The sequence below is a fragment of the Photobacterium sp. 53610 genome, assembly GCF_036409375.1.
GTDB lineage: Bacteria > Pseudomonadota > Gammaproteobacteria > Enterobacterales > Vibrionaceae > Photobacterium.
Map to the genome: position 1 here is coordinate 173,015 of NZ_JAXOFS010000004.1, position 57,671 is coordinate 230,685.

Annotated in this window: 56 protein-coding genes and 1 pseudogene (2 of these 57 running past the window's edge); 14 read left to right on the forward strand and 43 right to left on the reverse strand. The window is 51.1% G+C overall.

Annotation, left to right across the window (positions count from 1 at the left end; translation table 11 throughout):
- From SPK40_RS12935 to SPK40_RS12945, 3 genes are all read right to left on the reverse strand, one after another.
- Positions 1 to 709 carry the beginning of a SmdB family multidrug efflux ABC transporter permease/ATP-binding protein gene (locus SPK40_RS12935; protein ID WP_330960726.1) on the reverse strand. It extends 1,076 nt beyond the left edge of the window, so only the first 709 of its 1,785 coding nucleotides appear in the window; it begins with the start codon at positions 707 to 709; its stop codon lies beyond the left edge, outside the window.
- Entirely contained in the window at positions 706 to 2,451 is a 1,746-nt protein-coding gene (locus tag SPK40_RS12940) for an ABC transporter transmembrane domain-containing protein (protein WP_330960727.1), read from the reverse strand. Before SPK40_RS12940 ends, SPK40_RS12935 begins: the two co-directional genes overlap by 4 nt.
- A gap of 257 nt (positions 2,452 to 2,708) precedes the next feature.
- Entirely contained in the window at positions 2,709 to 3,170 is a 462-nt protein-coding gene (locus SPK40_RS12945; RefSeq protein WP_248143709.1) for an Lrp/AsnC family transcriptional regulator, read from the reverse strand.
- 138 nt (positions 3,171 to 3,308) lie between these two features.
- Between SPK40_RS12945 and SPK40_RS12950 the strand changes: the two genes are divergently transcribed.
- A complete protein-coding gene (locus tag SPK40_RS12950; protein ID WP_330960728.1) occupies positions 3,309 to 4,412 on the forward strand; it encodes a PLP-dependent cysteine synthase family protein in 1,104 nt (367 codons plus the stop codon).
- 54 nt (positions 4,413 to 4,466) lie between these two features.
- Positions 4,467 to 5,165 (forward strand): 7-cyano-7-deazaguanine synthase QueC, encoded by a 699-nt coding sequence (gene queC / locus SPK40_RS12955; RefSeq protein ID WP_330960837.1) that lies wholly within the window; start codon positions 4,467 to 4,469, stop codon positions 5,163 to 5,165.
- 158 nt (positions 5,166 to 5,323) lie between these two features.
- On the opposite strand, the gene SPK40_RS12960 is transcribed toward queC, so the two are convergent.
- Positions 5,324 to 6,100: an isocitrate lyase/PEP mutase family protein gene (locus SPK40_RS12960; protein WP_330960729.1), complete on the reverse strand. Its 777-nt coding sequence runs from the start codon at positions 6,098 to 6,100 to the stop codon at positions 5,324 to 5,326.
- 160 nt (positions 6,101 to 6,260) lie between these two features.
- Here SPK40_RS12960 and SPK40_RS12965 point away from each other — a divergent pair, with 160 nt between their 5' ends.
- Positions 6,261 to 7,175, forward strand: a complete 915-nt coding sequence (locus tag SPK40_RS12965) for a LysR substrate-binding domain-containing protein (protein WP_330960730.1) — start codon at positions 6,261 to 6,263, stop codon at positions 7,173 to 7,175.
- Between the two features lie 34 nt (positions 7,176 to 7,209).
- Here SPK40_RS12965 and SPK40_RS12970 read toward each other — a convergent pair whose 3' ends face one another.
- The 8 genes and pseudogenes from SPK40_RS12970 to SPK40_RS13005 form a co-directional block, all read right to left on the reverse strand.
- The gene (locus tag SPK40_RS12970) at positions 7,210 to 7,791 is read right to left on the reverse strand and encodes a GNAT family N-acetyltransferase (RefSeq protein WP_330960731.1); all 582 of its coding nucleotides are present in this window, start codon (positions 7,789 to 7,791) and stop codon (positions 7,210 to 7,212) included.
- A 250-nt stretch (positions 7,792 to 8,041) separates the two neighbouring features.
- The gene (locus SPK40_RS12975; protein ID WP_330960732.1) at positions 8,042 to 9,187 is read right to left on the reverse strand and encodes a cysteine desulfurase family protein; all 1,146 of its coding nucleotides are present in this window, start codon (positions 9,185 to 9,187) and stop codon (positions 8,042 to 8,044) included.
- Positions 9,188 to 9,208: 21 nt separating this feature from the next.
- Entirely contained in the window at positions 9,209 to 9,979 is a 771-nt protein-coding gene (locus tag SPK40_RS12980; protein WP_248143701.1) for a sulfite exporter TauE/SafE family protein, read from the reverse strand.
- Positions 9,976 to 11,025: a selenide, water dikinase SelD gene (gene selD, locus SPK40_RS12985; RefSeq protein WP_248143699.1), complete on the reverse strand. Its 1,050-nt coding sequence runs from the start codon at positions 11,023 to 11,025 to the stop codon at positions 9,976 to 9,978. The genes SPK40_RS12980 and selD overlap by 4 nt, the downstream gene beginning before the upstream one ends.
- Positions 11,026 to 11,380: 355 nt before the next feature.
- Complete coding sequence (locus tag SPK40_RS12990; RefSeq protein WP_330960733.1) at positions 11,381 to 11,983, reverse strand: glutathione S-transferase family protein; 603 nt, start codon at positions 11,981 to 11,983, stop codon at positions 11,381 to 11,383.
- Between the two features lie 236 nt (positions 11,984 to 12,219).
- Positions 12,220 to 12,412 (reverse strand): annotated as a pseudogene (locus SPK40_RS23005) (YkvA family protein); the annotation flags it as partial.
- A gap of 105 nt (positions 12,413 to 12,517) precedes the next feature.
- Complete coding sequence (locus SPK40_RS13000; protein WP_330960734.1) at positions 12,518 to 13,354, reverse strand: hypothetical protein; 837 nt, start codon at positions 13,352 to 13,354, stop codon at positions 12,518 to 12,520.
- 108 nt (positions 13,355 to 13,462) lie between these two features.
- A complete protein-coding gene (locus SPK40_RS13005; RefSeq protein ID WP_330960735.1) occupies positions 13,463 to 14,377 on the reverse strand; it encodes a LysR family transcriptional regulator in 915 nt (304 codons plus the stop codon).
- A 122-nt stretch (positions 14,378 to 14,499) separates the two neighbouring features.
- On the opposite strand from SPK40_RS13005, the gene SPK40_RS13010 reads away from it, so the two are divergent.
- Together SPK40_RS13010 and SPK40_RS13015 are read left to right on the forward strand one after the other, a co-directional pair.
- Positions 14,500 to 15,228, forward strand: a complete 729-nt coding sequence (locus SPK40_RS13010) for an SDR family NAD(P)-dependent oxidoreductase (protein ID WP_330960736.1) — start codon at positions 14,500 to 14,502, stop codon at positions 15,226 to 15,228.
- Between the two features lie 176 nt (positions 15,229 to 15,404).
- Positions 15,405 to 15,737 carry a PBPRA1643 family SWIM/SEC-C metal-binding motif protein gene (locus SPK40_RS13015; RefSeq protein ID WP_248143688.1) on the forward strand — a complete coding sequence of 111 codons (333 nt, stop codon included), beginning with the start codon at positions 15,405 to 15,407 and terminating at the stop codon, positions 15,735 to 15,737.
- A 53-nt stretch (positions 15,738 to 15,790) separates the two neighbouring features.
- Here SPK40_RS13015 and SPK40_RS13020 read toward each other — a convergent pair whose 3' ends face one another.
- On the reverse strand, positions 15,791 to 17,095 hold the full coding sequence (locus tag SPK40_RS13020; protein ID WP_330960737.1) for a winged helix-turn-helix domain-containing protein: 1,305 nt from the start codon (positions 17,093 to 17,095) through the stop codon (positions 15,791 to 15,793).
- Between the two features lie 238 nt (positions 17,096 to 17,333).
- Entirely contained in the window at positions 17,334 to 18,374 is a 1,041-nt protein-coding gene (locus tag SPK40_RS13025) for an alkene reductase (protein WP_330960738.1), read from the reverse strand.
- A gap of 134 nt (positions 18,375 to 18,508) precedes the next feature.
- Here SPK40_RS13025 and SPK40_RS13030 point away from each other — a divergent pair, with 134 nt between their 5' ends.
- Entirely contained in the window at positions 18,509 to 19,090 is a 582-nt protein-coding gene (locus tag SPK40_RS13030) for a TetR/AcrR family transcriptional regulator (protein ID WP_330960739.1), read from the forward strand.
- 101 nt (positions 19,091 to 19,191) lie between these two features.
- On the opposite strand, the gene SPK40_RS13035 is transcribed toward SPK40_RS13030, so the two are convergent.
- The 9 genes from SPK40_RS13035 to prmB form a co-directional block, all read right to left on the reverse strand.
- Positions 19,192 to 19,893, reverse strand: coding sequence for a hypothetical protein (locus SPK40_RS13035; RefSeq protein ID WP_330960740.1), 702 nt, complete (start codon positions 19,891 to 19,893; stop codon positions 19,192 to 19,194).
- 169 nt (positions 19,894 to 20,062) lie between these two features.
- Positions 20,063 to 22,858, reverse strand: coding sequence for a hypothetical protein (locus SPK40_RS13040; RefSeq protein WP_330960741.1), 2,796 nt, complete (start codon positions 22,856 to 22,858; stop codon positions 20,063 to 20,065).
- 414 nt (positions 22,859 to 23,272) lie between these two features.
- Complete coding sequence (locus tag SPK40_RS13045; protein WP_330960742.1) at positions 23,273 to 23,911, reverse strand: glutathione S-transferase family protein; 639 nt, start codon at positions 23,909 to 23,911, stop codon at positions 23,273 to 23,275.
- A 71-nt stretch (positions 23,912 to 23,982) separates the two neighbouring features.
- Positions 23,983 to 24,771: an alpha/beta fold hydrolase gene (locus tag SPK40_RS13050; protein WP_330960743.1), complete on the reverse strand. Its 789-nt coding sequence runs from the start codon at positions 24,769 to 24,771 to the stop codon at positions 23,983 to 23,985.
- Positions 24,772 to 24,837: 66 nt separating this feature from the next.
- A complete protein-coding gene (locus SPK40_RS13055; protein WP_330960744.1) occupies positions 24,838 to 26,328 on the reverse strand; it encodes an alkaline phosphatase D family protein in 1,491 nt (496 codons plus the stop codon).
- A gap of 160 nt (positions 26,329 to 26,488) precedes the next feature.
- Complete coding sequence (locus tag SPK40_RS13060; protein ID WP_330960745.1) at positions 26,489 to 27,250, reverse strand: VIT1/CCC1 transporter family protein; 762 nt, start codon at positions 27,248 to 27,250, stop codon at positions 26,489 to 26,491.
- A gap of 104 nt (positions 27,251 to 27,354) precedes the next feature.
- Complete coding sequence (locus tag SPK40_RS13065; RefSeq protein WP_248143675.1) at positions 27,355 to 27,753, reverse strand: hypothetical protein; 399 nt, start codon at positions 27,751 to 27,753, stop codon at positions 27,355 to 27,357.
- Positions 27,754 to 27,809: 56 nt separating this feature from the next.
- Complete coding sequence (locus SPK40_RS13070; protein WP_248143674.1) at positions 27,810 to 28,103, reverse strand: hypothetical protein; 294 nt, start codon at positions 28,101 to 28,103, stop codon at positions 27,810 to 27,812.
- Between the two features lie 243 nt (positions 28,104 to 28,346).
- A complete protein-coding gene (gene prmB / locus SPK40_RS13075) occupies positions 28,347 to 29,279 on the reverse strand; it encodes a 50S ribosomal protein L3 N(5)-glutamine methyltransferase (protein ID WP_248143672.1) in 933 nt (310 codons plus the stop codon).
- 54 nt (positions 29,280 to 29,333) lie between these two features.
- Between prmB and smrB the strand changes: the two genes are divergently transcribed.
- Entirely contained in the window at positions 29,334 to 29,867 is a 534-nt protein-coding gene (smrB, locus tag SPK40_RS13080) for an endonuclease SmrB (RefSeq protein ID WP_248143841.1), read from the forward strand.
- A 77-nt stretch (positions 29,868 to 29,944) separates the two neighbouring features.
- Here smrB and SPK40_RS13085 read toward each other — a convergent pair whose 3' ends face one another.
- Positions 29,945 to 30,304: a hypothetical protein gene (locus SPK40_RS13085; RefSeq protein WP_248143670.1), complete on the reverse strand. Its 360-nt coding sequence runs from the start codon at positions 30,302 to 30,304 to the stop codon at positions 29,945 to 29,947.
- A gap of 96 nt (positions 30,305 to 30,400) precedes the next feature.
- Positions 30,401 to 30,895, reverse strand: a complete 495-nt coding sequence (sixA, locus tag SPK40_RS13090; protein WP_248143669.1) for a phosphohistidine phosphatase SixA — start codon at positions 30,893 to 30,895, stop codon at positions 30,401 to 30,403.
- A gap of 221 nt (positions 30,896 to 31,116) precedes the next feature.
- Here sixA and SPK40_RS13095 point away from each other — a divergent pair, with 221 nt between their 5' ends.
- Together SPK40_RS13095 and SPK40_RS13100 are read left to right on the forward strand one after the other, a co-directional pair.
- Positions 31,117 to 33,882, forward strand: a complete 2,766-nt coding sequence (locus SPK40_RS13095; protein ID WP_330960746.1) for an insulinase family protein — start codon at positions 31,117 to 31,119, stop codon at positions 33,880 to 33,882.
- A 269-nt stretch (positions 33,883 to 34,151) separates the two neighbouring features.
- Positions 34,152 to 34,457, forward strand: coding sequence for a hypothetical protein (locus SPK40_RS13100; protein WP_036748566.1), 306 nt, complete (start codon positions 34,152 to 34,154; stop codon positions 34,455 to 34,457).
- Between the two features lie 94 nt (positions 34,458 to 34,551).
- On the opposite strand, the gene fadJ is transcribed toward SPK40_RS13100, so the two are convergent.
- Both fadJ and fadI read right to left on the reverse strand, forming a co-directional pair.
- On the reverse strand, positions 34,552 to 36,696 hold the full coding sequence (gene fadJ / locus SPK40_RS13105) for a fatty acid oxidation complex subunit alpha FadJ (RefSeq protein WP_330960747.1): 2,145 nt from the start codon (positions 36,694 to 36,696) through the stop codon (positions 34,552 to 34,554).
- A 14-nt stretch (positions 36,697 to 36,710) separates the two neighbouring features.
- Positions 36,711 to 38,021, reverse strand: a complete 1,311-nt coding sequence (fadI, locus tag SPK40_RS13110; RefSeq protein ID WP_248143666.1) for an acetyl-CoA C-acyltransferase FadI — start codon at positions 38,019 to 38,021, stop codon at positions 36,711 to 36,713.
- Positions 38,022 to 38,482: 461 nt separating this feature from the next.
- On the opposite strand from fadI, the gene SPK40_RS13115 reads away from it, so the two are divergent.
- From SPK40_RS13115 to SPK40_RS13125, 3 genes are all read left to right on the forward strand, one after another.
- Positions 38,483 to 39,058 (forward strand): sigma-70 family RNA polymerase sigma factor, encoded by a 576-nt coding sequence (locus SPK40_RS13115; RefSeq protein WP_248143665.1) that lies wholly within the window; start codon positions 38,483 to 38,485, stop codon positions 39,056 to 39,058.
- Positions 39,045 to 39,758 carry a DUF3379 domain-containing protein gene (locus SPK40_RS13120; protein WP_330960748.1) on the forward strand — a complete coding sequence of 238 codons (714 nt, stop codon included), beginning with the start codon at positions 39,045 to 39,047 and terminating at the stop codon, positions 39,756 to 39,758. Before SPK40_RS13115 ends, SPK40_RS13120 begins: the two co-directional genes overlap by 14 nt.
- A 204-nt stretch (positions 39,759 to 39,962) precedes the next feature.
- A complete protein-coding gene (locus SPK40_RS13125; protein WP_248143661.1) occupies positions 39,963 to 41,225 on the forward strand; it encodes an outer membrane protein transport protein in 1,263 nt (420 codons plus the stop codon).
- A gap of 105 nt (positions 41,226 to 41,330) precedes the next feature.
- On the opposite strand, the gene SPK40_RS13130 is transcribed toward SPK40_RS13125, so the two are convergent.
- The 11 genes from SPK40_RS13130 to ccmA all read right to left on the reverse strand — a co-directional run bounded on the left by SPK40_RS13130 (position 41,331) and on the right by ccmA (position 52,263).
- Positions 41,331 to 43,832 (reverse strand): glycosyl hydrolase family 18 protein, encoded by a 2,502-nt coding sequence (locus SPK40_RS13130; protein ID WP_330960749.1) that lies wholly within the window; start codon positions 43,830 to 43,832, stop codon positions 41,331 to 41,333.
- A 425-nt stretch (positions 43,833 to 44,257) separates the two neighbouring features.
- A complete protein-coding gene (locus SPK40_RS13135) occupies positions 44,258 to 45,109 on the reverse strand; it encodes an MlaA family lipoprotein (RefSeq protein ID WP_330960750.1) in 852 nt (283 codons plus the stop codon).
- Positions 45,110 to 45,194: 85 nt separating this feature from the next.
- Complete coding sequence (gene ccmI / locus SPK40_RS13140; protein WP_330960751.1) at positions 45,195 to 46,406, reverse strand: c-type cytochrome biogenesis protein CcmI; 1,212 nt, start codon at positions 46,404 to 46,406, stop codon at positions 45,195 to 45,197.
- Positions 46,403 to 46,918: a cytochrome c-type biogenesis protein gene (locus tag SPK40_RS13145; RefSeq protein WP_330960752.1), complete on the reverse strand. Its 516-nt coding sequence runs from the start codon at positions 46,916 to 46,918 to the stop codon at positions 46,403 to 46,405. Before SPK40_RS13145 ends, ccmI begins: the two co-directional genes overlap by 4 nt.
- The gene (locus tag SPK40_RS13150; protein ID WP_248143653.1) at positions 46,915 to 47,469 is read right to left on the reverse strand and encodes a DsbE family thiol:disulfide interchange protein; all 555 of its coding nucleotides are present in this window, start codon (positions 47,467 to 47,469) and stop codon (positions 46,915 to 46,917) included. The genes SPK40_RS13145 and SPK40_RS13150 overlap by 4 nt, the downstream gene beginning before the upstream one ends.
- Positions 47,466 to 49,463 (reverse strand): heme lyase CcmF/NrfE family subunit, encoded by a 1,998-nt coding sequence (locus tag SPK40_RS13155; protein WP_330960753.1) that lies wholly within the window; start codon positions 49,461 to 49,463, stop codon positions 47,466 to 47,468. The genes SPK40_RS13150 and SPK40_RS13155 overlap by 4 nt, the downstream gene beginning before the upstream one ends.
- Positions 49,460 to 49,945: a cytochrome c maturation protein CcmE gene (ccmE, locus tag SPK40_RS13160; RefSeq protein ID WP_248143651.1), complete on the reverse strand. Its 486-nt coding sequence runs from the start codon at positions 49,943 to 49,945 to the stop codon at positions 49,460 to 49,462. Before ccmE ends, SPK40_RS13155 begins: the two co-directional genes overlap by 4 nt.
- Positions 49,942 to 50,148, reverse strand: a complete 207-nt coding sequence (gene ccmD / locus SPK40_RS13165; protein WP_330960754.1) for a heme exporter protein CcmD — start codon at positions 50,146 to 50,148, stop codon at positions 49,942 to 49,944. Before ccmD ends, ccmE begins: the two co-directional genes overlap by 4 nt.
- 7 nt (positions 50,149 to 50,155) lie before the next feature.
- On the reverse strand, positions 50,156 to 50,887 hold the full coding sequence (locus SPK40_RS13170; protein WP_248143649.1) for a heme ABC transporter permease: 732 nt from the start codon (positions 50,885 to 50,887) through the stop codon (positions 50,156 to 50,158).
- Between the two features lie 49 nt (positions 50,888 to 50,936).
- Positions 50,937 to 51,605 (reverse strand): heme exporter protein CcmB, encoded by a 669-nt coding sequence (gene ccmB / locus SPK40_RS13175; RefSeq protein ID WP_248143647.1) that lies wholly within the window; start codon positions 51,603 to 51,605, stop codon positions 50,937 to 50,939.
- A gap of 1 nt (position 51,606) precedes the next feature.
- Positions 51,607 to 52,263, reverse strand: a complete 657-nt coding sequence (gene ccmA, locus SPK40_RS13180) for a cytochrome c biogenesis heme-transporting ATPase CcmA (RefSeq protein ID WP_330960755.1) — start codon at positions 52,261 to 52,263, stop codon at positions 51,607 to 51,609.
- A gap of 108 nt (positions 52,264 to 52,371) precedes the next feature.
- Between ccmA and SPK40_RS13185 the strand changes: the two genes are divergently transcribed.
- Positions 52,372 to 53,223 carry a hypothetical protein gene (locus SPK40_RS13185; protein WP_330960756.1) on the forward strand — a complete coding sequence of 284 codons (852 nt, stop codon included), beginning with the start codon at positions 52,372 to 52,374 and terminating at the stop codon, positions 53,221 to 53,223.
- Positions 53,220 to 53,519 carry an EscU/YscU/HrcU family type III secretion system export apparatus switch protein gene (locus tag SPK40_RS13190; RefSeq protein WP_248143644.1) on the forward strand — a complete coding sequence of 100 codons (300 nt, stop codon included), beginning with the start codon at positions 53,220 to 53,222 and terminating at the stop codon, positions 53,517 to 53,519. The genes SPK40_RS13185 and SPK40_RS13190 overlap by 4 nt, the downstream gene beginning before the upstream one ends.
- 33 nt (positions 53,520 to 53,552) lie before the next feature.
- Here SPK40_RS13190 and SPK40_RS13195 read toward each other — a convergent pair whose 3' ends face one another.
- The 5 genes in view from SPK40_RS13195 to SPK40_RS13215 are tightly spaced (at most 22 nt apart) and all read right to left on the reverse strand, a layout consistent with a single transcriptional unit that may run on beyond the window.
- Positions 53,553 to 53,984, reverse strand: coding sequence for a DUF2802 domain-containing protein (locus tag SPK40_RS13195; protein WP_248143643.1), 432 nt, complete (start codon positions 53,982 to 53,984; stop codon positions 53,553 to 53,555).
- Positions 53,984 to 54,478 (reverse strand): chemotaxis protein CheW, encoded by a 495-nt coding sequence (locus tag SPK40_RS13200; RefSeq protein ID WP_248143642.1) that lies wholly within the window; start codon positions 54,476 to 54,478, stop codon positions 53,984 to 53,986. The genes SPK40_RS13195 and SPK40_RS13200 overlap by 1 nt, the downstream gene beginning before the upstream one ends.
- 22 nt (positions 54,479 to 54,500) lie before the next feature.
- Complete coding sequence (locus SPK40_RS23010) at positions 54,501 to 56,063, reverse strand: chemotaxis protein CheW (RefSeq protein ID WP_442957575.1); 1,563 nt, start codon at positions 56,061 to 56,063, stop codon at positions 54,501 to 54,503.
- Positions 56,053 to 56,832, reverse strand: coding sequence for a ParA family protein (locus SPK40_RS13210; RefSeq protein WP_248143641.1), 780 nt, complete (start codon positions 56,830 to 56,832; stop codon positions 56,053 to 56,055). Before SPK40_RS13210 ends, SPK40_RS23010 begins: the two co-directional genes overlap by 11 nt.
- Positions 56,833 to 56,841: 9 nt before the next feature.
- Positions 56,842 to 57,671, reverse strand: the 3' portion of a protein-coding gene (locus SPK40_RS13215; protein WP_330960757.1) for a protein-glutamate methylesterase/protein-glutamine glutaminase. It continues 307 nt past the right edge of the window; 830 of the gene's 1,137 nt are visible here — the last part of the coding sequence; its start codon lies beyond the right edge, outside the window; its stop codon occupies positions 56,842 to 56,844.

Consider the following 57,671-nt stretch of genomic DNA (forward strand, 5'->3'; position numbering starts at 1 on the left):
GCTGGTCTGTCAGACTGGCAAAATGCGATTTGAAGCCTTCTTCCTGACGCATCAGCTGCACCAGACTCATGCCCTGAATCGATTCACTCATTGAAGAGTTGATATCCGACAGCAGATCGCGCATCCGCCGGTAAGCCCCGGCACTTTTGCGCTGATACACCACCATGACGCCCACCACAACGGGCAGCAATGCCAGAACCACCAGCGTCAGACGCCAGCTGATGATGGTCATGACAGCCAGCATCACCAGAATCAGGATGATGTTCTTTAGGAACGTCGCGATGACAGAGACATAAAATTCTTTGATTGATTCGGTGTCATTGGTCAGCCGGGAGATCAGTTTGCCGCTTGGGGTATAATCAAACGCCGACAGCGGTTGGTTCATCACGCTGGCAAATAACTGCTTCCGCACTTTCTGCACCACATCAATTGCCAGACGGTTAAAGCGAAGCGCTTGCGCGTACTTGAACACGCCCGCCAGAATCATCAGGGCCAGATAAGCCGCGACCAGCACCGCAACTTCAGTGGCCGGAAATTCATCCCGCGTGATGTTGTTATCGATAAAGTGCTGGATCAGCCATGGGCCGGATACATCAGCCAGAGAAGCAATCAGCAGCAGGCCAATCGCAGCCACCAGGGTACGCTTATCTGCCAGCGCATAGCCCAACAACCGCTTCAGAACTGCATTATTTACGGCCTGTTCCTTCATTGGCCCTCCTCAATCGCTTGTTCCAGTTTCTGGTAACGATACATCTCGGCATACCAGTCTTCATGAGCCAGCAAGCTGGCGTGCGTTCCCCGTTCACTGATTTCACCATGCTGAAGAACAACAATTTGATCCGCCTGCTCCAGGGCAGTCAGCCGGTGAGCAATCACAATCACGGTCTGACGCTGCGGCTGTGAACGCAGATTATGCAGGATGCGGTGCTCTGTTTTGCCGTCCACCGCAGACAGCGCATCATCCAGGACCAGAATTTCAGCATTCAGCAGTAAAGCCCGTGCAATGGCAATCCGCTGTTTCTGACCGCCGGACAAGGTGATCCCTTTCTCGCCAACCAGGGTGTCATACCCCTCCGGGAACAGCATGATATCGTCATCGATACACGCCAGCGCCGCTGCACGGCGGATCTCCGACAGGCTGGCTTCCGGTTTTCCGAGCGCAATGTTCTCTGCAATGGAGCGAGAAAACAGAAACGGGCTCTGGCTCACCACCGCAAAACGGCTTCGCCACGCATCCAGCACCGCCTCACGAATCGTCACCCCGCCATAAGCGATCTGACCCTGGATCAGCTCCTGCTGACGCAGCAACAGCGCCAGCAGTGTCGACTTCCCGCTTCCGACCGGACCGGCCAGCCCCAGCATCTGTCCGGAGGCCAGATGAATGTTGATATCTTTCAGTGCGGGCTCACGCTGTTGCGGCCAGCTGAATGCCTCCACCTCAATTTCCAGCGGCTGTCGCAGCCCCGGCAACGGCGTATAACCGCTGACAATATCCGGCTTTTGATTCAGAATTTCCTGCAGACGTTTCCAGGCCGCAGAACCGCGTTCGAGAATATTGAACAGCCAGGCAATGGCCAGCATCGGCCAGATCATCAATCCCTGATACAGGGTGAAAGCCGTCAGGTCCCCCAGCGTCAATTCACCAATGTGAATCAAATATGCGCCGCCGCCGACACTGAGGAAAAACGACATGCCAATGGTCAGCTGGATCACCGGATCAAACTTGGCATCCACTTTCACCACCTGGTAGTTTTTGTCACCCGCAGCATCGACTACTTTCTCGAACGCTGCCTGCTGGCGCTGCTCCAGACCAAAAGCCCGGATCATACGGACGCCGTTCAGCGACTCCTGCGTCGTGTCTGTCAGCGCAGAAAACGCCGCCTGTGATTCGCCGAATCTGTCGTGTAACTGACTGCCAAAACGGGACACCAGCAGCGCCATGACCGGCATGGGCAGCAAGGCCAGAATAGTCAGCTGCCAGCTCAGTTGTGTGGTCATGATCAGCAACACGGCAAAGCCGGTAATGAGTGAATCCGCCGCGGTTAAGACGCCTTCCCCGGCAGTCATTACCAGCGCATTCACATCGTTGGTCGAACGGGCCATCAGGTCACCGGTTTTATGGCGCTCAAAAAACTGCGGCGCCTGCCGGGTAAAATGATGATACAACTTATCCCGCAGCACGGTTCCCAGCTTCGCAGCACTGCCAAACAACCAAAGCCGCCAGACGATGCGCAGCAGATAAACCGCCGTCCACATGGCGGCCAAACCCATGAGCCACAGCAGCATGGTGTCCAGAGAGATCTGGCCATCCACCACACCATCAACGATCCAGCCCACCGCTCGGGGCGGGATCAGTTCAAAAATCGCAATCACGACAAAGATGGCGATCGCACCGCCATAACGCCGCCATTCCTGCCGGAAATACCACCTGAGTTGCCAAAAAACCTGCATTTTTCCTCCAGCAAAATACGGCACGCTCACACCGGGTGAGCGCTAAAACAGAAAATTATGATGTTCCAGGGGCTGTTGAGAGGGAGAAACTCTGTCACTTCAGGGTGACAATTAAGCAACATATTGGCAAAAAGGCTGCCTGTTTTTCAACTCAAAAATAAGGTGAATCGGGAAAACAGCAGGTGATGCTGCGCATTTTTATCGTCATAAGAAAAGATCTGTTTTCATACAGTACTTTTCTGTTCAGTCTCAGACATTTATAAAGGCAGTGCGGTGGTGTACTTCAGCGGTTCCATGGCAAAAGTTGAAGTCACATTGGTTAAACCCTGAATACTGTTCACCAGTTTTTTATAAAAGGCATCAAACGCCGACATATCTGCCACCTGTACTTTCATCATGTAATCATATTCTCCGGCCATCCGGTAAAACTCCATGACTTCAGGAAACTCGCTCACGGTGACCACAAAGCGGTTATACCATGCCTGAGAATGATCACTGGTTTTGATTTGTACAAAAGCAATAAAAGACAGCCCCAGTTTCAACGGATCCAGCAACGCCACCCGTCGTTTCAGAATCCCGGCTTCTTCCAGCCGTTTCAGTCTTTTCCAGCAAGGCGTCGTGGTCAGATTCACCGCGTCAGCCAGTTCGTTCAAAGACAGACTGGCATCCGTCTGCAGCATGTCCAGCAGTCGTCTGTCAGTTGCATCAATCTCAGCCATAAATTCCCCCGAAAAACTCATCTGGTAGAAAAACTTTCTACAATTAAGGTTAATGACAACAATAATAGCAAAGATTTTTCCATTGGATTCAGTAAACTTTTCATCAATCAGTCAGATATCAAATTCCAAGGGTATGTCATGCGTCATGATCCTCGCTGGGTAAACCAGGCCATCAGAAAAATTGAAGCCGATTTTCAACGTTCGGCAGATACTCACCTTATCAAACTGGATATCCCGGTGCTTGACGGTATCGACATCTATCTGAAGGATGAAAGCACCCACCCGACAGGCAGTCTGAAACACAGACTGGCACGTTCACTGTTTCTGTACAGTCTGTGTAATGGCTGGATTGGTGAAAACACCACCATCATCGAGTCATCCTCCGGCAGTACCGCAGTGTCAGAAGCTTACTTTGCCCGGTTACTCGGCCTGCCTTTTATTGCGGTAGTGCCGCGTCATACGGCGCGTAAAAAAATTGAGCAGATCGAGTTCTATGGTGGTCAGGCACATTTTGTTGATGATCCCTGCCAGATGTATGACGAGTCCCGCCGTCTGGCTGAGAGCCTGAACGGTCATTACATGGATCAGTTCACTTACGCAGAGCGTGCCACCGACTGGCGGGGGAATAACAACATCGCCAACAGCATCTTTGAGCAAATGAAGCTGGAAGAACATCCGGTCCCGGCATGGGTCGTGATGAGCGCCGGCACCGGCGGTACTTCTGCCACCATTGGCCGTTACATCCGTTACCAGCGGCATGAGACACAGCTTTGTGTGGTCGACCCGGAATTCTCTGTGTTTCACGACTACTACCTCACCCGCAACCCGGCCCTGAAAGGTCAGCGCGGCGGCCGGATTGAAGGGATTGGCCGCCCGCGGGTCGAGCCGAGCTTCATCCCGGATGTCGTAGACGAAATGCGCACCATTCCGGATGCAGCCAGCATTGCCACGATTCTCTGGCTGGAAAAACTGCTGGGTCGCAAAGCGGGCGCGTCAACCGGCACCAACTTATACGGTGTTCTTCAGCTGGCAAGTGAAATGAAAGCGCGGGGCGAAACCGGTTCGATCGTGACTTTGCTGTGTGACAGCGGTGAGCGCTATCTGGACACGTACTTCAATCCAGACTGGGTCGAGGCAAACATCGGCGACATTCAGCCATACTTTGATCAGCTGTCGGCTTTCGAGCAGACCGGCATCCTGAGCTGGTCGGAATGGCAGCGACTGCAGCTTGGCATATCCTGACTCTCAGGGTAGGATGTGCCTCCAATCAGTCAATACCAAATCCGGAGCAGCATGATGCGCAAAGCAGTTGTCGTTTTCAGTGGCGGACAGGACTCAACCACCTGTCTGATTCAGGCCATGGCCAGATATGATGAAGTTCACTGCATCACCTTTGACTATGGTCAGCGCCATAAACTGGAAATCGAAATCGCCGAGGCCATCTGCAAAGACCTTGGGGTGACCGCTCACAAAGTCATGGATGTCGGCCTGCTGAATGAGCTGGCGATCAGCTCACTAACCCGGGACAACATCCCGGTCTCGCATGCGTTGCAGGACAACGGTCTGCCGAATTCGTTTGTGCCGGGCCGCAACATTTTGTTCCTGACCTTAGCCGGTATTTATGCATACCAGATCGGCGCAGAAGCGGTGATCACCGGTGTGTGTGAAACCGACTTCTCCGGCTACCCGGACTGCCGCGATGCATTCGTTAAATCGCTGAACCAGTCGCTGGTGCTGGGGATGGATCGTCCGCTGAACATTGAGACGCCGCTGATGTGGCTGAACAAAGCCGAGACCTGGGCGCTGGCCGATCAGCACGGGAAGCTGGATTACATCCGCAACCATACCCTGACCTGCTACAACGGCATCATTGGTGACGGCTGTGGTAACTGCCCGTCATGCGACCTGCGCCGTGAAGGTCTGGAATCTTATCTGAATGACAAAGATGGTGTGATGAAGTCGCTGACCGATAAACAGGCAGAAAACCGGGCTTAATTAAATAATTGCCTGAATCATCACCGCAAACGCCGGCCGCATCATGCGGTCGGCAGCCACAAAACCTGAGTGCTGTTTCACACAGGCTCAACTTTCTCACTCCAGAACGCTTTCTCCGCTCCCATTCTGAACTTGAAAAAGAGCAGCAGCGAATCAGCTCATCCGACAGTGCTCGCACCGAACAGTGATTTGCACGATCCTGATTGTTTCATCTCAACCAATTGATTGAGAAGATGCCTGTGCATCGCATCATGGGCAAAGTTTCCTGAACTGATCCGTTTCACCCCCAAGCCCGCCAACACCTCAAAGCAAGGGAGATCAGGCATTGCCATCACATTCACCGGAAGCGTACTTGCTGCAACAACCGCTTTGATATCGTCAGCCTGCGTAAGGCAGGGCACAAATAAGCCATCAGCACCTGCCCTCTGATAGATTTGGGCGCGCTTGACCGTTTCGGCGCAAGCATGAACTGAGCCCAGTAAAAATGCGTCACAGCGAACATTGAGAAATACCTCCGTCTGGTGTTGTTGCAGGATCGCTTTCACGGCCGACACTATCGCCGCAAATTCCTCCGCCGGAACAAGGGTCCGGTCTGCGTCGACCCGGCTATCTTCAAGATTGATCCCGACCACACCCAATGCCGCTAATTGCTGAATATGATGGGCGATCACTTCCGGATTCCGGCTGAACCCGGCTTCAATATCCACACTGAGGGGAAGCTTGCTGACTGCGGCAATGCGCCGAACCATAAAAACTAACTCAGCAAACGGGATGTGTTCACCATCCTCATAGCCCAGCAAACTGGCGATGGCTGCACTGGAAGTCCCTAACGCCTGATAACCGGCTTGCTGAGCACAACAGGCACTGGCAGCATCCCAAACATTTCCGATGATGAAAGGCGTCGTTCGCTGATGTAACTGTTTAAATTCTTGCATGATGTCTGTCTCCTGACTGGAAAACCACGAATGGGCCGGACTGATCCCTGGAATGCCCATTTTGTTTCCCGGCACGGTTCAACACCAACGATACAAATCGACTTTTAATATAAGAAAAACTTATAATACTGACCCCAAATACAGACGCGACGGCCCTATTTTGCTGAGAAATATCAATTTACTGGTCACTTTTGAATGCGCCGCCAGACACAACAGCTACAGTCTGGCAGCCGATGAACTCTGTATTTCCCAGGCCGCCGTCAGCCAGCAAATGCGACTGCTGGAACAGCATTTAGGATGCCGATTATTTGTCCGGAAAGGCAAAAGAATGCTGCTGAGCCAGCAAGGACTGAGTCTGTTCGAGTGCGCGCAACAGGCTCTGGCCATCATTCGCCAAGGGGTGAACCAAATTCATCAGGAAGATATTGCAGGTGAGCTCACCATCAGCTCAACACAGGCTTTTACCACGCTCTGGTTGATGCCAAGGATGCAACGATTTTCCGAATTGCATCCTGATATCCAGATTCGAGTGGTCTCGTCCGCGGGGTTTGATGATCTCAGGCAAGCACATATTGATCTGGCGATTCGTTTCGGCACTGAAGTGGAAAAACACACACCGGACAACCTGTCCTGTGAGTACTTTGGTGAATCCGCAGTCTACCCGGTTTGTTCTGCGCAACTTGCCCATGATCTGGCTTTCAGTTCCCCCGAAGATCTGCTGTCCACCTGGCTGGTTACCCTGGAACACCCCGGCGCCTACGATTGGCAAAGCTGGTTTGAAAACACCGGTGTGCAGGCCAGTAACCAACACTCCAAGTGGACCCGGGTCAACAGCACCGATATGGCACTGACGGCGGTGTTAAACGGCCATGGCGTCACGCTGGCCGTCCCCTATTTATATCAGAGCCAGCTTGACGCCGGACAGCTGGTGATCCCTTTTCAGTTGCCTCACCCGAGTCCTGTCAGGCGCTATATGGTCTATGACCCGAACTCAGCCAGACTGGCACGATTAAATGTGTTCATGGCGTGGCTGAACACTGAAATGTCGGCGCTTGAACAACCCGGGCCGACTTGAACGGCCCAACCCAATGGTTCTATCGTGCCCTTCCCTAATTTTTGAGCTTACTGAGCAAGTTAGCTTTCACCGCCGGCCACTCACCGGCAATGATCGAATACACCACGGTATCCCTGATTGAGCCATCTTTCATGATCTGATGGTTGCGCAAAATCCCGTCCTGTTTCGCGCCAAGGCGTTCGATCGCGGCCCGGGAAACCTGATTGAAGAAATGAGTTCTGAACTCGACCGCAATGGCATTGGCATCTTCAAACAAATGGCTCAGGAGCAAATACTTACACTCGGTATTCACCGGGGTTCTCTTCACCGAATCCGAATACCAGGTGTATCCGATCATCGCTCTGCGATTCGTTTCATCGACGTTGTAATAGCGCGTGGTTCCGACAATCTCACCGGAAGACTTCAGCCGCATCGCGTATGCAACATCACCGGCCCGGGCCTCAAGCATGGCGCGGTTCACATAATCAGCCATAGCGTCCGCTGTCGGGACACTGGCAAACCACAGCTTCCAGGATTCACCATCTGAAACCGCTTTTTTCAAAGGCCCGATATGTACTTCTTCCAAAGGCTCTAAAATAACCCATTGACCCTCAAGCTTTTCGTTTCTGATCCACATCTTTGGCAACCTCCTCCATGATTCAGCATGATCGATTCAGCGCCTGCAAGCAGCGCATGGCGGAGCATCATAAATCGATATGAGACAAGTTTTACCACTTCTGACGGCGAGCCTCCTCTCTTGGTGGCTCTGAGCCCGCCGGACGACCATCAGCACTGGTTTGAAAATGACCGTTGTCGTACAAAAACAGTGAAAACAAAAAGAGCCAGCAACTTCAGCTGACTCTTTGCTCAAACATCATCCGTGAACATCAGGCGACCAGCGCTTTAGGCTCAACACGCCGGAGCGTTTCTGCCAGACTGACGTAGATTGCTTCCGTCCCGGAGTACCCCAAACTGAAACGCAGGGTATTTTTTGCCACATCATCACTGTACCCCAGCCCGGTTGCCACTTTCGACAAGGCTGACTTCCGGTCTGAGCAGGCCGAGCCGGACGACACCATGATGCGGGCATCTTCCAGAACCGCCTGCAAAGCTTCCCGGCTGACGCCGCCAATGGCGCAGAAAGTCAGCCCCGGAACACGCGGTGCCGCTTCTCCGATAATGACCGTTCCGGGAAAGTGGTGCTTCAGTGCCTGTTCAAAGTGTCGCTGTGCAGCGGTGACTTCCGCCTGGTTCGCCATCCGTTGATGTGCGAGCGGCAAAGCAATGGCCATAGAAGCAATGCCCAGATAATTCTGGGTGCCCGCCCGCAGGCTGGATTCCTGTCCGCCGCCCAGCAAAAGCGGGCTGAAATGCCAGGAATTTTTCACCAGCAGAAATCCGGTGCCGGGTAAAGCACCAAACTTATGACCGGAAGCGACAGCGTAATCCACCTCGCTTCGCTCAAAATCAAACGACTGCTTGCCAATCAGTTGCGTCGTATCACACAGATATTCCGCATCAAATGCGTGGCACAATTCAGCAATCTGCTGATAGTCCTGGATTACTCCCGTTTCATTATGCGCAGCCATCACCGCTACCAGAACAGCTTTCCCCTGGCAGTCTTTCAGTGCAGCCTGCAACCCGGCCATATCCAGCAGCCCATTTTGTTCATGCGCGAGGGCGATACACTCTGCGCCTTTCGAGCGACAGTAACGAATGTTTTCCAGCGTCGCAGAATGCTCATAGGGCGAATGCAGAATCACTGCATCCTGATAATTGTGGTGCTCAAAGAAACTGTAAAACACATTTCTGATCCCTTCGGTTGCACCACCATTAAAGATCAGCTGGTTGCTGTCACAGGACAACAAACCACACAACGTTCCCCTCGCCATCTCAATATCCTGAAACAATCTGTTTCCGATAAAATGATTCGAGTTCGGATTACCAAAACGTTTTTCTGAAAACTGCTTTTTCAGGTAATCAAAAACCTCGGGCTTGATCCAGTCAGACCCGCTTACATCCGCATTAATCATTTTTCCACCAATCGATTCTGATCAGCCGATAGCCATCGACATAATTTTAATAGAACTCAGCAGCACGAAAATATTCACGCAGCGCGCAAGCACCTTTTCATTCAAACGGAAATACAGGTAGCTGCCGACTTTCGCGCCGACGAATATACCAGCCACCAGATAGCCGCAGAGCGTCCAATCCAGGGTGTCTGAGGCCGCACGTCCGAAAAATAATGAGAAAGAAGAAATAATCCCGATCACAGGCGCTGTTGCAATTGCCAGCTTGGGAAGGCAGCCAAATATGGCAATCATCACCGGCAGATAAATAAAGCCGCCGCCCTGGCCGACAATCCCGCAAGTAAACCCGAGCAACAGGCCAATAACCGGCAGGACCACGGAATCCAGTCTGATTTCACCCAGCCACTTTCTCCAGAAATCCGGGCCTAAGGTGGTAATCACAACTGAACTGATCGCCAGCACAGAGAACGTGATTAAAATTACCTCGTCGGATAAATGAAACGTGAATAAAGAAACCGCCAGGCTGGCGACGCCCATGGGTACGCCGAAACGGAAAATCAGATTTCTATCCCGTTGCTGATATTTGGAGTGATGAAACAGTGCACTGACGGAGCCAAAGAAGCTCTGTGCAACCGTCAATCCGGTAATGGTGACCATCGGCAGTGCCATTCCGTTCAGCCAAGGCATGCAAATAATCAGTAAGGGTGCCAGCAAAATGCCGCCACCGATACCCAGTAAACCCGACAGACTGCCTGTGATGATCCCTAACAGGCCAACGATAATTTCCTGACTCATTTGACGATGATCTGCCCTTGTCCTTCGCTGATTGTCCCAATCACATAATGTTCAGACTGTTCCGCTTCAAACAACGGCAGAATATGTTCCCGATAGCTTTCCTCGTCGACGGTAAATAATAATCCGCCGTTCGTCTGTGGATCATGCAGAATCAGACGAAGCTCATCGCTGATATCGGCTTCATATTTCATGAACCGGGCATAACGGCTGATATTGTTATAAGTACCGCTCGGGTTCTTAGTCACCGCCAGGCTCAGTGCTTCCACCCCCTCAATAACAGGCACCGCATCTCCGTCGATGTTGACGTTAAACCCGGTATTTTCCACCAGCTCGCTCAAATGTCCCGCGAGGCCAAAACCGGTAATATCGGTCATCGCACTGACCCCGTGATACTGAGCCAGCGAGTAACCAATCCGGTTCACCCGGCTCATAATTTCAAGCGTTGACTCAGGCAGCTCTTCTTCAAGCAGGCGTCCCGCCTTCAGGGCATTTGAAATAATGCCAATCCCCAATGGTTTGGTGATAATCACCAGGTCATGATTTCGGGGGGTATTATTCTGCCGGATGTGCGCATCCTCAGCCTCACCAATCACGGCAAACCCATATAACGGCTGCGCATTTTTAATGGTATGGCCACCAACCACAGTTGCCCCGCATTCCGCCATCACTTCCTGTGCACCCTCGATCATTTTTTCAATGTACGGCATCGGGATATCATCCGGCGGAAATGCCAGAATAGAGTTCACAATTAAAGGACGGCCTCCCGTCGCATAAATATCACTCAGTGCATTTGCCGCTGCAATTTTTCCGAACAAATAAGGAGAACTGACGGTTGAACTAAAAAAGTCAGTTGAAAATAATAGCTTTTTACCACCGAAGTTATAAATGGCACAGTCATCAGAGGTTTCAAACCCTAATAATATATCTTCATTTTTAACGGTATTTTTCTTTTGTGTTGTTTTTAGAATATTAGTCAGCATCTGAGGCGGGATTTTACATCCGCAGCCACCAGATTCAGAAAAGTCTAATAAATTACAGACTGACATTTCAGACGCTCCATTTTTTATTTATATTGTTTCACGTTACAAATTATTTTCAGAATAATGACAAATTTGCGTCGGAAAATTTACACCGGGTTTATGACACTTTTATTTCACAAAGGTGTCAGCCTAGTGACAGCAAGTGACAATAAAAACAATAACTTATGATAGATAACTCATTAATAGATGAATCGGCCGCACCCAGTCTCATTTCTCTGAGAGAACCCTATGAAGAAATCAGCCATAAAAAAAGGAAAGTAACAAACAAGTCACTTTCCTTTTTATTGCGGTCAGTCACATAAAAAGCACTCTTTCAAACCGGTGCTTCCGTGAGATTAAGAAATCTTGCGACGTCAGCGCATCACATCGCAACGGGTTCTGCTGTTGCAATCTGTTCATCCTGTCGTAACCAGTCTAAATGCCGGTCATAAAAAGGGATCGCGGCAGCACCATGCTGCAGCGCCTTTTTATAAATAGAAGCAACAAAAATATCAGCCATCGAAAATTGCCTGCCAACGGCAAAGGAAGACGTCCGGCACAGCTTCTTCATCAACGTGTGAAGACAGGCCGAGATCCACTGACCCCGGAGTTCGCGTTTCGCTTGCCCGGAGAGTTCAGGACGAAATGTGTTCAGGACGGTTCGGTTTTGCGGTGAATGGATACTTGAATTCACATACTCGCACACTTCACGCACCGCGGCTCTGCCGAAAACAGAACATCCCAGCACACCGGGCTGCGGAAAGAGCTCTTCAAGACATTCGATAATAGCTATCGATTCAGACACCAGATGCCCTTCAATGGACAGACAGGGCACATAACCGAAAGGATTCACCTGCAAATAACTTGTTTTCAGTGCCTCTCCTGTCACTTCAACGCGTGTATAAGGCACAGCTTTGTAGTTGAGTACCCATTCAACCCGTGCAGCGCTGTTTGAGCCTTCCGCACTGTAGAGTATGACTTCCATAATATCCTTCGTCCTTTTTCCTTCTTCTTCCGCGAATTCTTTTGCCGGTTCGTCACCGCTTTAAGCTGACTGATGCCGGGATTATGATCGGCTCAGATTTTCCTCAATGAACGGCCAGCATAAAACAGCCAGCCCCGCAAACAGGAGTCCCCAGATCACCATTACAACCACTGCGGCCCGTCGGCTTTTCGGCAATGCAGCGAACGTTTCTTCGGCCTGCTGCTGGCATTCTCGCCAGACATCTTTGGGGATCAGCCGAATCGCCAGCCAGATTCCAATCGGTAACAACAGGAGGTCGTCCAGATAACCCAGAACGGGAATAAAGTCCGGGATCAGATCAATTGGGCTCAGTGCGTAAGCAACCACCACGGCGATCAGCACTTTTGCCAGCCAAGGCACGCGCTGATCCCGTGAAGCTAAATACAGCGCATAGGTATTTTGTTTTAATGCCGCCGCCCATTGCTGCCATTGCAGTTTGCGATTCATTGTTCAGTACGACGTGTGAAAATTAAGTCGCAGGGCACATGCAACCCTTTAAATGCCGTCATTCAACATCCCCTTCAGACAATGCCGGAACAGATTTAATTGAGACATAAAATGAGGATCTCGGGTTGCCATAATCATTTCATCAACCGGAATTTCTCGCGCATTAAATCCCAGATTCGCGGCTGATCTGGATTGAAGATGCATGGAACAGACCCGGGTATAGCCAATCATCCGCACCCAGAAGATTGGATTTTCGGTCAATGAATGCTGACAATGCTCAAATATCCGGACCAAACCTCGCAGAGACTCTGTTTTCAGCAGGTCATATTGTTGATCAAATTCCGCAAAGGACATCACCCGCTCCGGTTTGCCGGGCTCCGAAACAATCAACTTATCCGCCGCTGACCGGAGATTATCTCTGAACAGGTGCTGGGTTTGAGAAGACCAGTCCAGATCAGGGTGATTGAGGACAATATCGCTGCCAGTGAGCATCCTTTCCGCTGCCGTCACGAAAGAAAGCAGACTGATTGCTTCTTTGTCTACCGCAAAATCAACCAGACTCATCTGCCTTTCAATCAGTTGCCCGACCGCTAAAGGTGCCAGGATCCGGTATATACAGCTTTTCACGTAATATTCATTCGGATCCATATTCCAGTTGGTGCCATGATGCGCGTGAAACCGGCGAACCACATCCCTGACCGCCAGTAACAACTGAAACCGCAATGGGCCAACGGCTTCATACAACCGCTTCTTTGCTTCAAATTCGTAGTCGAGCTGAGCTTTCCTGGCTAATAACCTTTGCTGAGACAGCAATGTCACCAATCCGCCCACGAGTGCGGACACCACCGTTGATGTCAATATCAGCTTGATTGTCTGACTGTCCAAGGCTTCCCGTCCTTTTTATTCCGGATAATGCAATACAATAACGTATCGGGTGGATTGATTTGATGACACGGATAATCCTGCGCCTTTTGACGCAGCGATCCGATGCGTCTACCCGATTTCCCCGGTGCGCTGCCAATGCTCCAGCAAAAACTGCCACACCGCCTGCGAAGCCTTGGTCCGCTCACCGATACAGACCAGATGAATCGGGCTCCTTTCCGGATGTCGCCAGTCCGTGAGTACCGGAACAAGCTGCCCCGACTGACATTCCTTCTGGATGAATCCGGGGTCCACCATCACAATGCCGAGGCCATCACAGGCCATATCCACCAGCACCCGGCTGTTATCTGTCTGAATGGCCGGAATCACTTCAAGCGTTTCCGTCTGCCCGTCCTTATCCTGAAAAGGCCAGAAATTAAACGTACTGGAAGCATTGCCGAACACCAGGCAATCATGCTGCGTCAGTTCCTGCGGAGACGCCGGATACCCCCGTTCAGCCAAATAGTTTTCTGAGGCAAACCAACCCCAGCGTTTTTCTCCGATCTTCCGGGCGATTAATGAAGAATCCGGCAGTTGCCCGATCCGGATGGCAATATCGATGTTCTGCTCCAGCAAATCGACGTTCTGATCATCCAGACTCAGTTCAATCACAATGTCCGGATAAGTCAGGCGCAGTTTTTTCAGGACAGGCACCAGAAAACACTGGCCCATCAGGATACTGGCGCTAATTTTGACCCGCCCTTTCGGTGAGTCCCGGGTTTCATCCACAATGCCATGCAGGTTCGAAAGCACAGCGCGAAGATCCCCCGTCCCCTGCAGTAAATTTCGGCCCACGTCCGTGAGATGAAGCTGACGCGTTGAACGATGCAGCAGAGGCTGACCCACAAACGCCTCCAGTTGCCTGATCTTCTTGCTGACCGATGACCGGGGTAAATTCAGCTCATTCGCTGCCGCCTGAAAACTGCCGCGTTCCGCCACCCGGTGAAACACATGCAGCAACGGCAGGTTGAGATAAGATAAGTCCATCCCTGCTCCTTTGTTTCTTTTTCAGCACCATTAATTGTCCATATTGGTGCCTTATTGTTAACCAATCAAGCTGATATTCTCCTCGCATCACTCAAGCATGTGTTACGAAGAGGAAAAACACCATGAATGGCAAAACGATTTTAATCACCGGTGGTACATCAGGGATTGGCAAAGCTCTGGCAGAGCATCTGGTGAAAACGGGTCATCACGTGATCATTACCGGCCGCAATCAGGACAGAATCAATCAGGTGACACAGTCGCTGGGTTGTGGCGGCTATGTTGCAGACAGCGCCAATCCGGCCCAGCTCAAGCAACTGGCAGCCACACTGCAGGCAGACAATATCCGCCTGGATGGACTGGTCCTGAACGCCGGGGTCTTTTATCCGGACTCAGTTCTGTCCACCACGGAAGAAGCATTTGATCTGACCATGAACATCAATACCAAAGGCCCCTGGATGACGCTGCAACAGCTTCACCCGGTCCTGAACAATCCGTCCAGTGTCGTCTTTGTTTCCAGCATTGCCGTCACCAACGCATTTGCCAGCGCCGCGATCTATTCGGCAAGCAAAGCCGCTTTTGAAGCCATTGCCCTGGTTGCCAATCTCGAACTCGCTGCAGACGGGATTCGGATTAACTCCGTCCGGCCGGGCGTCACTGCCACAGAAATTCAATCAAAGGCGGGCATGACGGCAGATCAGCAAAGTGAGTTATTCGGCTCAATGCATACCACGGCTTTGGGCAGAGTGATGTCCGCAGAAGACCAAATAGGAGCCATTTCATTTTTGCTTTCTGATCAGTCGCTTGCAATGCGAAATGCCGTCCTGGAAGTCAACGGCGGATATGGGTTGTAACGCATTTCAAAAAATAACGAAAACAAAGCAACACACAAGGGCGGCATTCAGGCTGCCCTGCAACAATTCGCTGAGGTTATTTTCTCGGTGTGTTTGTTTCATCCCTGCTTTATCAATAACCATTTCTGCGTATAATCGCCGCTCTGTTACGTCATACCAGCAAGTGATGAGTCCCCATGTCCAAATTTTATTACAAAGGCCGCATCGACGTGATGCAAAACCATGCTCAGTCGGGCTATAACGTCAACCGTAACGTCAAAGCAGGTACGGAAGAAGCCCCGGTGTCGGTCGTGGTGAATACTGAAGCGCGCAAAGCTGAAATTGAGGCAATCATTGCGGAACACGCAATTGTGGCCAATATTGTCGTGGATGCGACCCGGGAAGAAAATACGGTTGAGCTGGATACCCTGCTGAACAAACCTGCCACCGTGACGTTTGAGAAAACACCAAACCGCAACGACCCATGCTCGTGCGGCAGCGGCAAAAAATACAAAAAGTGCTGCGGCTGACCCAGACTGCATCATTGAAGCTGCCAGATGAACTTGCTGGCAGCTCTCCTTCCTCATGTTCCTGTCACGATATCCTGATGTTCGTCCAGCAGTTTCAGAACACTTTGTAAACGCCCTTCAAGATGCCGGGGCTGAGCTTCGGTCAGAGACACCGTACTGCAAGCCTGAAATTGACAGAAATGCCGGATCGCCTCTGCAAACGCCTCAAGCACCTGCTCTTCATCAAAGGGATGATTTTCAATATGCAGTGATTTAATCTCCAGATGGCTGATTTTTCGATGCGCTTTACAATCCATCCGTCCAATAAATTCACCGCGATACAGTAACGGCAAGCAGAAATAACCATACTGACGCCTGGCGGCGGGCACATAGCATTCAATCTGATAGTCGAAATGAAACAGCGCTTTGAGCCGGTCCCGCTGGATAACACTGTTATCGAATGGCGACAAGATCAGCATCCGGTTGTTCAGGCGGGGAATCGGACGCTCCAGAGCACCGGTTTCCAGAACAAACATGTCACCGCTGCTGATTTTTACTTGCTCTAATTCACCGGATGCTAACCTTTCACTCACCAGCATCTTCATGGCTTGACGAAGACCGGGAATTCGCCGCTGATAGGTCAGCCCTTTGAGTGAAACCAAACCATGACAACGGAGTTGCTGCTCCAGCAGGTGCGCTGCGAACGCCTCCGGTCCGGGCATTTGTGTATTGACGTGTGCCGGCAACACCCGCTCGGTTAAATCGTACGTTTTCTGGAAGCCTTCGCGGTTAGTGACCATCAGGTCACCTTCCATGTATAACTGCTCCAGCGCCTTTTTGGCCGGTTTCCAGTCCCACCACCCCGCTCGCTTGGGTGTATTGCTTTCCACATCCCGGGAACGTACCGGCCCTTCAGCACGAATACGTGCCAGTAGTTCATGCATGAGCTTGTGATCACGTTCTTTATACCAGTGCGTCTGGCCGGATTTAATTGCGTGTTTATAAGGTAAGGAAAATCGAAAATCATCGATTGGGATAAACGCAGCCGCATGTGTCCAGTATTCAAAAATGTCACCGTCCAGCAGCAGCTGATGCGTCATGTCCGGCTTGAAATTCGGCACTCTGGCGTGAAAAACATGGTGGTGCGCCCGTTCCACCACAGAAATGGTGTCTATCTGCACATAACCTAAATGATCGATCGCTTTGCGTGCCCCCTGAATGCCTCGCCCAAAGGGTTGGGTATGAAGCAAGCCTTGCGCGGATAAAACCAGGCGCCGTAATCGCGCCAGATCCTGAGAGCGTTTGATTTCAATCACGGTTATCTTTCCCTGAACAATGACATGAGTGCCTTCTTGATGCAGCCAGAGCGCTGAAGCCACCCGGTTTCTTTCCCTGCCTTGGTGGCGGGAGTCATTCGCATCACCCCGGCAAGACAGCCCGAATCAATTGACACAATGTATCGCTTTTTCAGAGCCAATGTCACTTGCTGGCACCCCAAACAGGCCAGGAAACCAATTATCCCGGCGAAGCAAGTCGGTATCGTTGCAGCTTGTCATTCCGCTCTGCAAATAAAAACGGAAGGCCGCAGCCTTCCGTTTATCTCAGTCAATGATGCAATTAAACCAGCTCAGCAAGCATCGTATCCGAATACTCCACCAAGGCTTCACCAGCTTTGACTTTGGCAACATAATCCGGATTTGCAATCAGCGGACGGCCAATCGCCAGTAAGTCAAACTTACCTTCTGAAACCGCCTGACTCCCGGTTTCCGGTGTAAAGCCGCCCACACCAACCAGCGTCTGGCTGTAATGCGCCCGCATATACTGAGAAACCGTACCGCCCAGATAATCAAACGCCATGTTATCGTCAAAAATCCCTACGTGCAGATAAGCTAAGTGACGTTTTTCCAGCTCGGCCAGCAGATAATCAAACACGTCACGGTCGCGGGCATCCGGCGTCATATTAAAATAAGCACCTGGCGACAGACGCAGCGCGGTCCGATCTTCACCAATCGCTTCCACCACGGCATCGACGACAGCCAGCGGAAAACGAGCCATATTCTCAGCATGACCGCCAAATTCGTCCTCACGGACATTACTGCTGAAATGCAGGAACTGGTCAATCAGGTAGCCGTTTGCACCATGGATCTCAACCCCGTCAAAGCCCGCTTCCAGTGCATTAATTGCAGCCTGAGCATAATCAGCAACCAGTTCTTCAATCTCTTCTCTGGTCACAGCTTTCGGTACAACGTAATTCAGTTCACGCATACGGGGCACTGAGCCTTCAACGCCCAATGCCGAAGGGGCCAGCACGTCCTCACCGCCGAAGAAATGCGGATGCGCAACCCGACCGGTATGCCATAACTGGGCAAAAATTTTACCGCCGTTGTCATGAACCTTATCGGTGACTTTCCGCCAGCCCGCGATTTGTTCCGGGGTATACAATCCAGGCGTATTCGGATAGCCCTGCCCATCCGGACGAATAATCGTTGCTTCAGAAATAATCAATCCGGTATCTGCACGGCGCGCGTAATAATCGACCATCGCCTGAGTCGGCACCAGTGCATCATCTGCCATGCAACGGGTCAGGGGCGCCATCAGAATGCGGTTTTTGAGTGTGATAGAACCATTCAGTTCTACCGGCTGAAACAAATTTTCCATGCGCTGTACACCTTGTTTGTAATTTGAATGCCCATTCAAATTAGTCTAACTTGAATAATCGTTCAAGTATTTTTTGAATGCGTGTTCAAGTTCAGCTAAAATCCCTGCAGGTTTTAAGGATACAGAGTGAATTGATGCGAAGTGCCGAATTTGACCGCGAAGCGGTGTTACATTCAGCAATGGATGCTTTTATTGCAAAGGGTTACAGCAAAACCAGCATGCAGGATCTGAAGCAGGCAACCGGGCTTCATCCGGGCTCTATCTATTGTGCGTTTACCAATAAACGCGGATTGCTGATCGCGGCACTGGAGCAATACCAGTCTGAGCGGGGTCAGGCCTTTCAAGCCTTGTTTGACCATCAACCGACGGTCATGGCCGGCATTACGGCTTACCTGGATCAAATGGTGACGGAATGCGAGCAGGATAACATCAAAGATTGCCTGCTGCAGAAAGCCCTCAGTGAGCTGGCACAGCAGGATGAAGAGATCGAGTGCATCATCAGCACCATGCTCCGGTCATGGGAAAACCTGTTCACCGCCCAGTTTGAGCAAGCACTTCACGAAGGAGAAATCACCACATCACGCAGTGCCGAACAGCTGGCTCGTTTTCTCGTGATGGGAATATACGGCATCCGGGCGTTTTCCCATACCCGCCCGGCTCCCGGTGTACTGCGTGAGCTCAGTGCGGAATTGATGAGGAACATTCAGGGAAATTAAGAATTGACCTGATGGCCATTGAAAAAATGGCCATCGATTCAGCAATTGAATTATCTCATGATCAAACGAAGTTCAGTTTTTTCTATCAAATCACTAAATATTCACATCTGATTGCCATATGTAAAACGCTCAGCTGATAATAGTTTTAATTTTATATTTTCTAAGTCATCTTTATCGCATTGAGGACTATTTCTTGTCCACTGAATCGGCTTGCTCCTAGAGATGACTTGCACCGGCGTCATTGGATTTTCCTCATCAAAGACATGTACTCTGCAAGAGAACGCTCGGCCGCCAGACTTTATCAGATCGTACTCTACAACATAGCTTCTCCCTGCCTCTGGGGTAAATGTGAAAATATTTGGGCAGTACAAATAAAAATCAGGATTATTAAATTTACCAAATGGTCTTAATTGAAAAGTAGCCAGTTCATCCGCTTTGATCATGAATGTCTTACCACTCAGTCTTCTATCCGAAACCAACTCTTGATAATCCGTGCATTTCTGCGAGTCATCGTATTGAAAAACTTTAAAATCAGCAAAGCCATATTGAATCGCTGCACTCATCAGAGAAGTATCAGGTTCAATTCCTGTTTCAGTCGTCCCATAGATGAAGGGGGTGGACTGCTGAAATTTAACCTCGGCTATAGCACCTGTTTTAGGAGGGTTATAAGGTGTTGACTTTATACTACGGAAAGATTCACAACCAACCAGAGTTAAAGAGAATATCACAACAAAAAGATAGTTAATTCCAGCATTCATGATTTCAAAATACAGAGTAAAAATTAATTTCTCATATAGTAACATATGAAATATCACAAAGCGTTATGTTCATAAAGAAATTGCTTCTCAAACAAAAAAGGGCTTTATCGTTCAAATCTGAAAGACAAAGCCCTGCTAATTGAATTAATTTTTATTCATATTTCAGTAACCACCATCGGAACTCAATGCTTCAAATACGGCCTTTACTATTCCGTTATGATTCGAGTTGCAGCATTTCCCGAATCTCATCCACACTTTCTTTCACATCATCTTCGTCATGATGATACCGCTCGACATGTGCCCGAACAGCGGCCACAAACGACTCAACCAGATTGTGCTCATATAACCAGTCGCGGATCGACAGCGTCTCACACCAGTCGGCAAAATCTTCCCGGCCATGCTGGTCTGCTGCGAAGGTCAGGCGAGCCAGGATGATTGGGTAAGTCTCTGTTGTGATCCCCAGTTCAGGGATGATCTCGCGCAGAAATTCCCCCACGGTTTCTTCCGGGACAGAGTATTGGAATGTGGAGAGAAACTCCACATACAGCGCGCCATACCTTGTTACGTCATGACGCAACAAGGCTTCCGCAGCATAGTTGCCATAAGGCAGTTCTTCTGCATACAAGGCGTCCCCATGATTGATTTCTTTGATCCATTGAATTTGCTGTCTTAAATAACGCGCCAGCAATTCCCAGCATTGCAGCGCCTCCGCTTTTTCAAAAAGGGCATCGAGATAAGTATCCAGATCGAAATCGATATCGTCATCATCACTCAACGACATCACAAAACTGTCCATCGGGTCTGAAAAATAGCTTTCAATCTCAGCTTCCAGTGCTTTGTGTTCTTTCGTCTTAAACCATTCCTCAAACCGATACCAGTAAATAAAGCTGGCAATCTCCGGATCTATCTCTGCGTTATGGCTTTCGTGCAACCACTCGTCCAGCAATACTCCAATTTGCGCTTGCGTTTCGGCCTGCTCAATTCTGTCTAACAACTGCTGATAGGCTGCTTTAGCCACTTGTTTTTTCTCGGCGAGTTGCGCCAGCAACTCAGCAGGAATGCTGGCGAGAATCGCTTCATCGGAACGATGACAGACCTCACTGTCTTCATCCGCATCTGCTCCATCAATGTCATCATGATCGAAATAATCATCATCGTCTTCATGGTAAGCCATTGTGTCTGGTAAAGACTGATAAAAGCTTTCCCATTCAGGACTGTTGCCATGGCGTGATGCAAGTATGTCCACCCCTTCCCCAGCGAAAAACGCTTCATGATCGGGGTCAATCGCATTCAGATAGCGGCTGATGAGCGGCAGCCAGCGACTGTCGGATAACCCCAGATGCAGCGCACAGTCCGCGAGCGCAGGCTTATCATTTTCACTAAAACAGTAATCCGACCCATCGTAACCAATAAAGCTGTTCAGGATATCTGCCATCCATTCTGCGCTGGAAACATTGGGGAGCTGAATCACGGTGCTGAAGAACTTTGCTTCGTCCCAGACCGTGTGACCATCCGTAAACGCAAACATCAGATAATTGCCGGTGCACAATGTTTCTATTTCAGTACATTTCAGAGACAATCGGTGCAGCGCCGTCCCCAGCGCTTGCTCAGATTGAAAATCTGAAACCCATACCTTTTGTTTCCCCAGCATCGTCAGTTGATATTTTTGGTCATCATTTTGATTTTCAGGCCGGGACCAGTCTTCACCCCAATAACATTTTTCTTCCTGTACGGCAGACCATGTTTCCAGCGCAGCCCCCGGACTTTCCAGAGATAAAGCGACCAGCTGTTCTGTCGTCAGGTTCAGCGTATGCAGAGAATGCCAGCTCCCTATCAGTATCTGAGGGTGCGATGCAGACACAGGCGGACGAAGCAAATAGTCTCCACCGCCCGATTGTCGGATCCGCTCCGGATTGTCTTGATCCGCGACGGCCAGAATGGGCGAACGCCATTGGCCGTCCAGTGCCACTTTACGGACGGCACCATCCTGCCAGCAAATCCAGAGCGCATCTTCCGACTCACTCATCTGTAAGCCGGACATCCGGTTGATAAATTGAGACACCTGACGATGATTATCAGGCTGAATTCGCTCACCCAGCTCTGCCTGTGTAAAGACGCGCACCGGTACCCGGACCGTGAGTTCCTGAACAGGCAATCGCGGTTCACCAGCCCGTTGCATCCGGTTTAAATCAATGAGGTTCACAGCGTGCAGATAGTTCTGCTGCCCAGCATTCTGGAGATCATCCGCCTGAATTATCGTGCTGGGCATCGCCAGCAGGCCTCGTTTTTTATCAATTGCAATCGTGGTGTGCTCGGCTTGCCATTTCTTCGGCGATATTTCGAGCTGCTGGGTACGAATACTGGCTTTCCGGCACGACACATCCAGATCAATGCGCATCAGGTATTGCAGCGGGCGATTTATTTGATCGGAAAACCAGGAATCACGGCAGGCATAAAGAATCAGACTGTTATCCGGCCCTGCGAAAAGCTGGTCATCAAAACGAATATCGTAAGCGGGTTCCGGATAGACTTCCTCTGCTTCATCCTTATCATCGTCGTCAGTCCCCCAATCCAGTTCAATCGGAGCAGAACGACACAATTGAGCGTCCACAAATTGCCACAGTTCAACACGAAAGCTGTATGTCGCTTTGGATTCATACATCACAGCCAGTGTTCGCCCGTCAGACAACATCACCGCCTGGGTATAATCGATGCCATAGTGATGAATGAATTCTGCCTTCTGATGCTTCTCATCCAGCAGATATAAACAGCCATTGAGATCGCAGGCAATACGGCAGTGTTCGTACCCGGGCTCAGCACTGAAATAATCGGTCAGTGTCGTCATGCCTTTGGCTTTCATCAGGGCCGTCGCCCAATTCAGACTCAATCCCGGTTCATTCTCTTTCGGAAGAACTGAATAAATACGTGGAGCCCCTTGCTCCGGATCGATATAAATGAGTCCTGGCTTCCCGCTTTCGGTTTCAATATTCGAGTGAAAAAAATGATTCATGCTTTGTTCCGGCTTATTTCTTTTTGTCACTGATGCGCTCAATCCGATCACAGAAAAGGCAAGCTCGTCATCCATCTGACAGCACTCCCCTCCTCCAAAAAAACGGCGCATGCACTAAATTTCTGAGTCAGCACGAGCATAACTGAATTTACTTATTTCAAATGACTCACTGACCTCAAAGTTTTTTTTATTCGATCTCCATACCAAGAGTGAACAACCGATTTAATCTGAACGTTATATTCATTGGTCTTTTGAATCATTCTGGGATGGGTTAAAACTTAGGGGATGAGGAAAAGCATCGTTCTGATGAAGTTTTCGGGAGTTAAGGAAAAAGAAGAAAGGAAAAGGAGAAACCGTACCTGGGTACCCAGAAAAAACGATCCCCTGAAACTGCCAGACGGGAACGACATCTATTCAGTCAGCCGCAGCGAAAAATGCCATTTGATCCGCGTAAGCTGTCAAAAAAGCAGGACGAGAGGTTGCTCGGAAAACGTAGGCCTTACAAGCAGGATAATCCGTCAGCCCGCCGAACCGATCGACCAGTCTCAATACGTCCGCCATGGCAATATCTGCGACAGAAAAATTTGCGGTGAGCCATTCCCGCTTTGCCAGAACCTCTTCCAGATGACTGAGCCGGGACACGAGAAAATTGTCGAGACTTTTCCGTCCCGGTGTCGTTTCGGTATCTCCCGTAAACATAAAAATGGACCAGGGTAAAACTGCCATCTCGACAGAGTTCAGCGCCGCAAACAGCCAGGACATCACTTCAATGCGACTGCGCGCATCGGCAGGCATCAGTGCCTGACTGCGCTCGCCAAGATAAAGCAGAATTGCCCCGGTTTCGAAGACCGAGATATCTCCGTCAGTCAACCAGGGAACCTGCCCGAAAGGCTGATACCCAAAATGCTCAGTACTGCGTTCACGGAAGGATGTCCCCCGAACACAATAGGGCAATCCGGCCTCTTCCAGCGCCCAGCGCACCCGAAGATCACGAACATATCCGCGCGGCGTTTCTGGCACCCAATCAAACGTTGTCAGGATCAAGCTGTTCATTTCACGTCTCCTTTGTGCGGGCATTCATCGAGGGCTAAGCTGAAATACCGCTGTCACCCGAATCGCAGATGTCACATTGTTATCGTTTTCTCAAGAAATTCATCCACCATCGGCACCAGCCAGTCAATCCGGGTCATGACTTTCATGTGGTCCGTCCCCGGCAGCACAGCAAGTTGTGCGTACCGAAGCAAACGGGATATTTCAACCGCATGTTCAGGACGTATAACATCTGCATCGCCAACAAGAATCAGCGCAGGAACCGTCACGCTGCGAATCGTGTCCTTAGAAATGTCTTTAAATTCAACCATCCGCCCGGCAGCCTTATCGTGAAACATGCGCAGATTCTCCGGATGTGGCGCCACCTGAAGATAGGCATCCTGTAATTCCTGAGGCATGTTCTCGAGCCGGGCATGCTTCATCGCTTTCCAGAGCCATGGGTAAGCGCCGTCGCGCTGAAACAGTGCCGACGCTAAAATTAGCCGGCTCACCCGCTTCGAATGCCGGATCGCCACCTGCATGGCAATGGTACCGCCATTACTGAAACCAAAGAGATCAGCTTTGTCGATGTGCAGGTAATCCAAAAGCGCAGCCGTATCATCGGCAGACTGCTCAAAAGTGAATGGCCGCTCAGCAATGTCTGCCGTACGGCCATATCCCTGTTGCTCAAACGCTATCACCTGCCGTTCGCGCGCGATCAGGGGCAGAATATCGCCAAAAGATGTCTGAATCGTATCTCCGCCACCGTGCAGCAAAACCATTGGCGGTTGTGCCGTATGAGGTGAACCATGAATCTCAAAATACATCTGGAGATCATTAACCGGCGCATAACCTGTCCGGACGTTGGTCTGATTCGGATTCATCGCAATTGCCTCCTCGGGTCATGCTGCCTGAGTGCGAAAAACAGTGTGATTCATATCCTGTCGTTTTTACGATTCCAACGGATAAGCTGGATGATCTTTTTGCTCACAGAGCCAGTTGACCCATAATTTTTCATCCGTCCCTTCTTTCAGGCTGACATAATTTCTGGACCGAATGTATTTATCCGAGCTGAACGGTTTGAGCATAGAAATACGAATCGTATGTTCTTCATTGAGAAATTCGTCATCGTCATTGGTGACTGCCATGATGCCAATCCACGCAATACGACTCGGGGCAGGATGAACAATACCGGATGAGACGACTTGATGGATCTTCACATTCGCACCGGCTCTGTTGTCGTTAATCACGCCAAGGCATCCCAGATGTACATCGCCAGAGAGCAATAGGGTCCGGTATTTACCATGTTGCTGCCGCGCTTTGGTATTATCCAGCAGTCGCATGATTAACCTGGCACGTTCTCCCTGGTGTTCTTTGGCACGCCAGTGATCCTTGAGATCATCCGTAAGTTCTTCTGACCAGGGCGTCGTGTCAAACACCGATTCCGTGAATGAAAAATCACGATAGATGACCGGTACAGCCGATAAGACGAGCAGATCTCCACCCTGCACAGTCTTCGACAGGTAAGTATTAATATCTGACCATTGTTGTTCGCTCATCACCTGCGTCAGCGTCCGTTCGGCGCGGTTATCCAACGCTAAAATGTGATATCCCCTGAATGTAAAAGCGAATCCATAATGTTCAGCAGACGGGTTTAATAAACTGTGGTTCGCTTTCGTACGCATTTGAAATAATTCAAAGTATCGCCGTGCAACACCAAATATTGCCTGGTAAACATCACATTCATGCAAATCCTTCGGATAGCTTCCCCACCCGTCAAAGATATCATGATCATCCCACATCATGACCGAAGGGACTGACGCCAGCATCAATGACATATCAGGATCCGCCCAGCGCTCCCTGTAAATACGCTCATAAAATCGCTCCAGCTGCCCAAGCATTTCTTTAGACGCCGCTTGTGCGACTTTTCTTTTCCGTGACAGTTCTCCCCACTTTTTCAGTGTTGTCACATCATTCCAGACAGAATCCGCGTAAAGCTGATCTCCGCCCATCAGCAATAATGAATAGGGAATTCTGGCATGAGATTGAGCCATCTCCCGCCACAACCGGTAAGGATCATCGGTCTTATTTCGGAGGTCGAATGTCGAAAAACCGTTACATGAAGCATAAGCCAGCAATGGTTTTTCATTCTGTCCCGGTACATAAAAAGTCCAGGCATCACGCGCCTGTCCATCCGCCGCAATCTCATTATCCAGTTTCACCTGATAAGTAATTTTTTGGTAAAGCGGTTTGGCAGCGAAGCTCCCTTCTGCTCGCCAAAATTTCCCCCGAGGAGTATCACCGACAGCATTTGCAACGAGTTCGCCAGCGTCTGTCATCACCTTGACTGAACTCACAGACCTGTCAGTTAATAAACAAAAAGTGTAGAGCGATTCGGACTCCAGCCCTAATAAAGGACCAACCAAAATTTTATTTGCCATCTTTATCCTTTCCTTTTGATAAATGTATTATTGACAGGTTTAAAAATGATGATTTATCAATACCGGACGGGTACGTTAAAAGAATCAGATGGCTGCCTCAATATTTTATTTTTAAAATGTGTCTTTCACTTTTCAACTTTCGCGGATAAAGCCATTCAGCCTATAACACCGAAATACCAAAAATTTCCCTGAGTACAAAGCCAACCAAAAAGGCCAGCACTGCAGCCGTTCCGCCAGTGAAGAGTGTGCTGATTCCTGAGCGGAAAACAGGTTTATCGAACAGTCGGCTCTTTAAAGCGCCAATTGAAAAGAACATGAGTGCAGCGAGACACGCACTGAATGCAAACTGCAGATTCGGTTCCAGTCCAGGAATCATGAATGGAATCAGCGGGACAGAGCCAACAAGGACAAAGGAAGTAAAGGTAGCCATGGCTGCTTTCACCGGATTCCGGTTCGTTTTTTGTACCCCATGCTCTTCAATCAGCATGGTATCAATCCATAACTGCTGATCGGCGCTGATGGTGTCTACTATCTTTTCGAGCGTTTCACCCGTGAAACCTTTATTTTGGAAGATCTGACGAATCTCTTCCCGCTCTCCCTCAGGTATCTTCTGAATATGTTCCTGCTCAGTATCCCGGATACTCTGAATAAATTCGCCATGCGTCTTAATCGACTCATAGTTACTGACCGCCATACTGAAACCATCGGCGATCAGATTGGCAAATCCCAGGACCAGCGCAACCACAGGAGAAAAACCGGCGCCGACGACACCGGACACCACAGCAAAAGTTGTCACACACCCGTCAATACCGCCGAGCACAACGTCCGAAGCAACGTTTTCCTTCGCGGGTCTGCTGAGCTTTTCTCTGATCGCTTCCGGGCGGTGCTCCTCAGAGAGTTTTTCATCACTGTCATGGCGCATATACAGCCCATCTCACTGATTCTGAAATGCCTGACGAAAGCGGACATCAAAAATAAGCCGCGTAAGCAGGTCTCGTAAGCATAGACCAGCGAGCTGACTGGAGTTTATGGATCGTTCTTGCGTGCGCGCAGCTCAAATACCCTGACGATGACATAGGCAATCAGTGCAAAAATAAAGAACACCAGTAACATCCAGGCGATAGATTGCAGCGACTCTATAATCGTCCGGTAAATTTCCAGCACCCAGCGTTCCGTCGTTAACACAGGTGGCGTGAAGTTTTCACTCGGTGCGCGTAAAAATTCTTCCAGGCTGTAAATTCTCACACCACCAGAAATACCCACCACATAAATGGCGAATTTCAGATATTTGGTCCAGGCAAATGCAATATCACTCGCCACCAGCCTTTCTAAAATGACATCAATTGGCTGACTGAACAGTTTCGAGACAATAAAACAAACACAAACAGCAATCACAAAAGTCACGACTAATAATGACAGAAACACCGAATTCTCCTTTTCATGCTGCATCCATATTTTTCAGTCCGTTTATGTTCCGTTACTCACGGCACAGAGGGACTGTCATTCTTTTCCACCTTACTTTTATTCTTATCAGCGTAACTTGATTCAACATGAGGTTGATCTTTCTGCGCAGTTTTTCCTTTTTTTGCTGCTGCTTCAGGTAATTTTACCTGCTCATCCCCAGTCAGAACCAACTGGTCTTGTTTCCCATCATTGATGATGAGTTTTGTGACATTCCCTTCGACTGAGGACAACGCTGAACCTGACACCGTCATAAAAATCGCGGTCAGAAGTAGTCCGATCCCAAGTGTTTGTTTCGATGGATTCTGTTGCATCAGTTTTCCCCTCCCATTTATGTTATGCCGAAATTTTCAGGCGCAGACACGCTACCGCCCCTGACATTTCAGTCACGGATGCCAGATATTTGTGCAGCATTTATAGGTCATGAATTTTTAACATGAGAAATGAGGCAGTCTGTTTTGAGACTTTGCGCGGGGAAGCGACGGGAAAACAAAAGGCAGATAAAAAAACAGCCAGACCTCAGTCTGGCTGTTTGAAAAACTGAAAGGGGGAAGGTATCAGTCTTTGAATTCAGCGAAGTCAGCAGCGCAGTCGAGCAGCTGTTCACGGGTCATCATGAAAACGCCGTGACCGCCATTTTCAAATTCAATCCAGGTGAACGGGATGTGCGGGTATTGCTCTTCCATGTGAATCATGGAGTTACCCACTTCGCAGATCAGAATCCCGTCTTCTGCCAGATAATCCGGCGCGTTAGCCAGAATACGGCGAACCAGATCCAGACCATCAAAACCTGCGGCCAGACCCAGCTCCGGCTCATGACGGAACTCTTCAGGCAAGCTGTCCATGTCTTCCTGATCCACATAAGGCGGGTTGGAGACAATGATGTCGTACTGATCTTTCGGCACATCACGCAGCAGATCGGAGTGCAGCGGGATCACCTGCTGTTCCAGGCCATGGTCGTGAATGTTCTGCTCTGCCACAGCCAGTGCATCGGTCGAGATGTCGACCAGATCCACTTCCGCTTCCGGGAACGCATACGCACAGGCAATGCCGATACAGCCGCTGCCGGTACATAGATCCATGATCCGGGTTGGCTCACGGGTCAGAAATGGTTCAAAACCATTTTCAATCAGTTCACCAATCGGGGAACGCGGCACCAGTACACGCTCATCCACAAAGAACTCCAGTCCGCAGAACCAGGCGCTGTTGGTGAGATAGGCAACCGGTGTCCGCTCAGTCACACGACGGACCACGCGCTCAACAATGGCACGGCGTTCGCTGCTGGTCAGGCGCGAGAAGCGCGCGTCAGCAGGAATATCAATCGGCAGATGCAGCGTCGGCAGAACCAGCTGCACCGCTTCATCCCAGGCATTGTCTGTGCCATGGCCATAAAACAGGCCCGCATCGTTGAATCGGCTGACGGTCCAACGTAGCATATCCTGCAATGTGTGAAGTTCGTTGACGGCTTCGTCGACAAAAATCTTATCCAAAATAGCCTCCAAATGGCGCTACAATACCGCGATAAAGTAGTTGGAAATTTGATGATGAGTAAAAAAGACCCAGCTCTGGAAGAGGACGACTTCGCGCTCTTTCAGGAAGCAGTTAAGGGCACTAAAAAGCTGTCGAATGATACCATAATCACCCCGCGCCGACAGCGCCCGAAAGCCGATAAGCGCAATGTGAACGTCAAAGACAGCCAAAACCACGAGTTTTACTTCTCGGACGAGTTCGAACCGCACCTCAGCGAGCACGGTCCGATGCAGTACGCCCGTTCCGATGTGTCCAAGTATGAAGTGAAAAAGTTACGGCGCGGTGTCTATGTGCCGGATATTTTTCTGGATATGCACGGGATGACGCAAATGGAAGCAAAACGCGAGCTGGCAGCAATGATCGCCGCTTGTATCAAAGACGGGGTGTCCTGCGCCTGCGTCATGCATGGCATCGGAAAACATATTCTGAAACAGAAAGCACCGCTCTGGCTGGCTCAGCACCCGGATGTGATGGCTTTCCATCAGGCGCCGCTGGAATTTGGCGGTGCCGGTGCGCTGCTGGTGCTGATTGAGATCCCGGAACGCTGACTGTTCCTTGTGCCCGATGAGTGTCAGGCGTTCACGCCTGACGACTCTGAACTGAAGTGCGCTCTAAGCTAACACTTTCAATACACTTCCTGCACCAGGGCACCGACGTTAATCACCTGACCGTCCTGAATCAGGGTCACTTCTCCGGTGTCACAAATCTGCATGCGCACTTTCATCGCACTTTCGTTGTAGTAATGTTCGCAGTTTCCGTTGCGGGCACTGTCGATGCGGGAAAAGATTGTAATGCCACCCGGTGCCATAATGCTTGGCGGGGAAAGGAAAGTTAAGGTACTGCCCGTCTTGGAAATATTCATTTCCTCGCGAACACCATTGGCCCATTTAATAGCCCCGTTGGCCACAATATTCGGCTTCACCATATTGGCTGCACAGGCAGTCAGTCCCAGGCTGCCTAACAGAACGAAAAGTATCTTTTTCATAACCAGTTCATTATCAGTCATTCTTTGAAGATGGATTGTACCTGAACCATCCGGGCAGGACAGTCTGGTCATTGAAAAGTGCGCCCTGCACCCAAGTTAGCGATGATTCGACTGAACGGCCTCAACAGGGTTCTCCTGCCATAACAAGGCGGACGGTTCACCTTCAGAATGAAAGTCGACCGCAGCAATCGAGGACGTCCGGAACATCAGCGGTTGCAGTCCCGGCACCAGTTCTGCACTGAGATAGCCCACCAGCGGCAGGTGCGAAACCACCAGCACAGTTTCCGGTTTTTCCAGTTCAACGACCGCTTTCAGATAATCGGCTACCTGCGCGGCATCACCGTACGGGGTAATATCATCAATCGTCATCAGCGTTTTGGGCACCGGCAACTCTTCTGACATCGCCTGCCAGGTCTGTTGCGCACGCAGGTAAGGGCTGACCCAGACCAGATCCAGCTGACCGTCGAGATGACTGGCCAGTTGCTTCGCCATCTGACGCGAGTAGGACTTCCCTTGTGCGGTCAGGGGCCGCTCCGCATCACTTGGGGCAAAATGCTGTGCTTCGCCGTGACGCATGATAAAAATTCGCATAGTCTCCAATCCGATTGCGCGTTTCTGTGGCTATGCTAGCAAAGGCTGGCACAGACAGGGTAGCCATTTAATCTTAAGCGATACGAAAGCGTGACGGCTGAATCGCTATCGCGATCACAGGATCATTTCCCTGTAACAATTCGACTCGCCAGACAGAATTTGCCAGTGCCATTATTGGGCGTCATAATTAGCCTAATTCCCTGTAAAAATAGGCGCTTCCTGTGTTCAAGAGTCCGAACGATCCCAAAGAGTACCGCTATCTGACCCTGGATAACCAACTCAGGGTGCTGCTGGTCCATGATCAGGCAGCACCGAGGTCGGCAGCGGCACTGTCAGTCGGCATTGGTCATTTCGACGATCCGCTGGATCGTCAGGGTATGGCACACTTTCTGGAACACATGCTGTTTCTCGGCACCGAAAAATATCCCCATCCGGGTGAGTTTCAGTCGTTTGTCAACCAGTACGGCGGCAGCAACAATGCCTGGACAGGCACAGAGAACACCACCTACTTTTTCGAAATCGTCCCGCCCGCATTTGCAGCCGGACTGGAACGCTTCGGACAATTTTTTACCGCGCCGCTGTTTAATGCCGATTCGGTCGATAAAGAACGGCAGGCCGTCGACTCCGAATACAAACTGAAGCTGAAAGACGATGTCCGTCGTCTGTATCAGGTGCATAAGGAAACCATCAATCCGGAGCACCCGTTTGCCAAATTTTCCGTGGGGGATCTCAGCACCCTCGAAGACCGCCCGGATTTACCGGTCCGCGACGAGTTAATCGCCTTCTACCAACAGCACTACTCTGCCAATCTGATGGGACTGGTCCTGTTGGGACCCCAGTCACTGGATGAACTTCAGACTTTTGCCGAACAGTTTTTTGGCGCAATTCCGAATGACGGTAAAGAAAAACCGGCCATTGCTGTCCCTCTGGTAACAGACAGGGAGAATGCCCGTTTTATTGCTATTGAACCGATAAAAGAAGTCAGAAAACTGACGCTGTCGTTCTCGCTCCCGGCGATGGAAGTCCACTATCGCAGCAAGCCATTGTCTTATCTGGCCCATTTACTGGGAAATGAAGGCACGGGCAGTCTGATGTCCCTGCTGAAAAGCGAGGGACTGATCAATACCCTGGCTGCCGGTGGCGGTGTCAGCGGCAGTAATTTCCGGGAATTCACGATTGGCCTGAATCTGACCCCGAAAGGGCTGGAGCAGACGGATCACATCGTGACCACCATTTTTCAGTACATCAACCTAATCGCAGCGCAAGGACTGGCCGAGTGGCGCTATCGCGAGAAACGGGCCGTGCTGGAGCAGGCCTTCCGTTATCAGGAAAAAAGCCGTCCGCTGGATACGGTCAGCTATCTGGTGATGAATCTGATGCACTATGCGCCGGAAGATATTGTCTACGGCGATTACATGATGAGTCACTACGACGAGTCACTGCTGAAAGAAGTCCTGTCGATGCTGCGGCCGGATAACATGCGCCTGACACTGGTCGCCAAAGGACAGGAGCATGACCGCGTCGCCAACTGGTATCACACCCCATACTCGGTCCGACCCTTCACGGATGCCCAGTTAAAAGCATGGGCTGAACCGGGTAAGAATCCGGCCCTGACCCTGCCGAAGCCTAATCCGTATCTGTGTGAGCGGCTGGATCCCCACCCGCTGACCAGCCAGCAGGATGAGATTCCGCAGCTGATTCAGGATCTGCCCGGATTTCGCCTGTGGTACAAGCAGGAACATGAATTCCGGGTGCCCAAAGGCCAGGTCTATGTCGCCATTGACAGCCCGCATGCCGTCAGCTCAGTCCGGAACATCGTGAAAACCCGGCTCTGTGTCGAGATGCTGATGGAATCCTGCAATGAAGCTGCTTATCCGGCAGAAGTTGCCGGAATGGCTTATAACCTCTATGCCCATCAGGGCGGGGTCACGTTGCAGTTGTCTGGTTTCAGTGAAAAACAACCACTGCTGCTGAAATTGCTGCTGGAGAAATTCTCCGGCCGGACTTTCCATCCCGATCGTTTCAACAGTATTAAAGCGCAGATGCTGCGGAACTGGCGTAATGCCGCGGAAGATAAACCGATCTCTCAGTTGTTTAATCAGCTGACCGGTCTGCTGCAGCCCAATAATCCGCCCTATCCGGCCCTGATTCAGGAACTGGAAACCGTCGAAATTTCTGAGCTGCCAACATTTGTGGACGCCATGTTTGCCGAGCTGCATATTGATGCCTTTGTTTACGGCGACTGGCGAAAAGATGATGCTTTAGCGCTGGCGGAAGTTCTGAAAGATGCCTTCCGGGTCACCGATCAGCTGTATGGCGAAGCACAACGCCCGCTGGTACATCTGGGGAAATGCGGCACGCTGCGGTTTGAAGTCGACTGCGGCCATGCCGATTCAGCGATCCTGATTTATCATCAGTCCCGCGAACAGTCTCCCCGGGAAATTGCCGTCTATACGCTGGCCAATCACCTGATGTCGACGACCTTCTTCCACGAACTGCGCACCGAACAGCAACTGGGCTATATGGTGGGCACAGCGAACCTGCCACTCAACCGATATCCCGGCCTGTTGCTGTATATTCAGTCTCCGGTTGCCGGACCGCTGCAATTGCTGGAAGCCATCGACGAATTTACCAATGCCTTTGCCCTGGTCCTGCTCGAACTGAACGAAAGCCACTGGCAGGCCAGTAAACAGGGGCTGATTGCACAGCTGTCGGAACCGGACACCAATCTGCGCGCCCGGGCACAGCGATACTGGGTCAGTATCGGTCACAAAGACGAGCATTTCGACCAGCGCCAGAAAATCGCTGCTGAAATGGCGACCTTAACCCGGGCTGAGCTGGTGCGATTTATGGTCGAAGCCATTAAGCCCCGGACAGCGAACCGGCTTATTGCCTACTCCCAGGGTGAAGCACACAGCAACCTGACCCCGCTGGAAGCCGGTGAATCCATCACTTCCGTCTCCGCATTTCAGCAAACGGCCTGCTAATTCTGACCGTTTGTCCTTCCCCCTGACGTTTCAATCTCCTCTGAGCAATTTGCTCAGAGGATATGCCGACATCGCACACTATTGCCCTGAAAATTGGAACCGCGGTTACATTTTTATGAATTCCGCTAATTTTTCTTTGGTTTCAGTCGATTAACTAAATTAAGAAATCAAAATATATCCCCCTCTGGCTGGCAGTCTGTGTCAGATAGACACAAGAAGCCATGAGGTCGAATAAGCACTTTTTCTCAGGACAATGTTCAGGAACTGATATGTCACACGCCTGTTCGATCTGCCGTGAAAAAATTACGGCCAAAAATCAGAGTATTCACAGCCGGCTTTTCTGCCGTACCTGTATGCAAGCGATTCATCCCCGCCAGTTTGACGGGATGCTGTACCTGCTGACCGGGATTGCCTTATGCAGCCTGAGCTTCCTGCTCTGGATTGGATTCAACCCTTTAATGGTGGCTGGTTCCGTAATTCTGCTGCTTCATCTGATCAGACCCCGAATTCTGTATCGCCGTTTTCGTCTGAATGCCACCATGCAGCAGGGCTTCAAACACCACAAAACTGTTTAGATTCTGTTTTCCCTGACATTTCCGTCATGTTCCATCTCCCTCTAACGACAAAGGCCTGCAACTGCAGGCCTTTGATTTATGGATTTCTGACGATTTAATCGTAAAAACGCTGGTCGTTCTTTGCCATTTCCAGCAATCGCTCGCAAGGACGGAAACGATCACCGTACTTGTCTACATGCTCATTCAGCAACTCAACAACACGCTTCGCACCCAGCTGGTCCATGTAACGGAACGGTCCTCCCTGGAACGGCGGGAAACCAATCCCAAAGATCGCACCGATATCACCGTCACGGGCACTGTGGACCACGCCTTCGTCCAGACAGCGGGCCGCTTCATTCAGCATCATCAGCGTACAGCGAATTGCAATATCATGACCGCTGGCTTTTCGTGCCGGATTCAGATTCAGCAGCTTATAAATGCTCTTGTCGACGCCTTTCTTCTTCCCGTTATACAGATAGAAACCTTTGCCTGACTTCCGGCCCTTCCGGCCGTCTTTCAGCAGAATGTCAAACACATCCGGGCTCTTGAACCGATCTCCCAGCTCTTTTTCCAGAATCGGGCTGATCTTGGCGCCGACATCAACACCGACTTCATCCAGCAGCGTAATCGGGCCGACCGGGAAGCCGAAGTCGAGCAGCGCACTGTCAATGTGCTCAACCGGTTCGCCACTCAGCAGTGCCAGTGCTGCTTCATTCATGTAAGGGGCCAGAATTCGGTTCACGTAGAAACCGGCTTTGTCTGCCACCACAATCGGTGTTTTGCCTTGTTTCTTCGCCAGTTTCACAACCGTCGCGACCGTTTCCGGTGATGTTCCCTCATGCGGAATTACTTCCACCAGTGGCATTTTCTCCACCGGGCTGAAGTAGTGCAGACCAACGACCCGTTCCGGACGCTCAGCCACAGACGCAATCTGGTGGATCGGCAGCGATGACGTGTTGGTGGCAAAGATGGTGTCCGGCTTGGCATTCGCCTCCACCTCTTTCACCATCTGGTGTTTCAGGCTGAGATCTTCAAACACGGCCTCAATCACCACATCAACCTTGTCAAAGCCCTGATAATCGACACCACCGTTGATCAGCAGCATCTGCTTTTGCAGCTCGGCTTTACTGATCATCTTACGCTTGCGTTTCTTCTCCAGCAGCTTGTAGTTATAGGCCAGTGCATTCAGGATCCCGTCGTTCGAGATATCCTTCACTTTGACCGGCAAACCGGCTTTGGTCGCTGACACATGACTGATACCGCCGCCCATCAGGCCGCCGCCCAGCACAGCGACACGTTTCACGATCGCAGGCTGAACATCTTCACGCACACCGGTTTCTTTCTTCATCGCCGTTGTCGCAAAGAAAATACTGCGCAGTGCTGCCGACTCCGGGCTCATCACCAGGTCACCAAAGCGGCGTGCTTCTTCTTTCAGCCCCTTCGCCATGCCGTGCTGAAGGCCATATTTAATGACATCCAGAATTGCATCCACGGCCGGATAATTACCGCGGGTTTTCTCTCGGGTTTTCTTACGAGCCTGATCAAACACCAGAGACCGTCCGACCGGGTTGCCACCCATCGCCCAGTCCTGGAAACTGTGCTTGCGGGTCGGTTTTCCTTTCAGGGCCAGTGTTTCAGCCACTTTCAGCAAAATGCTTTCCGGAACGCACTCATCCACCACGCCCAGCTTGTTCGCTTTTTTCGCACGAAGCTGCTTACCGGTCAGGATCAGATCCAGCGAATTCGCAACGCCAATCAGACGCGGCAGACGCTGAGTACCGCCGGAACCCGGCAGCAGACCCAGCTGAACTTCCGGCAGACCCAGCTTCGTCGCACCGGCATCAGTACATACCCGGCTGTGACACGCCAGCGCCAGCTCCAGACCACCACCCAGACAAGGGCCGTGAATCGCCGCGACAACATGAAAGGGTAAGTCTTCAATACGCTGGAACATTTGCTGCCCCTGCGTTGCCAGCTGCTCAGCTTCTTTTGCCGTCGTACAGGCCGCCAGCATACGAATATCAGCACCAGCCACAAAGTTATCCGGCTTGCCAGAGTGCACAACCAGACCTTTAATCTCTGATTTTTTGCTTTCCAGCTCATCCAGCACAGCACCGACCTGCTCGGCAAAGGCCGCCTGCAGAGTATTCATTTTTTCACCCGGGACATCTATCGTCAGCCAGGCAATCCCGTTGTCGCCATAGCTCAGACGAAAGGCAGATACAGGGACTTCCGATGCGTTCTGTTCTTGTTCAGTCATGGTTACATCCGTCATTATTCAGCCTCCAGGATCATTGCCGCACCCAGACCACCAGCCGCACAGGCGGTGTTCAAAGCCAGACCGCCGCCACGACGCTGCAGCTCACGCAGAGTTTGGGTGATCATCCGGGCACCAGTGGCCGCAAACGGGTGACCATAGGCAATTGAACCGCCCAGGACATTGAATCTGTCCATGTCGATTTCACCAATCGCTTCGCTGCGACCCAGTTTCTCCTGGGCAAACTTCTTCGAGGCAAACATCTTCACATTGGCCAGGGTTTGTGCCGCAAACGCTTCATGCATGTCGATCAGCGTCAGATCTGAGAGCGTCAGTCCGGCGCGGTCCAGAGCCAGTGGCGTTGCATAGGACGGCCCCATCAGCATGTCCTGCTCTACGCCAATTGCCGAAAACGCATAAGAGCGGATATAACCCAGCGGTTTCAGACCTAGCTCTTTCGCCCGGCCTTCACGCATCAGCAGAATGGCTGCTGCGCCGTCAGTCAGCGGCGTACTGTTGGCTGCGGTTACGGAACCGAACTTACGGTCGAAAGCCGGACGGAGTTTGGCATAGCCTTCCACCGTCGAGTCTTCCCGGATGTTGTTGTCCTGATTAATCCACTGACGATAGGGTTCAGGGAAAGCTGTAATGACTTCATCCTGAATCAGGCCATCACGCCATGCCTGAGCTGCCAGTGTATGTGAACGGTGCGCCAGCGCATCCTGCGCCTCACGGCTGATACCGTGGGTTTTCGCCATCTGCTCTGCCGTCTGGCCCATGCTCAGACCCGTCGAATATTCGGCAACTGCAGGCGGCACCGGCATCAGATCTTTGAGACTGAGCTTACTCAGCAGTCCCATTTTTTTACCCATGGTCTTTGCTTTGCTCAGCGCCAGCAAAGTCGCGGCCAGCTTTTTAGACACGCCGATTGGCAGGACCGAAGAAGAATCTGCACCACCCGCAATGCCGATATCAATAGTGCCCGACAGAATACTTTCAGCCACGTTGGCGGCCGCCTGGAAGCTGGTTGCACAGGCACGGGTCACACTGTAGGCATCTGTGTGAATGTTCATCCCGGTACCCAGCACAATTTCACGGGCAATATTCGGTGCTTCCGGCATTTGAACGACCTGGCCAAAGACCACCTGCTCAATCAATGCCGGGTCAAAGTCAATTTTTTGCAGCATTTCATTGACCACCATTTTGCCCATATCCAGCGCGGGTACACCATTAAAGGCAGTCGCCTGGCGGGCAAAAGGGGTACGCAATCCTGTAACGACAGCAATGCGCTCACCCTGTTGGGTAGTGAGATTCTGGCGACGTGTCATCGCGACTCCTTATCATTATGTAAGACAAACCAGAGGTCAGACCACACCGATTGTAACGGTATTGTTATTTAATTCAAATTAATGTTTGAAAAGTTGAGAGGCGTCAAAAACAATCAAAAATAAAGGAGATTCAGGGAGACATAAAAAAAAACCACACCGCTATGGTATGGTTATTAAACTCACAATGTCAGCCGTTTGTGCAAGACTCAATAAAAGTGCGAAGAGTAAATGCCAGTATTCCCAATTGATACACCAGCTAACCCCGTTCGCAAGTAGTTGAAGGGTATACTCAGTCCGTAAAGGACGTTACCGATAAACCATCCGATAACGGAATCACTATAACTGAAGCAGGCTGTCAGATATTGAGGAAAATCAATAACACAACAAAGAGTGACTTGAATCCTCCCCACTTTCAGCGACAAAGAGTCCGCATGGCTTAAGGGTTACGGATAGGCAACATCATGATGAAGCAATTTTTTCGTAAGAAAAATGCAGATGCCTCGGTCTCTGTAGACATGAATAAACAAAAACGTTACGAAGCCCTGGTCAGGGCCTGGCACAAAGACCTTTACAGGTATGCCTACTGGTTATGCCATGATCCTCATATTGCCGAAGATCTGGTCCAGGAAACTTGTCTGCGCGCATGGCGATCACTGGATAGTCTGAATGACGACAGTGCGGCCAAGGCATGGCTGATTACGATTCTCCGACGGGAAAATGCCCGACGGTTCGAACGTAAACAGCTTGATCTGGTCGACATTGACGATCATGCGATACCGGCTCAGGACACCGACACGAGCAGTTATGGCGACTCCGAGATGAGCCAGCTGCAGCATCTAATTCAACAACTGTCGCCGGAATATCGCGAGCCTTTGGTTTTACAGGTGATGGCTGGATTCAACGGCGATGAAATTGCTAGTATCCTTGGCCTGAACAGAAATACCGTGATGACCCGGCTGTTCAGAGCAAGAAATCAGTTGAAAGATTCTTTAGAGAAACAAACAGAGCGGAGGGGACAACATAATGGACGATCTTGAATTTCGTCGCAGAATTCTGGCTGACCCCAGTGACAACAGCCCGGATATGTGCGCGGCGAAAAATTCGTCGATTGCCAACCGCAAGCTCCATGACGAGTTACAGCAGCTCGATTCAAAGCTCGCCGCAGCGATGAAAGTTGATGTGCCGGAAGATCTGGCTGATCGCATTCTGTTTCGTCAGTCTGGTCAAGGTTATCAGGCCGAGAAAAAAGTTCGCCGGCATCTGGCGATTGCCGCTTCAGTTGCTTTCCTGTGTGGTCTGTTTATTGGCCAGTTCAGTGACCGTATCATGCCGGCCTCATCGCCTGATATCGGACAGATTGCCCTGAAGCATATTTACAATGAAGCCCCCTTTGTCGATCAGATTGATGAAGGCGTTTCTCTGAAACAGGTCAATGCCAAACTGAAGCCTTTCGGTCCGAAATTCAGCACACTGCCTTCTCATGTCTATTACCTGAATCACTGTGGCTTTGATGGTGGTGATGCACTGCACATGGTGATGGAAGGTCAAAGTGGTAAAGTCACCGTTTTTGTCGTACCGAAACCCAGCCGGGCCATGGAAAACTTTGAAGACAAAAACATGCGGGGTGTCGTGATTCCTTCGCAGGAAGCCAGTTTAATTGTGGTTGGGAATAAAGGTGAAAACGTGATGCCCATTGCAGAGAAACTCAAAGGTGCCCTGCACTGGACCAATATCTGATCCCACCATCTCTGAATCTGTGGCGGCTGTTTTCTACAGCCGCCGCAAAAAATGCCTATCTTTTCATCAAACAGTCAGATTCAACATTGATAAAACAATGACTTAAATACTGGTCTGATTTGATGTTTTTTTACCTGCTCCTAGAATCGGCTGCTTGCTGAGACAACCATGTCTCAGCCGATAAAAAGATCAGGATAAAAATAAATGTACAAGAAGCGTCTGTTTACAAAAACCATGATGGCAACCGCCATCGCTTTGGCTTCTCAGCAGTCATTTGCTGCTGGCTTTCAACTGAACTCACAATCTGCAACCGGACTTGGCCGTGCTTTTGCCGGTGATGCCGTCATTGCCGATAATGCATCGGTGATGTCCCGTAACGCTGCGGCAATGACCCTGTTCAATGCGCCAGCAATCTCTCTCGGCCTGAATGTTATTGATACCGACATTAAGGTAAAAAACGCAAACTACGCACTGACAAATCCACTCACGAGCTCAGTGACCAGTGCTCGTCTCGATGATGAGCAAATCGGTGGCACCTCCTATGTCCCGAACCTGTATTATGTTCATCCGGTGAATGACAAACTGGCACTGGGTGTGGGCATCTACTCCAACTTCGGCACCAAAACTGAGTTCAGCAGCAGCTATGCAGCAAACGAATTCGGCGGTCTGACCGATGTGAAGAGCCTGAACCTGACCCTAAATGCGGCATACCGCCTGAACCCTCAGTGGAGCATTGGTGGTGGTCTGGACATCATCTACGGTCAGGGCGAACTGCAGCGTTCAAACCAGACTATCGAGGCAGTTCTTGAGAAAACCAAGGGTACCAAAGGCCCGCTGGTTGACGTAGATGTCGACGGTACGGCGGTTGGTTTCAACCTGGGTACTGTTTATGAGCTGAACGATGCCAACCGTTTCGGTCTGTCCTATCACTACAGCCCGGAGCTGGAAGCTGAAGGCGATATCTATGCCCAGCAAGCTGGCGGTAAACTGAGTGGCCAGAAACTGCTGATGCCACTGCCGGATATGGCTGAGTTCTCTGGTTTCCACCAGCTGAACAGCCAGTTTGCAGTTCACTATAGTGTTCAGTGGATTGAGTGGAGCACCTTTGATGTACTGAAAACCAACAAAGGCGTCGTCCTGAATGAATACCAGTGGAAAGATGGCTGGCACTACGCGGTTGGCGGTACCTACACCCTGAATTCAGACTGGACCCTGCGTGCAGGTTACATGTACGACACCAGTGCACAGGACAAGAAAACCTCAATTTCTGTGCCTGATTCAGACCGTCAGTGGTTCTCAGGCGGCTTCAGCTACAACCTGGACCGCAAGTCAACGCTGGACTTCGGTCTGACTTATCTGATGGGTAAAAACGTCCAGGCGACTGAAAACACCTCGCTTTCTCAAGTTTCAGCAACTACCCGTGCTGATGCCCTGTTGTACGGTGTACAGTACAGCCGATCTTTCTAAAAATAGAAAGACGACTGCAGAAAGATTAGAAAAAAGCCGCTCTCTTGAGCGGCTTTATCATTTTACATCTTACAAATTTTCAGTTTTCGTTACGGAAACCCGCACTTACTGGCAGTTTGCTGCACCCAGATCTTCCCAGACACCCCACTCACCTGTGGTTCCTGGTTCTTCACCTGTGGTCCACCATTTCGCTTTCCAGGACTTCCCGGCATGCGTCACGATATCCCCTGCGTTATACACGCCAGCGCTGCTCCAGGCATCGGTACAACCGGTAGAACCGCCGTCTTTCAGGACAGTCACAGTCACCGACTGAGTCACAGTGTCTGTGCCGTCAGATACTGCAACCGTAAAGTTCAGTGGTGTATCTGCGGTATAGCTCCCTGCCGTGAAACTGACTGTCGCACCATTCACCGTTGCATTCACGCCTGCTGGCACTGTCCAATCAAAAGTCAGTGTATCGCCATCAGCATCAGTCGACTGAGAAGCATCCAGTGTCACCAGAACCCCGGCATTCGCTGAAGTCGGGCCAGAGACTGCCACGACAGGCGCAGTATTTGAACCAGGTGCTTTCGCACTGACAGTCACGGTGTCAGTCGCTGTATCACCTTTGTCATCTGTCACAGTCAGGGTAAACACATACTGCGTATCTGCTGTAACAGCCAGCACAGCAACTGTGGCTTTCACAGTCCCCGCACCAGTCAGTGTCAGAGCCGGACCACTGGTCTGAACCCACTGATAGCTGACAATCTGGCCATCGCGATCACTCGAGGCTGAACCATCCAGTGTTACAGTCGCAGCACCATTCACCTGTTGGTCAGCACCGGCATTAGCGACTGGCGCATAGTTACCACCACCGCCGGCCAGAGATTCCTGCATTGCATTCAGAATGTCGCCGTTATCCGCATCGATTTCCCATGCAAACAGACCTGCAAGCCCCAGATTACGAACATACTGACCTTTCGCCATAACAGAACGCGGGTTGTCATATGTAATCAGATTTCCGTTGCTTGGATCATAAGCCCAAGGGCCTTCAGCCTGAGTATCATACCCTTTCACAACCGCGGCGTTGTTGATGTAATTCTTCACAACATCTTTATAGTCAATGACGCCCGCTTCCCAGGAACCCGGGACCGCACCCGTGCCTTTTCCGGTCATTGGGTTTGATGGATCCGTCATGCTCGCCTCAGTCACACCAGTCCAGCCACGTGCATACATGGCTGCACCCAGAACCAGTTTGTTGGCGGGCACACCTTGTCCCAGTAAACGCTCAATCCCATGTGATGCAGTGTAAGCCGGACCTTTGCGTGGCTCACCGTTTTCATCCACACCCGTACCATTGCACTCATCGGCAGACATATGCGTGCCGCAGAACAATGCAGTCTGATGACCCGGTACATTATTCCAGCCGCCGAAGAAGTCATAGGTCATGGCGAAAATGTAATCCATGTACTGGATCGCATCTGCGTAGTTCACGACATCAATCTTGTCGTAGCCCACACCAATGGCTGATGTCAGTTCATACTGACGACCCGTTTCTGCTTCCAGATCATCCAGCATTGCACGCAGTTCACGCATCAGGGCGACATACGCAGGACCGTCTTTCACCGGATCACCCAGGTTTGGATTCGCACCTTTTCCGCCCGGGAATTCCCAGTCGATATCCACACCATCAAAGAATTTCCATGTTTTCAGGAACTTCTTCACACTGGCTACAAAAATGTCGCGCTTCGCCTTATCGGTGAATGAATAGAACGGGTCAGACAGTGTCCAGCCCCCCACAGAAGGGATCACTTTCAGATCAGGATAACGTTGTTTCAGCGCCATCAGCTGACCGTATGTCCCTTTATAAGGCGTACTGTAGCTGTGACCAGCCTGTGGCATCTGGACAGCCGCCCATGGATCATGAATCACGACTTCATAATCAGGCGTCCCCTGACAGGCACGCTTCAGTGCAGCCAGACTGTTGCCGTTCTCAATTTCACCCAGAGAGTCATTCGGGCCACAGATTGGGATAAAGCCATACAGAATGTGAGTCAGGTTTTGTGCCGGTACTTTATCCACCGGGAATTTACGGCCGTAGACACCCCACTCAACAAAGTAAGCACCCACAACAGTGTTTGGGGGTGTCGTGTAATTTCCGTTATTCGGATCGACATTCATCGGCAGAGGATCCAAATGGCTGCCGTCCGTATCTGCGACAACGATATTCGTCGCCGCGCTGCTGGTACACGCCTCTGCTGCCCCTGTGCCACTGCACAGTTCAACCGTCATGGCATACTGGCCACCCTGAGCCACAGAAAGGGTTGTGGAGCCCGCGCCACTTGATGCCGGAGCAATTGCTGTTTCAAAAACAACATTACCGTTTAATTTCACTTTCCAATGATCCGCCGGATCACCGGAGTAACGCTGCCAGGCAACCGGGACTTCAGCAGCAGGTTTAACAGTCACCAGGCTTGTATAGGCACTTGCGGCCTGATCCACTTCAATGATCGCGTAATCAGTTTCCATCCAGGCAATCTGAGGCGTGCCCGGAGCCGCCATTGCTCCCCACGACAATGTCACAGCGGCGATGCCAACTGCGACAGGAGTCAACTTATTGAAAGACATGACTTGTTCCTTGAGTTAAAAAATAAATAAAAGCATAGCCAGCAAGCTATGCAGTATAAGGAATAGTCGAGTTTCTTTATGTCTCAAAGAAAGAAAGTAAAAAAAATGATGCAAATGTTAATCTTTGTGATCTTCTGCCAGAAGGAATGCAAGCTGAAGCAAGATGAGACAGGAAAGTGATAAATCAAGCAAACAATCGATGATTGCGACGTAGGTTACTAAAATGAAAGAAAAAATGGAAAATTGTAAGCAGTTCTTAACAGTTTTAAGTCAGAAATGTGAGCAAAATACAAACAAACCCGACAAATCGCAACTCATGTTTTTATTTACAATAAATTAACATTAAATCACTTCAGCCCTTCACTTTGAAAAAAATCCAGAGCCATCAGTAGCTCTGGATTCTATGAGGAAAGCAGGATAATGACCTATTCGCTGTCGATTTCATCCAGATAATCGTCAAGGTACTCTTCATTTCCTGACTCTTCTGGTGCCGCAGCCTGCCCGCCGGCCCTGAAATTCTTATACTGAATATAGGCATCCCGCGTAAATACATAAGGGTCAGGAGAATTGTTCAGCATCGGTTCCTGTGACACCAGTTTTGCCCGGTTTTCCATCCCTTCCAGTGCCCATTTACCCGCACTTTGCCAGAACGTCAGTAAATTCAGCGGGAAATACAATTTATCAACCCAGTCTCCCGCACCTTCACGCAACGTGACCGGCCCGTATGCCGGGATCATGAAGTACGGGCCATTCCCGACACCATAATATCCAAGCGTATCCGGAAATGATTGCCCCCCCGGCGGCGAAATATCTGCTGCTGAGGCGATATCGATCAGACCACCCAAGCCAAAAATAGAGTTAATCCAGAACCGGGTAAAATGGTCAACCGCTTTCTCCGGGTTCTGCATCAAAAAGCTGTTGAGCATATTGGCTGGTTCTTCCAGGTTCGACAGGAAGTTTCTCAGCCCTGTACGCACCGGAGAAGGCACATAGTCTACATACGCCAAAGAAACCGGGCGGAGAAAGTAAGGATCCAGATAATCATAATTCACCGTCCACATCGCACGGTTGAAACCTTCAAAAGGGTCATAAACCGCACTTTCCGGCGTTTCAAGCGACTGGAGCTCTTCCGCCGTCAGCCCGGCTGCAGCCATCTCTTCAGCATCAAGGCCATATTCATCCCCAGCCAGTTTTTCAGGGGCTGGATCAGGCGGAGAACTGGCACAGCCCATCAGGGACATGCTCAGAAGAATGGATAAAAAAAGATTTCGACTCAATGTGTTAACCACTTATTTCAACGAAAACAGACTGGATAATGATATCCAGTCTGTTTTAGAACTGCCAGTATGTTTCAGGATATTGCTAAAACTGTGTATCAATTGTAATGGTTGTTTCCCCTCCCAGCGGGACAACACCACTTTCACCAAACCAGTCACCGTCTTTCGTCGCGACGTTCCCATCATGGTCAATTCGCGCCCGCACGATGAGGTTCGATTGCTTGGACATCAACCGGTCAGGCACCATGCTGTCGCTATCTGTCAGTGTCAGCGTTAACGGGAAACGGGACAACGGCAACCGTCTTGCCGCCAGAGGCATCGGTGCACCGTCTGCAGTGTGAACAGACACGATCACCATTCCTTGCGCCGGCAGGGTAACGGAGGGGGCCAGATTCACTGTCACGGTTACCCCTGGACTCGGGTTCGCAGCACGCTCGATTTCTTTTTTGGCCTGAGCAATCCCGCCATCAATCATTCTGAGGCGATCTTCACCAATCCCCGGCAAGCTTTTCATCTGCTCCCAGAACTGGATTGCTACCGGATAATTGCCCTGACTGAACGCATCAAATGCCAGTAACGCCATTGCTTCAAAATTTTCCGGATGTCGTTCCAGCAGATGTTTCAGCATCGTCCGCGCAAACTGAAGCTGGCCTGGTTCGCCCCCCATCATCAGCGTCCGGGCATATTCAAGCTGTAGCGTTGGATCACTGGGTTCAAGATCCAAGGCACGTTTCATCGCGCCCTGTGCCGTTTCAATATCCCGGTTCGCAATACCGATCCGGCCAAGCAGCAGCCAGCCGGTCGCATCATTCGGGCGCTCATGTAAGCGCGTCCGCAGACCAAGCGTCAGATCATTCATTTCCTCATCCGTCAGCGGCTCAGCATTCTGAACCATCAGCTTTTGAGTCAATTGAGGCAGTCTGGAAACCGTTTCCTGCCAGACTGCAACTTTCTGCTGATTACCTACAATATGGTACAAGCCGTAAGACACACCAATAATGACCAGGACACCCGGCAACAATAACCAGGGCTTAAACAATGAATACTGCTGAACCTGCCCTGCCGGCACATCATCCAGCAGGGACTGCTGCAGCTCAACTTCCATTTCATCCGGATTGGCAATCAAGCCTTCGCTGCTCTCTTCTTTGAGCTCACCCAACCGGTCACGAAAGAAGGCTTTGTTCAGCTCATCCCGGCTGGCGACCTGATCCTGGTTGCTGCCAACGAAAGCAGGCACAATCAAAAACGCCAGTGCAATCAGCACCAGAATCAGGGTGGAAATCCAAAATAACGTCATTTTTTCACCTTGTTATCACCAGCCTGACTGCTGTTGTCTGCCTGTTGCTCCATTTCCTCAAGCAGTGCATTCAGACGTGCCGACTCTGCTGCATCCATGGTTTTCGTACCTGCGACGCCGCGTCGGGAACGGTAAACCAGCACACTGGCCCCGATCAGCAGAAAACACAGCGGTCCCAGCCAGAGAATCAACGTGGAAGGCATGACAGGTGGGTTATAAGTCACGAAGTTACCGTAGCGGGCAATCATATAATCAATGATTTCCTGCTTTGATTTCCCCTGTTCCAGCAATTCGAACACTTTCTGACGCATATCTTTCGCCAGCTCGGCGTTCGAATCTGCAATATTGTTGTTCTGACACTTCGGACAACGAAGCGTTGCTGTCAGATCCTGAAAGGCCATTTCCTGCTCATGCGACTTGAACTCATACACATCAATAGCGGCCTGTGCAGGCAGGCAGACTGAAAGCCAGCCAGCAATGCTCAGTGCAACCGCTGCAATCCAGTGTTTCATCCTTTCGCTTCCTCCTGCAGTCGCTCGTAGATAGGCTTCAGGGTACTTTCCCAGTTTTGCGGATTCACATCCCCCACATGGCGATAGCGGATGATCCCTTTGGCATCAATCAGGAATGTCTCCGGGGCGCCGTAAACCCCCAGGTCCATTCCCAGCATCCCATTGCCGTCGAACAGGCTGTGCATATAAGGATTGCCCAAGTCATCCAGCCAGCGGATGGCTTTTTGTCGCTCATCCTTATAATTCAGGCCAATAATTTTAACGCCCTGACTGGCCAGCTGATTGAGATACTGATGCTCTGCATAGCAGGTCGGACACCAGGTTGCCCACACATTCAGCAGCAGCGGCTCCCCATGGAAAATGTCCTGCTGGTACAACGTGTCTGCGTTCGCTAAATCTTCCAGACGAAAAGCCGGAACAGGCTTCCCGACCAGGACGGATTCCAGGCGGGTCGGATCATCGCCGTCCGCATTGCGGGTCAGCTGCTCCATAAACACAGCCACCAGCGCGATAAAAATCACAAACGGGATAAAGAGCAGTTTCTTGTTCATCCATTCACCTCCGCCTGAGATACAGCAACATGTTCCTCAGCGTGCTCTGTTTTTTTGAAACGCTGACGGAATCGGTAGCGCTTATCGCTGATTGCCATTGCGCCACCCAGCGCCATCAAAATGGCACCGGCCCACAGCCAGTTCACAAATGGCTTGTAATATATCCGGACCGCCCAGGCGCCATCATTCAGCTCCTCGCCCAATGCCACATAAAGATCGCGGGTCACACCACTGTCGATTGCAGCCTCCGTCATCATTGAGCCTGCCACTGAGTAGAATCGCTTCTCGGCATGCAGTTCAGTGATAAATTTACCGTTGGCTGTCACCACAAAGTCGCCGATGAAACCATCGTAGTTCGGCCCTTCCACATTGCGCAGACCGGCCAGACGGAAATCATACCCTTCCACATTCACAGACTGACCCGGCGACAGGCGCACATCACGCTCCAGATCATAATTCGAGACCAGTGTAATCCCGATCAGGGTGATCGCCAGTCCGATATGACCCAGCACCATCGCCCAGTGACTGCGGCCCAGCTTACCCAGACCGACCATCAGTGGATGCCGGTGTGTGGCGCGCTCATACAACTCATAGCCCTGCAAAATGATGATCCAGAATGCCATCACCAGCCCCAGAACAGCCAGCGGCTGGATCGGGTCCGGACGCAGCCAGAGCACCAGCAGGGACAACGGCAGGGTGATCAGCGCAGAAATGATCAGCGGACGACGGATATTGGCAAAATTCTCTCGCTTCCAGCGGACCAGCGGCCCGATTCCGAGGAAAAACGCAAAAGGAATCATCAGCCAGGTAAACAGTGTGTTGAAGAACGGTACACCAATCGAGACAGAACCCAACCCGATTTGCTTGTGCACCAACGGCAGCAATGTCCCAATCAGGACCACCAGTAACCCCGTGACCAGCAACAGGTTGTTTGCCAGCAGGAAATTCTCGCGTGAGAACAAGCTGAAGCTGCCGTGGGAACGGATCTTCGCACCACGCAACGCGTACAGCAACAGGGATCCGCCAATCACGACAACCAGGAAGCCCAGAATAAACATCCCGCGTGCCGGGTCAGAAGCAAACGCATGTACGGAAACCAGAACACCGGAGCGAACCAGAAAAGTACCGAGCAGACTCAGTGAAAAAGCCGAAATCGCCAGCAGGACCGTCCAGGCTTTAAAGGTTCCCCGTTTCTCCGTGACTGCCAGTGAGTGCATCAACGCTGTCCCGGCCAGCCATGGCATGAAAGATGCGTTTTCAACCGGATCCCAGAACCACCAGCCGCCCCAGCCGAGCTCATAATAAGCCCACCAGGAACCCAGCGCGATTCCCAAAGTCAGAAACGACCAGGCGGCAATTGTCCAGGGACGCGACCAGCGAGCCCAGGCCGTATCCAGTCGTCCGGTCATCAGTGAAGCAATTGCAAATGCAAAAGCGACCGAGAAACCCACATAACCCATATACAGCATCGGCGGGTGAATAATCAGCCCCGGGTCCTGAAGCAGCGGGTTTAGATCACGGCCATCTACCGGGAAATAAGGCAGGGTACGCAGGAAAGGATTGGAGGTCAGAATAATAAACAGCAGGAAACCGACGGAAATCATCCCCATGACGGCAAGCACCCGGGCCACAGATTCCTGCGGCATCCCGCGGCTGAATGTTGCAACTGCGGCCGCCCAGGTCGCCTGAATCAGCACCCACAGCAGAAGAGAGCCTTCATGCGCTCCCCATACTGCCGTAATCCGGTAGTACCAGGGCAGATTACTGTTGGAGTTGCTGGCCACATATGTCAGCGTAAAGTCGTTGCTGTAAAAGGCCCAGGCCAGTAAAACAAATGACAACAGCAACATCACAAAGACGCCGTAAGTCAGAGGCCTTGCCAGACGCATCAGTACCGGATTTCCCTGATGAGCACCGTATAAAGGATAAAAGCTGACCAGGAGCGATAACCCCAGCGCCAGGATCAGGCTGAACTGCCCTAACTCTGCAATCATTGCACACTACCTTGTTTTTGTTGGTCGGTGTATTCCAGCGGCTTGTGGTTTTTCTGCATGGCTTCCGCAACTTCCGGCGGCATGTATTCCTCATCATGCTTCGCCAGCACTTCATGGGCCTCTACCGTCGTTGCATCCACCAGAACGCCCTGAGCAACAATGCCCTGCCCTTCACGGAACAGATCAGGCAGAATACCGTCATAACGGACAGTCACTTCAGGACCGACATCAGCTACCCGAAAGCTGACCTGCAGTGAGCTCGGGTCACGCGAAACCGAACCTTTCACCACCATGCCACCAATGCGCAGACGCTGACCCACTTCAGGCTTTGTCCCATCCGACTTACCTTGCACCAGTTCAGTTGGCGTGTAAAACAAATCCATATTCTGGTTCATGGCATACAGAACCAGGCCAACCGTCACACCCAGTCCAGCGAGCAGGGCAATGACAACAGTCAGGCGTTTTTTACGTCTTGGGTTCATAGCGTATTCTCCAGCTTCTCAGCAGCTTTAATGCGGCGCTCACGGGCTATTTTATTTTTGATTTCAGCTGCCAGATGACGACTTTGGCTGACACTGCGCCAGAGCAGAATCAGCAGAGATAAAGCAGAAATACCATAAGCAGTCCAGACATATCCGGCATACCCGCCCATAGCAAAAAATTCACGGATGGATTCAAAATGCATACTCACCTCACTGCATCAACTGGCGTACCCAGGGACGGTGGCTTTCCCTGAGCAAAATTTCATTTCGCAGGCGAATCAGTGTCACTGCGCCAAAGAAACAGGCAAAACCGACAATATTCAGCAGCAGAGGCCATAGCATACGACTGTCAATGGAGGGCTTGGCAAACTTTGTAATGGTCGCGCCCTGATGCAGGGTATTCCACCACTCCACTGAGAAATGAATAATCGGCAGATTAATCACCCCGACGATGGCCAGAATCCCCGCCGCTTTCGCCGCCGTTTTCTGATCATCAAAGGCGTTATAAAGCGCAATAACGCCCAGGAACAAAAACAGCAGAATCAGTTCAGAGGTCAGCCTGGCATCCCAGACCCACCAGGCGCCCCACATCGGTTTACCCCAGATGGCGCCGGTCACCAGTGCAATAAATGTGAAAACAGCGCCAATCGGTGCCATCGCTGCAGCAGCCATATCAGACAGACGAACCTGCCAGACCAGCCCGATAAAGGCAGCAACAGCCATCCAGAGATAAGCGCCCATCGACCAGATAGCTGCCGGGACGTGCAGGTAAATAATCCGGAAACTGTCGCCCTGCTGGTAATCAGCAGGTGCAAAAGCCAGCCCCCAGATCGAACCGATCGTCAGGCTGAGTAAAGACAAGACTGCAAACCAGGGCAGCAGAGTGCCGCACAGTTGGTAGCATTTTTCAGCTTTAGCGTAGGGATGTAACCACTTCCACATCTTTCAATACTCTATGATGATAATAATTATTGCTTCCAAGCTTTTTTGGTCAGTTCACACTAACCCGCAGCGAAGCTGCGATGGCAAATGGCGCCAGTGTCGCCGCACCTGCCAGCATCGCGCCCATCAGGGCCAGCTGCCCCTGATAGCCCATTCCCAAAGACGCGGCTTCTATTGCAGAGGTCGCAAAGATTAGCACGGGAATGAATAACGGCAGGATGAGCAAGCTCAATAATACCCCACCTTTGCGTAATCCAACCGTGAGTGCAACCCCTATCGCCCCCAGAAAACTCAGGGTCGGCGTGCCGATCAGCAGCGTCAGGACCACAGCCAGCCAAGTAGACCAGTCCAGCGACAATAAAATTGCCAGCAAGGGACTGATTAATAACAATGGCAAGCCGGTCAGCACCCAGTGAGCAATCACTTTTGCCAGCGCCAGGACAGGTAAAGGCGTTGGCATGAGCATCATTTGCTCCAGGGATCCATCAACAAAATCATCACGGAATAAGCGCTCCAGCGACAGTAGTGCAGCCAGCAAAGCAGCCACCCAAATAATGCCGGGCGCAATTCGTGCTAACAGGTTCGGCTCAGGCCCGATCCCCAGCGGAAACAACGTGATGACAATAATAAAAAACCACAGCGGGTTAAACACATCTGCCTGACGACGAAAAGCGATCAGCAATTCTCGCCGGATGACCTGATACATCGAAGACAACATTCTACAGCGCCTGCCCCAAAGTAATTTTGCGCAGACGATCCTGCGAGGAAAACATATCCTGATGCGTGGTCAGCAGTACAGTACCCCCACGTTCAGTATGGGACACAAACAGCTGTTCCAGCACTTTTACTCCATGTTTATCAATCGCGGTCAGGGGCTCATCCAGAATCCACAACGGATGATTACTCAGCCAGAGCCTTGCCAGCGCCACTCGTCGTTGCTGACCTGCAGACAGCTGACCCGCAGGCACATCTTCACGGCCCGCCAGACCGACATGCGCCAGCGCTTGCCAGATCGCATCCTCACCCTGCACTTTAGCCTGCCCCGTCAGTGCCTCGTTGTGACGGAGCTCATGCATTGCCTGAAAAAAAGTCAGGTTTTCGTAAGCCGTTAATTCGCGCTTCACCCCAGTTTGATGTCCCAAAAACAACATCTGGCTATGATACTCTTCACGGACATGGACTATCTTGTTATCGTGCCAGTAAACGTCACCGGCATCCGGCTGTCCCAGTCCGGCGATAATGCGTAACAACGTGGTTTTACCTGCACCGTTGCGACCTTCAATCTGAACCAGTTCGCCGGGAGTGACAGAAAAATGAAGATCATCGAACAGCACACGTTCATCGCGGGTACAGCTCAATCCGTTCACTGACAACATAGTGATGCGTCATCCTGAGTGTGTTAAATCATCCCCGGATAATATCACAGCGACGAATATCTTTGTTAGTTTCAGGCTGTTATCAATCCGGTAGCAAGGTAAGTAAATGTGACCTCTATATCTCAAACTTCGGCTTATCAGACAGCCATCAACAATACGTCGCGGACAGCAGAATCTCAGGCAACCGGGACCGTAACCCAGACGGCCTCGCCCCAGCAGACCGGTGCGACTTTATTCCAATCCGGGAATCAGATCAGCCAACTTTCACACTTGTTAACACAACTTCAAGTGTTGCAACGATTATTCGGCCATCTCCCCCCGAACCTCAGCACACAGGGGTCCCCGGTTGCACAATGGCTGACGCAGTTAGTGCTGCCTCAGTCTCCGGCGGAGATTGTCCGGTGGCTGCAGCAGGGGGCAGGCAAAGACAGCCTGAAGGCGCTGGTGACTCAGTTGTCTCAGCCGGACAGCCCGCTGGCGAAACTGCTGGCCAGCTTACCGGACAACGTCCAAAGTGAGCTCAAAGCACTGATCCGCCTGGCTGCCGAGCAGAGAATTGCCGGTAATCCGGTCGGACGCGATGAAAATACACCCTTTATCCTCCATCTGCCTCAGGCAAACGGGCGTGAGATCCGGCTCAGTGTGCAATCCAGAGACACGCAGTCAAAAACTACCAAAAAGCGCCCGGGCCGCAGTTGGGTCGTCACGCTGGGCTTGCCCGTTGGCGAGCAGGACAGCCTGCAGGCAACGGCTATCTGGCAGGATGAAAAACTCAGCCTGAGCTTTGACAGTGCCCAACCTGCAGTTTTGCAGCAAGCGGAATCTTTATCGCCTCAGCTGACCCGTCGCCTCAAAGCTTTGGAAATCAAATGCGAAGCGGTCTCTTTCCGACTCACTCCGGTTGCTGAGGACAACGACCCGATCATGGCCCCGCAATGCGGCATCAGGATAAGCGTATGAATAAAAAACAAAACAGCGCCATCGCGTTAAGTTACGACGGCTATGAAACACCTTACGTTGCTGCCAAAGGCTATGATGACTGGGCAAAAGAAATTATTGAGCAGGTGAAAGCTCAAGGCGGCTTAATTCATCAGGATCCGGTACTGGCCGAGTATCTGAACCGACTGGAGGTGGGCGATGATATTCCGCCGGCCCTCTTTGTGGTAATTGCAGAACTGATTGCGTTTTCCTGGGTCCTGAACGGAAAAACCCCTCCCGGGTGGGAAGGGTATCAACCTGTGAATGAAACAGCATGAAGCTTGGAAGTGACAGGCATCCGGGATGCCTGTTTAACGACGGCGCTTACTCATGCGTTGCTGTAAGCGAAGTAACAACTCAGCTTCAGCCTTTGGCAGATCACATTCTTCCATGAGCTCATTCACGTCAGCCCCCAGCTCGACCATTTTACTGGCGCGACTGTACAAACGGCCCTCAGGATCCTGCATGGCCATTTCTCCCTGACGTTCAGACAATTCATCCTGCTGACGTGCCAGATCAGCCATTTTATTGCTCATGGCGATTGCGCCGGCACGCAGTTCATGGAACTGTTTGGTTAAGCTTTCTTGCTGCTGTCTGGCTGTTTTCAGTAACAATTCAGCCGCAGAAAACTTCGATTCAAGTTCCTGACGTGCTTTTCGTTCACGCTTGACCAGCACAACAGCAATTACAACCGCCAGCAAAGAAACAGCCAGCGGCAGCCATTTAAGCAACAGTTCTGGCATCACAGGTACGCCATCTCATCCCATTCTTCATCAGACAGGAGCTTATTCAAATCAACCAGAATCAGTAATTGGTCATCTCGGTTGCTGACGCCCTGAATAAACTTGGCGCTTTCATCAGTTCCCACGCTTGGTGTACTGTCAATTTCAGAGCTGCGCAGGTAAACCACTTCCGCAACACTGTCGACCAGAATACCAATGACCTGTTTTTCAGCTTCAATGATCACGATCCGGGTATTATCCGAAATATCTCCTGGTGTCAGGCCGAAACGGGCACGGGTATCAATCACTGTCACGACATTGCCGCGCAGGTTGATAATACCCAGCACATAATCCGGAGCGCCCGGAACTGGTGCAATTTCGGTGTAACGCAGAACTTCACGGACCTGCATTACATTAATACCGTAGGTTTCTTCTTCCAGCTGGAAAGTGACCCACTGTAATACCTGGTCGTGACTGTCTTCTTTTTGAATTTCGGCAACATTTACCTGCGACATGCTGTTTCCTCTCCGGCCTTTGTCACACAATACTGTTCACGTCTAAACCCGCTTTCAGCATAGAAATGAGTTCGTTGACATGAATTAAAGCACACATTTTCTCTTTCACCATACCCGCCAGCCAGGGCCGTTTGCCTGCCTTTTCACGCCAGCGAACACTATGTTTTGTCAGGGTTTCTGTTCCGTGAAGTTGATCACAGGCCAGCCCCCATTTGCTTTCACCCAACATCACCACATACCGGTAGTTTTCCCGGTGGTCATCGTTGTGTATGGATTCAGGCATGACCCAGCGTGCTGTGTCGACCACATCCAACTTACGGTGCTGCTCAGACTGCAACCCCATATACCAGCTCGGGCGACCAATCAGGTGACTCAATTCACCTAATTGATGAATTCCGCCCAGTTCTGTCAGTGACACCGCGAACGTCACGCCATTCACGGAGAAAAACAATGCCTGAAACTCAAACTGACCACTGGATGCCGGCAATTCCCAGGACGGCGGCGGTGGTTCTGAGGTCAATTCAGGTTCAGGCTCTGCCGTCGTTTCCGGGACCGGCTCAAAATCCGGCGCAGTCACCTGAGTTTCTTCCGGAACAGATAGTTCTTCGACGGCCACATCATTAAGGATGTCCGTCTCAGCAGAAGTGACAACTATTTCCTCTTCAGGCTGAGAGCTGGTTTCCATAACCGGGCGCGAAACTTCCGATTCGGTCACGGATGGGGCCTCTGCCACTTTCGGCAGGGTCTGCATCAGCCAAAAATCATCTTCCGGCTCTGCATAAGGCGCAATCGCAGGCTCCGGCTCCTGAAATATGAGCGAAGCTGGTTCCGGTAAGGGCTCCGGAAAAATATCTTCAACCGTTTCCGTAATTGACGTTTGGAACGCTTCCTGAGCCGATTCCTGCAGCATTTCACTGTCTTCAAACCAACCGGGTGCATTCAGTCCGGTTTCAACCGGCTCTGCATCGTCCTGCAGTTCCAGTGCCGCCAGCTGATGCTGATCTGCCACCCAGGCTTCACTCTCGGAGATCACCTGTGCCTGCATGGCTGACATCTGATCCAGCAAACGCTGTAACTGGTCTAAGTCAGCCTTACTGCGAGGCGGTGTAAACCTGACCTCAGGAACACGGAGCTCCGGTTCCTCATCCACAATACCGGATAGAGATGACGCCGGTACGGGTGATGGAATAGGTGTCGCCATCGCCCGCAAAGACGGCGGTTCAGCCCCGACAGCGGTCAGCGAACCCTCTGAATCGGCAGATTCATCCAGCAAGTTGAAATCAAAGGGCTGATGAACTGCGGTTTGTGCAGCCATATCCGCCAGTACTTCAACCGGCTCCTCTTCCTGAAGCTCTGCTTGAAGCTCTTCCTGCGGCTCTTCGTGAACCGGCTCTGTTGCCAGCTCAGAAACCATTTGAGGTGCATCATCAGGCGTGGCATCTTCACTCTCCTGATGCGCCGGGGCTGCCAGCTCCGCAGAATCCGGGTCTGTCAATACGTCATCAGGCTGCAGGGAATCATCCAGCAGCCCGAAAAAATAATCATCGAGTGCCTGTTCACTGGACAGCTTGAAGTTATCGTTCATCTTGACGAAGCCGCTCCAGGTAATTCAAAAGTGTTTTATAGGCATAGACGCCACGTGAACCGCGTGCATACAAAGACGGTGGCATGTGCTTGATACTGGCATCACGGAACTTGGTATCAATCGGCACCGCCGAGGCCCAGACCTGATTGGCGTAGCGCACTTTCAGTTCCTGCAGGGTCTCAAGCGACGCCCGGGTCCGCTTGTCATACATGGTCGGCACAATGGTGACTTTGAAATCACTCGGACGGGACTTTTGCATGATCTGCAGTGTTCGCATCATACGTTCCAGACCTTTCATGGCCAGGAACTCCGTTTGTACCGGGATAAGGATGCGATCGCTGGCCGCCAGCGCATTGACCATCATCACCCCAAGAATGGGCGGACAGTCAATCAGCACATAGTCATACTCTTCATTCAGGCATTGCAGCGCCTTTTTCAGGATCAGTCCCATCCCGCTTCGGGTCCCCATCACCCGATCCAGTGTTGCCAGTGACATATGGGCCGGCAGCAGATGAATGTGCTTATACCGGGTCTCCAGTACCATAGGTTTGACTGTATCACGGTTGATGGTCGACAGCTGGAATAGGTCAAACAGGCTGGCATCAAGACGATCAGCATCAAAATTAAAGTAAGTGGTCAGAGACGAGTGCGGATCGGTATCCACCAGTAGCACCCGTTTGTTCCGCTCACTTAACAAGCCCGCCAGACTGACAGTTGTCGTGGTTTTACCCACACCGCCTTTCTGATTGGCAATACTCCAGACTACCACACCCGCTCCTTAAGCTAAGCCGACCTCAATCAGAATACGCTCAGCAATTCGATCTAACGGTAAATCCTCGGAAGAGATTCCTGCTTTCGCCACTGCCTGCGGCATCCCGTATACCACGCAGCTTTCTTCATCCTGCGCCCATACCGTTGCACCCGCAGATTTCAGCATGCGAGAGCCGTCCCGACCATCTGCACCCATCCCGGTCAGGATCATCGACAGTACTTTGTCGTGATAAACCTTTGCTGCTGAACCAAAAGTCACATCCACACATGGCTTGTAGTTCATGCGATCGCCGCCATCAATAATTCGCAGGCGGCCATTGCCCGGACGGCCTTCCAGCATCATCTGCTTCCCGCCAGGAGCCAGATACGCAGTTCCGGCACGCAGCACATCGCCATCTTCAGCTTCTTTCACGCTGATCTTACACAGATTGTTCAAGCGAGCAGCAAAGGCCGCGGTAAAGGTCGCTGGCATGTGCTGGACCAGTACAATCGGGTAAGGAAAATTAGCTGGTAACTGAGTCAGAATTTTTTGCAGCGCAACCGGACCACCCGTTGATGTTCCGATAGCCATCAGCTGATAAGACTTGCCTGTCGCCTTGAAACGAGCGGCAGGACGAGCTGGTGCTGAACGGGTCTGCGTTGTCGCAGACGCAGTACTGAGCGTCGTACGCGCGGTGGTCAGCGGACGACTTGTCGCCGCTGTGGTCGTGCTGACTGCCGGACGAGCCGGTACTCTCATAAACAAACGCTTACGGGCCAGTTCACCCACACGCTTTTGCAGCAGTGACACCGCCTCATCTTTATTTCGGGCAATGTCTTCAAATTTTTTCGGCAGAA

Coding starts and splice junctions, on each gene's coding strand:
- SPK40_RS13115 (WP_248143665.1), top strand. CDS start 38,483: ATGATGAAGCAATTTTTTCGTAAGAAAAATGCAGATGCCTCGGTCTCT.
- SPK40_RS13050 (WP_330960743.1), bottom strand. CDS start 24,771: ATGAATCCGAATCAGACCAACGTCCGGACAGGTTATGCGCCGGTTAAT.
- SPK40_RS12980 (WP_248143701.1), bottom strand. CDS start 9,979: ATGAGTCAGGAAATTATCGTTGGCCTGTTAGGGATCATCACAGGCAGT.
- SPK40_RS13055 (WP_330960744.1), bottom strand. CDS start 26,328: ATGGCAAATAAAATTTTGGTTGGTCCTTTATTAGGGCTGGAGTCCGAA.
- SPK40_RS23010 (WP_442957575.1), bottom strand. CDS start 56,063: ATGAACGATAACTTCAAGCTGTCCAGTGAACAGGCACTCGATGATTAT.
- SPK40_RS12945 (WP_248143709.1), bottom strand. CDS start 3,170: ATGGCTGAGATTGATGCAACTGACAGACGACTGCTGGACATGCTGCAG.
- SPK40_RS13025 (WP_330960738.1), bottom strand. CDS start 18,374: ATGGAAAATTTGTTTCAGCCGGTAGAACTGAATGGTTCTATCACACTC.
- smrB (WP_248143841.1), top strand. CDS start 29,334: ATGAGTAAAAAAGACCCAGCTCTGGAAGAGGACGACTTCGCGCTCTTT.
- SPK40_RS13125 (WP_248143661.1), top strand. CDS start 39,963: ATGTACAAGAAGCGTCTGTTTACAAAAACCATGATGGCAACCGCCATC.
- SPK40_RS12990 (WP_330960733.1), bottom strand. CDS start 11,983: ATGGAAGTCATACTCTACAGTGCGGAAGGCTCAAACAGCGCTGCACGG.
- SPK40_RS13145 (WP_330960752.1), bottom strand. CDS start 46,918: ATGAAACACTGGATTGCAGCGGTTGCACTGAGCATTGCTGGCTGGCTT.
- SPK40_RS12940 (WP_330960727.1), bottom strand. CDS start 2,451: ATGCAGGTTTTTTGGCAACTCAGGTGGTATTTCCGGCAGGAATGGCGG.
- SPK40_RS13200 (WP_248143642.1), bottom strand. CDS start 54,478: ATGTCGCAGGTAAATGTTGCCGAAATTCAAAAAGAAGACAGTCACGAC.
- SPK40_RS13170 (WP_248143649.1), bottom strand. CDS start 50,887: ATGTGGAAGTGGTTACATCCCTACGCTAAAGCTGAAAAATGCTACCAA.
- SPK40_RS12975 (WP_330960732.1), bottom strand. CDS start 9,187: ATGATTAATGCGGATGTAAGCGGGTCTGACTGGATCAAGCCCGAGGTT.
- SPK40_RS12950 (WP_330960728.1), top strand. CDS start 3,309: ATGCGTCATGATCCTCGCTGGGTAAACCAGGCCATCAGAAAAATTGAA.
- selD (WP_248143699.1), bottom strand. CDS start 11,025: ATGTCAGTCTGTAATTTATTAGACTTTTCTGAATCTGGTGGCTGCGGA.
- SPK40_RS13030 (WP_330960739.1), top strand. CDS start 18,509: ATGCGAAGTGCCGAATTTGACCGCGAAGCGGTGTTACATTCAGCAATG.
- SPK40_RS13150 (WP_248143653.1), bottom strand. CDS start 47,469: ATGAACAAGAAACTGCTCTTTATCCCGTTTGTGATTTTTATCGCGCTG.
- fadI (WP_248143666.1), bottom strand. CDS start 38,021: ATGACACGTCGCCAGAATCTCACTACCCAACAGGGTGAGCGCATTGCT.
- SPK40_RS13015 (WP_248143688.1), top strand. CDS start 15,405: ATGTCCAAATTTTATTACAAAGGCCGCATCGACGTGATGCAAAACCAT.
- ccmD (WP_330960754.1), bottom strand. CDS start 50,148: ATGCATTTTGAATCCATCCGTGAATTTTTTGCTATGGGCGGGTATGCC.
- SPK40_RS12970 (WP_330960731.1), bottom strand. CDS start 7,791: ATGTGGATCAGAAACGAAAAGCTTGAGGGTCAATGGGTTATTTTAGAG.
- queC (WP_330960837.1), top strand. CDS start 4,467: ATGCGCAAAGCAGTTGTCGTTTTCAGTGGCGGACAGGACTCAACCACC.
- SPK40_RS13005 (WP_330960735.1), bottom strand. CDS start 14,377: ATGGACTTATCTTATCTCAACCTGCCGTTGCTGCATGTGTTTCACCGG.
- SPK40_RS13045 (WP_330960742.1), bottom strand. CDS start 23,911: ATGAACAGCTTGATCCTGACAACGTTTGATTGGGTGCCAGAAACGCCG.
- SPK40_RS13035 (WP_330960740.1), bottom strand. CDS start 19,893: ATGTTACTATATGAGAAATTAATTTTTACTCTGTATTTTGAAATCATG.
- SPK40_RS13010 (WP_330960736.1), top strand. CDS start 14,500: ATGAATGGCAAAACGATTTTAATCACCGGTGGTACATCAGGGATTGGC.
- ccmI (WP_330960751.1), bottom strand. CDS start 46,406: ATGACGTTATTTTGGATTTCCACCCTGATTCTGGTGCTGATTGCACTG.
- SPK40_RS13070 (WP_248143674.1), bottom strand. CDS start 28,103: ATGCAACAGAATCCATCGAAACAAACACTTGGGATCGGACTACTTCTG.
- SPK40_RS13040 (WP_330960741.1), bottom strand. CDS start 22,858: ATGAATCATTTTTTTCACTCGAATATTGAAACCGAAAGCGGGAAGCCA.
- SPK40_RS13085 (WP_248143670.1), bottom strand. CDS start 30,304: ATGAAAAAGATACTTTTCGTTCTGTTAGGCAGCCTGGGACTGACTGCC.
- SPK40_RS13190 (WP_248143644.1), top strand. CDS start 53,220: ATGAATAAAAAACAAAACAGCGCCATCGCGTTAAGTTACGACGGCTAT.
- ccmA (WP_330960755.1), bottom strand. CDS start 52,263: ATGTTGTCAGTGAACGGATTGAGCTGTACCCGCGATGAACGTGTGCTG.
- ccmE (WP_248143651.1), bottom strand. CDS start 49,945: ATGAACCCAAGACGTAAAAAACGCCTGACTGTTGTCATTGCCCTGCTC.
- SPK40_RS13130 (WP_330960749.1), bottom strand. CDS start 43,832: ATGTCTTTCAATAAGTTGACTCCTGTCGCAGTTGGCATCGCCGCTGTG.
- SPK40_RS13100 (WP_036748566.1), top strand. CDS start 34,152: ATGTCACACGCCTGTTCGATCTGCCGTGAAAAAATTACGGCCAAAAAT.
- fadJ (WP_330960747.1), bottom strand. CDS start 36,696: ATGACTGAACAAGAACAGAACGCATCGGAAGTCCCTGTATCTGCCTTT.
- SPK40_RS13120 (WP_330960748.1), top strand. CDS start 39,045: ATGGACGATCTTGAATTTCGTCGCAGAATTCTGGCTGACCCCAGTGAC.
- SPK40_RS13195 (WP_248143643.1), bottom strand. CDS start 53,984: ATGCCAGAACTGTTGCTTAAATGGCTGCCGCTGGCTGTTTCTTTGCTG.
- ccmB (WP_248143647.1), bottom strand. CDS start 51,605: ATGTTGTCTTCGATGTATCAGGTCATCCGGCGAGAATTGCTGATCGCT.
- sixA (WP_248143669.1), bottom strand. CDS start 30,895: ATGCGAATTTTTATCATGCGTCACGGCGAAGCACAGCATTTTGCCCCA.
- SPK40_RS12960 (WP_330960729.1), bottom strand. CDS start 6,100: ATGCAAGAATTTAAACAGTTACATCAGCGAACGACGCCTTTCATCATC.
- SPK40_RS13060 (WP_330960745.1), bottom strand. CDS start 27,250: ATGCGCCATGACAGTGATGAAAAACTCTCTGAGGAGCACCGCCCGGAA.
- SPK40_RS13155 (WP_330960753.1), bottom strand. CDS start 49,463: ATGATTGCAGAGTTAGGGCAGTTCAGCCTGATCCTGGCGCTGGGGTTA.